Genomic DNA, 56,731 nt, shown 5'->3' with positions numbered 1-56,731 from the left:
TGGCGTTCATGACGAATTCGAGCGCGGCGTCGGCCGACGGCAGGTTCGGGGCGAAACCGCCCTCGTCGCCGACATTGGTGTTGTGGCCGGCCTTCTTCAGCTCCGACTTCAGCGTGTGGAACACTTCCGCGCCGTAGCGCAGGCCTTCGGCGAAGGAGGACGCGCCGACGGGCAGGATCATGAACTCCTGGAAGTCGATCGGGTTGTCGGCGTGCACGCCGCCATTGATGATGTTCATCATCGGCACCGGCAAGAGGCGCGCCGAGGTGCCGCCGACGTAACGATAGAGCGGCATGTCGAGCGAGTTCGCGGCCGCCTTCGCGCAGGCGAGCGACACGCCGAGAATGGCGTTGGCCCCTAACCGGCTCTTGTTCGGCGCGCCGTCAAGGTCGATCATGATCTGGTCGATCTGGGCCTGCTGCTCGACGTCGAGGCCGCTCAGCGCCTCGAAGATCTCGCCGTTGACGGCGCCGACCGCCTTGGTGACGCCCTTGCCGAGATAGCGGGCCTTGTCGCCGTCGCGCAGTTCCACCGCCTCATGGGCGCCGGTGGAGGCGCCGGACGGCACGGCGGCGCGGCCGAGCGCGCCATCTTCCAGCACGACGTCGACCTCGACGGTGGGGTTGCCACGGCTATCGAGAATTTCGCGGCCGATGATGTCGATGATGGCGGTCATGAGAGCCTCTTTTCAGGGAACAAAGGGGGCAGTTGGCGGTGCTTCTACCGCAATGCATCGAAGCGGAAAAGGCCGGGTGACGTTCCCCTCATGATTGGCTAAGAGGGCGCCACGGAGGCGGCCTGATGTCGAAAAAGCCCAGCAAATCGAACAACTCACCTGCATTGCAGCTCGGCCGCGCCGTGGAATGGCCGGATGCGCCCGAAAAGGCCAAGCTCGACCGGGTGCCCAATCCGCAAGCCGGCACCGACTATCTGGTCCGTTTCACCGTGCCGGAATTCACCTCGCTCTGCCCGGTCACGGGCCAGCCGGATTTCGCTCATCTGATGATCGACTATGCGCCCGGCCAATGGCTGCTGGAGTCGAAATCGCTGAAACTCTACATCGCGAGCTTCCGCAATCACGGCGCCTTCCACGAAGACTGCACCGTGATGATCGGCAAGCGCATCGCGAGCGAGATCAAGCCGAAATGGCTGCGCATCGGCGGCTACTGGTATCCGCGCGGCGGAATTCCGATCGACGTGTTCTGGCAGACCGGCCGTGTGCCGAAAGGCCTGTGGGTACCCGAGCAAGGCGTCGCGCCCTATCGCGGACGGGGCTAACTGGAGACGAATGACGATGACGTCGCTATCAGCAGCATTCCGCAACACTGCACTGGGTCTTCTGGGCGCCCTGTGGCTCACCGGCGCGTCCGAGGCTGCCGAAGTCCGGGTGATGATCTCGGGCGGTCTGACGGCGGCCTATCAGGCGCTGGTGCCGGAGTTCGAGAAGGCCACCGGCAACAAGGTCGTGACGGCCTACGGGCCGTCGATGGGCACCACCACCAATGCGATCCCGGTCCGGCTCAAGCGTGGCGAGCCGGCCGACGTCCTGATCATGGTGGGCTATGCCCTCACCGACCTCGCCGGCAAGGGCAAGGTCGTGGCCGGCAGCCAGGTCGACCTCACCAAGTCGCCGATCGGGGTTGCCGTGAAGTCGGGTGCGCTGAAGCCGGACATCAGCTCGGTGGAGGCAGTCAAGCGCGCGCTGCTGGCGGCGAAGACGATCGCCTATTCCGACAGCGCCAGCGGCGTCTACGTCTCGACCGAGATGTTCGACAAGCTCGGCATCGCCGACGTCATGAAGGACAAGGCACGCAAGATTCCGGCAACGCCGGTCGGCGAGATCGTCGCGCATGGCGAGGCCGAGCTCGGCTTTCAGCAGATCAGCGAGCTGAAGCCCGTCAAGGGCATCGACATCGTCGGGCCGCTGCCGAACGAACTGCAGAAAATCACGATCTTCTCGGCGGGGATTGCGACCGGCTCGAAGGAGCCCGAAGCCGGCCGGGCCCTGATCAAGTTCCTCGCCTCGCCCGCGGCCCGCGACACCATCATCGCCAGCGGCATGGAGCCGATTCCGGCTGACGGGGCGAAATAGCCCGGTCCCGTCCTACGGCACGACCAGGACCGGTACGCTTCCGTTCATGAGGACCTCGGATGTCTGGCTTCCCAAGAACAGCTTCCTGAGGCCTCGACGCCCATGAGAGGCCATGACGATCACATCGCAGCCTCTGGACTTTGCCGTTTCGACGATCGCAGTGGCCGGATGCGAATTCGGAACGTGCAGGAGTTCGACCGAGATCCCGCTCCGCTCGGCCATGGTCCGAGCTTCATGGAGCACCCTGCCTGCCCGCTCCCTGCAGGCCGCATCAAAACTATCAACCTCTGCCTGCGAAGGAATCCATCCGGAGTCGTGTCCGCCGCCATAATCGATCGGCAGCGGTTCAGTCACGGTGACGATGGTCGCTTTGGCGTTCAAGGCTTTTGCCAGAGCAATTCCATGCTCGACGCCTCTACTTGCGACATCCGAACCATCGGTGCTCATAAGAATATTGGCGTACATTCGGTGGCTCCTTGCTGCTGCGCCCGTAAGCCCTCGCAAGTGATGCCTGCGAATATGATCCGATCTTCGCGCCCGGTCTATTCGCTTTTGTCTCAATCTCGAGATCTCGGCTCGTGGCTCCAGGCTCCTGGCGCAGCGACGCGATCATCGCGGGCGGCATGGAGCCGATTCCGGCTGGCGGGGCGAATTAATACGCGCTGAGCAGATCGACCTTCGCGTTCGCGGCGACCAGCCGCCGCGCCAGGATGGCGGCGAGGTTGCGCATGATCTTCAGCGACGCGTCCGGGTGCAGACGCCGATAATCGGCAAAACTGTCGAGCGGCAGTTCGAGGCAGGTGACGGGCGTGTCGGCAATGACGTCGGCGCTGCGGCTTTTCTCCAGCATCGCCATCTCGCCGAATTCCATGCCGGGGCCGAGCGAGGCCAGCCGCACGCCGCTGCGCAGCTTCACGCTGACCATGCCGCTCTGGAGGAAGAACAGCGAATTGGCGGGCTCGCCGGCCGCGATGATGCGCTGGCCGGCCGCATAGTGACGCGTGGTGGACAGTTCGACGATCGCAGCGATCTCGTCCGCGTCGAGCTCGGCCAGCAGCGCCTGATCGCCGAGATGCGCGCTCTCCTTCACGTCGGTGAAGCCGCCGGAACGGTAGATCACCTGATCCTCGGCCCATTCGATGGCATCATCAAGCAGGGCGAAGCGGCGCAACCGGCGCGGCTCGCCCGTGCGCGCGGCGATCGCCGACCACACCGCGGACGTCTCCTCGAGGCCTGACAGGATCGTGGTGACGCCGGTATTGCCGAGCGCGGTCAGCGTCTCACCGAGCAGCTCCGCGCCGGCCGCGGTGATGTCGGGAACGCGACGGAAGTCGATGACGAGCAGCGGCGCGTTCGGCGGCTCGCTGGCGAGCCGTCGCGTCAGATAGTCGATGGTGCCGAAATTCATCGCGCCGACCAGTTCGAGCACCCGGATGTCGCTGTGGCGCTCGTCGAGGATCTGCTGCTCGTGCGGCTGGCGGCTGCGGCGCGAGGAGATGCCGTAGATGTCGTAATCCGCCATGATGCTGGTGCGGACGTCGGCATTGCGGTTGAGCATGTGCAGGTCGAACCGCGCCGACAGCGCCTCGCAAACCTTCAAGCCGCGCGCGCTGTTGAAATGGTTGTCGAGCAGCGGCGAGAAGGTTCCGAGCCCGAGCTGCGACGGCAGCGCCGCGACGATGCCGCCGCCGACGCCGCTCTTGGCGGGAATGCCGACGCGGTAGGTCCACTCGCCGGCATAGTCGTACATGCCCGAGCTCGTCATCACCGACAGCGTGCGCGCGACGATGTGCGGCGTGATCACCTGCACGCCCGTCACCGGATTGACGCCGCGATTGGCGAGCGTCGCCGCCATCACCGCAAGATCGCGCGCGGTGACCAGGATCGCACATTGGCGGAAATAGACATCGAGCACGGCATCGACGTCGTCGGGCAGCACCGCGTAATTCCTCAGCAGCCAGGCGATGGCCCGGTTGCGGTTGCCGGTCGCCGTCTCCGAGGCATGCACGGCCTCGTCGACGCCGAGTTCGCGGCCGGCGAACTGGCTGAGTTTTGCGCGGACGCGCTCGAACGCCCCCTTTCCGTCAACTTGGTAGATCAGGCCCGAGCAGGCGATCGCGCCGGCATTGACCATCGGGTTGAACGGCCGGTTGTCGTTGGTGAGCCGGATCGAGTTGAAGGCCTCGCCGCTCGGCTCGACGCCGATCGTGGCCGCGACGCGCTCCTCGCCGACCATCTCCAGCGCCAGCGCGAAGACGAAGGCCTTCGAGACCGACTGGATCGTGAACGGCACGGCGCTGTCGCCGACCTCGTAGACATGGCCGTCGATGGTGACGAGCGCGATGCCAAAATGGTCAGGGTTGGCGCGCGTGAGTTCGGGAATATAGTCGGCCAGCTCGCCCGAACTGTCGGCGCGGAATTCCTCGTAGCAATCGGTCAGGAAACGGCGCAGCGGTGGCCTGGTGGGGTATCCGGTCGAGATCTTGCCGGCTGTGCTGGAACGGCTGGTCTGGGCGTCCACGATCTCACACCTCGATTTGCCCAAAATCGAAGCAATTCACGTGCCATGTATACCCGAGCCAGACGCGGCACGGTGACGCTCATGAATAGAGGCCACCGCAGCCTGACGCTGCGGCGGCCCGTCGATCAAATCGCACCGTTTGGCGTCACGCCACCGCGCGCACCTTGCTGATGAAGCCGTCCACCTCTGAGGTCAGCGACGTCGACTGGCTCGACAGATTGGCCGCCGCCTTCAGCACGCCGGACGCTGCGCGGCCGGTCTCATTCGCCGCCGACGACACGGTTGCGATGTTGCGCGTCACGGTCGAGGTGGCCTCGGCGGTGTGCTGCACGGTGCTGGCGATCTCGGCGGTCGCCTTGTTCTGCTCCTCGATCGCGGCGGCGATGACGCGGTTGATGCTCGAGACTTCCTCGATGGTCTTGACGATGCCGTCGATGGCCGAGACCGCCTTCTGCGTCGCACCCTGGATCTCGGTGATCTGGGCGCTGATCTCTTCGGTGGCCTTCGCAGTCTGCGAGGCCAGGTTCTTGACCTCGCTCGCCACGACCGCAAAACCCCTGCCGGATTCGCCGGCGCGCGCCGCTTCGATGGTCGCGTTCAAGGCCAAGAGGTTGGTCTGGCCGGCGATCGACGTGATGAGGCCGATGACCTCGCCGATGCGGTCGGCGCCGTCGGCGAGCGCACGCATGGTGCCGTCGGTCTCCTTGACGGTGACGACCGCATGCTCGGTGGCACGGCTCGCCTGCTCGACCTGGCGGTTGATCTCGCGGATCGAGGCGTTGAGCTCCTCGGCTGCGGCCGCCACGGTCTGCACGCCGCTGCCGACCTGGTCGGCAAGGGTCGAGGCCGAGCCGGCCTGGGTCTGGGCTTCGGCTGCCGTGCCCGACATCGAGCGCGCCGTCGTCTCCAGCTCGCCCGAGGCGCTCGACAGCGTCTGCACCATCTGGCCGATCCGGCTTTCGAACTGCCGCACCAGACCGGACATTTCGGATGCGCGCTGCTCCTTCGCGGCACGCTCGGCGGCCTGGTCGCCCGACAGGCGCTCGGCATTGATCATGGCGTCCTTGAACACCTGCAGAGCTGAGGCCATGCGGCCGATCTCGTCGTTGCGGTCGAGGCCCGGGACCTCGCCGGCGAAATCATGCGCGGCAAAGCGGGTCATGACGCCGGTAATCGCGGTGAGCGGCCGGGTGACGCGGTTGCGCATCAGGAACAGGCCGCCCACCGTCAAGGCGAGCGAGGCCGGCACGAGCAGGCCGAACAGGATCAGGCTGACACGGGCACGCGAGGCGCCGTCCTCGGCCCGCGAGATCATGTTGGCGAGCGCGGTCTGCGTGACGATGACGACGTTGTTGGCGCCGACGAGCTGGCGATCGCGGTACTCGAGACCGGGAACGCCGGCGGGCTCACCGGCCAGCAGCTTGGTCGCGATCGCATTGCGCTCGTCGCTGAGCGTGCCGGAGATTTCCGGCTCGGCGTTGCGGATCGCCTGCAGCAATTCGGGCGAGGCCACGTTCGGGCTGAGGTCGCGCACCACCAGCCAGGACTGCTGGATGCGGCCGCGCAGATCGGCGAAGGTGACGCCGTCGGCGGCGGTCCAGGTCTTGTTGGCGAGGATCGAGGAGAACTGGACGAGGATGGTCTGGCCGGCATTGGCGCGGGCCTGCCAGGAGGCCTGCTTGGTAATCAGGAGTCGATCGACCACGGGGTCGATCAGCGTCATCGCGCTGTCGACATGGGCGGTGACCTCGCCGATCGCGTCCATATAGGCGTCGCTGACCTTGGCCCAGCTCGGCGTCAGGCTGGCTTCACGCGCCGCCTTCTCCTGCTTCAGGGCCGTGACCGAACGCGGCCGCAGCTCTTCGAGTTGCGCCCAGATGCCACGGAGCTTGTCGAGCTTTTCGGCAAGACCGGGGGCCTCGGCGGCGGCGAGGCTCTGCAGGGCCTGCGCGTAGTTCTTCTGCACGGTGGTGCGCTGCTCGGCCAGGCTCTTCATGACGCTGTCGGGCGCAGGCGCAGCCGACGCCAGATAGCTCAGCGTGTCACCGCGCTCGAGGCGGAAGATCACCAGCGTGTTGGTCAGGTCGCGGCTGGCGATGGCCAGCGAGACGATGCGGTTGCTGTCCGAGTAGCGGGTCACCGCGAGCTTCAGCGCATAGGCCGAGATGACGACGAGGACGAGACCGAGAGACCCAACCACCGCACCGAGGATGCGGGCGACCGAACGCTGCTTTTGCATCGACTGATCCACAGATGTTGCCGCCCCCTCGGCGGTTTGCGGACAATCTACGGAGCGAACGGTGAGATTTGATTTAAGATTGAAGGGAGATGGCTACCATTTTATCCCGGAGAATTACGGAAGCCCGGTAACGCGATACTTCCGTCAGGCCCGTGCGTCCGCCGGTGCCCGCGACCTGAGCCAGCGCGCGCAGACGAGGCCCAGCGTCATCATGATCGCCGCGCTCGCGAGCAAGGTCGGCACCTTGCCGCCGTGCTGGATGCCAAGGCCATAGGCGATCGGGCCGACCGTCTGACCCATGAAGAAGAAAAACGAATGCAGCGACATCGCGGTTGCCCTCGCCCCGACCGACAGCTCGCTGGCGAACACCTGCAGGCAGCCATGGATCATGTAGAAGCCCCAGCCCATCGCCAGCATGCTGGCGAATTGCAGCTTCCAGCCCGGACCGGACGCGAGCGCACCGAGCTGCAGCGCCACGAGGCAGCCGCCGGCGATCATCATGCCCTTGACGCCGAGCCGCGGCAGCATGCGCGAGACCGTGAAGGTGTAGAGCAAGCCGCCGACCGCAAACCCCGCGATCACGATGCCCGCGATCGACAATGATTTCTCGCCGAGATCGAACAGGAACGCCGCGATGAAAGGAAACAGGCCGAACACGCAGCAGCCCTCGACGAAGACCGCCGAGTAGCAATAGCGCGTATTGGGATTGGCGAAGATGGTGCGATAGCCCTGCCGCAGGGTCTTCAAATCGGTCTTCGGCGGCGGCGTCAGCGCGGCCCCGCGAAAACCTGCCGCGACCGCGACGGCGGCAATCAGGCCAAGCGCGCCGAGGATCACGAGCACGCCGCGCCAGCCGATGAAATCGCCGATGATGCCGGAGGCGGATGCGCCGAGCAGGTTGCCGGTCATCGACCCCGCCATGGTGCGTCCGATCGCGATCTGCCGCTTCGCTGGCGCGACGAGGTCGGCCGTCAGGCCGAGCGCCACCGGGAACACGCCGCCGGAGGCGATGCCGGCCAGGATGCGGGTCGCAAACAACCCTGAAAACGTGGTCGCGAGTGCACCGAGAATGCAGGCGACGCCAAGCAGCGCCAGGCACAGCGTCATCAACCGCGCCTTGCCGAACAGATCGGCGGCCGCGCCGATCGCCGGCTGCACCAGCGCATAGATCAGGGCAAAGCCGGCCGCGATGCTGGCGGCCGCGGTGATGCTGATCGAAAAATCCTCGGCGACATGCGGCAGCACGGGATCGAGCGCCCGCGTCGACAAGGCCGCCGAAAAACCGGCAAGCGCGATGATGTTGATCGCGGGCGGAAACTTCTGGTCTTGGGGTGGCCTGGTCACAGGCTGGTGCATCAGCGCGCTGTACTCTTCGACGTAGTCTTGGTCACCGCGTCGAACGCCATCAGCGTGCGGATCAGCCCTTCGAACTCGCGCAGCGGCACCATGTTGGGTCCGTCGGATGGTGCACGATCCGGATCGGGATGGGTCTCGATGAAGACGCCGGCAACGCCGACCGCGACGGCCGCGCGCGCCAGCACCGGCACGAATTCGCGCTCGCCGCCTGAGGACGCGCCCTTCCCGCCCGGCTGCTGCACCGAATGGGTGGCATCGAAGATCACAGGCGCACCGGTCGTGCGCGCCATGATCGGCAGCGCCCGCATGTCGGAGACCAGCGTGTTGTAGCCGAAGGAGGCGCCGCGCTCGGTGACGAGCACGTTGGGATTGCTCGCGCTGGTGATCTTGGTCACGACATTGGTCATGTCCCAGGGCGCGAGGAATTGCCCCTTCTTGACGTTGACGACCTTGCCGGTTGCGGCGGCGGCCAGCAGCAGATCGGTCTGGCGGCACAGGAAGGCCGGGATCTGCAGCACGTCCACCGCCTGCGCCACCTCGGCGCATTGCGCGGCATCGTGCACGTCGGTCAGCACCGGCAGGCCGAGCGAGGACCGGATCTCGGCGAAGATCGGCAGCGACTGTGCGAGGCCAAGGCCACGCGCCGCGGAGGCGCTGGTGCGGTTGGCCTTGTCGAACGAGGTCTTGTAGACGAGGCCGACCTTGAGCCGCGCGGCGATCTCCTTCAGCGCGGAAGCGACCTCCAGCGCATGCTGGCGGCTTTCGAGCTGGCAGGGTCCTGCAATGATCGCAATCGGCAGATCATTGCCGAACTTGACCGTGCCGACAGTGACGACCGGCGCTGCTGATGTCGAAGAGCTCAAGGCAAATCCCTCGTTTCGCCGCGACCATAGCCGCCATCAGGGTCGGATCAACCCCATTCGCCCCGGGCCCCCCGAATATCAGGGTTGCACCGGGGTTCCCTGCGAGGCCCTTGCGCTGGCGGTGCCTTACTTGACCGACGAGAAGGCGGTCGGCGTCAGGAGCTGGCTGACGATGTTGCCGACGATCTGACCGTCCGCTTCGCTCTCGGCGCGCGCTTTCATCCAGTCCGGGTCGGTCATGAACTTGCCCCACTTCGCCTCGCGGTCGGCAAGCGACTCCCAGGCCAGGAAATAGGTCAGCTCCTGGTTGGATTCGCCGATCAGCGTGGTGAAGAAGCCGGCCTGCTTGATGCCGTGCTTTTCCCACAGCTTCAGCGTCACCGTCTCGAACCGCTTCAGCAGCGCCGGCAGGCGGCCGGGCACGCAGCGATAGATGCGCATCTCGTAGATCATGGTTGTTTTCCTCCCTGGACAGGTCCGGCGGTTATAGCGATCGGCCATGAGGCTGTCTTGAGCCTTGCCCGGCCGCCCCCTGTGGCGTTTCGCGCATGGCTCGACGGTCTCCGGCAACACGCCGCGTCCATTTCCCGCAATGCTGCCGCAATGATCGGGCCGCTAGAAAGGTCAAGTTGCGGTTCAGGTATCGGGATCATGCGGATTTTGCTCGTCGAGGATGAGGCGGAGATGGCCACGGCGCTGTCGTCGGCGCTGAGGCGCTACGACATGGTGGTGGATCACGCCCCCACGCTTGCCGATGCGGAGGAGGCCATTTCCGCCGACGTCCATGCCGCCGTGCTGCTCGACCGGCAGCTTCCCGACGGCGACGGCCTCGCCTTGATCCCAAAGCTTCGTGCGCGCGCCGACGGCGTGCCGATCATCGTCCTGACCGCGCGCGGCGAGCTCGCCGATCGCATCGCCGGGCTCGACAGCGGCGCCGATGATTATCTGGCCAAGCCGTTCGCGGTCGAGGAGTTGCTGGCAAGGCTGCGTGCGGTGCTGCGGCGGCCCGCCGGCATCTCCCCCGAAATCATCCGCGCCGGCCGCCTCGCCTTCGACGTCGGCCACCGCGAGGCCAGCATCGACGGCCAGCCGTTCGAGCTGCCGCGCCGCGAGCTGCTGGTGCTCGAAGCCCTGCTCCGCCGCATGGGCCGCACCGTGCTGCGCTCGGCGCTGGAAGAGGCGGTCTACAATTTCGACGACGAGATCCAGTCGAATGCGCTGGACACCCATATCTCGCGGCTGCGCCGCAAGCTTGCCGAGGCCGATGCCGGCGTCGAGATCCATGGCATTCGCGGCGTCGGCTATCTCCTGAAGAAGCTGACATGAGCAAGCACGACGATCCCTATTGCCTGCGCTCGCGCCTGAGCTGGCGCCTGCTCTCGCTCCAGGCCGCGATCCTGATCGCGCTGGTTGCGGTGGTTCTGGCCGGACTGTGCGCGTCCGGCTTCGTGCTCGCCGAGCGCGACGAGGATCGCGTCATCGACGTCGTGCAGCGCGCGCTCGCGCGCGACGCGCAAGGCGGCCTGACGCTGCGCCAGACAAGCGAGCTGAAGCAGTTGCGCGGCGAAACGCCCGATCTCTGGTTCCTGGTCCGCGACAAGCAGGGACATTCGCTCAGCGAAGGCACCGTGCCGGCCGAATTCGCCGCGATCGGCAACGGTCTCGACCAGATCAGCCAGGCGCGGCTCGGCTGGCAGATGTTCGAGGACGATCCGCGCAAGCCGGCCGCGCGGCTGAAGCGCGTCGACACCGAAGCCGGCAATGTCCAGATCATCACGGCGACGCAAGGACGGCTCACCGGCGCGAAGGCGCTGTTCATGACATCGCTCGCGTTCCTCGGCATCGCCCTGCCCGGCCTGCTCTTGATGGGAACGGCGACCTTCATCGCGACACCGATGATCGTGCAGCGCGCTTTCCGGGGGCTCGACACCACGGCGGACGAGGCGCGCCGCATCGACATCCATCAGCGCGGCGCGCGGCTCTCGGTGGAGCGGATTCCGCTGGAGGTCGTGCCGCTGGTGAGCGCGGTCAACGACGCGCTGGCGCGGCTCGATCAGGGCTATGCCCGCCACAAGCGCTTCGTCGCGGATGCCGCGCACGAGCTGCGCACGCCGATTGCGATCTTGAACACGCGACTGGAATCGCTTGCCGCAGGTCCGGACAAGACCCGTCTGCTGGAAGATGCCGCGCGGCTTGCCACGCTCGCCGAGCAATTGCTCGACATCCAGCGGCTCGACCGCTGCGGCCACCCCTTCACCAACGTCAATCTCGTCGCAGTTGCGCAGAGCGTCGCCGCCGACCTCGCGCCGCTGGCGATTGCCGCCGGCTACGAGCTGGCGCTCGATGCGCCGGAGACACCGATCGAGACGATCGGCGATGCGGCAGCGCTGGAGCGCGCCCTGACCAATCTCGTGCAGAACGCGATCCAGCACGGCCCCCGCCGCGGCACGATCGGCATTCGCGTCGGCAGACCCGCCAGCATCGAGGTCACCGATGAAGGCGCCGGCATCCCGGCCGATCAACGCGAACAGATCTTCGAGCCGTTCTATCGGCTGTCGCCACTCGATCGCGGCGCCGGCCTCGGCCTCAACATGGTGCGCGAGATCGTGCTGCTGCATGGCGGCCACGTCTCGGTCGCGGACGGGCCGGATGGCGGCGCCTGCTTCAGGATAACGCTGCCGCCGATGCGACAGAGTTGATTCAATCCGCATCCTCCTTTGATAGCGCAATGCTGTCGCAATGCGCCTCCGCAACACTGCATCCGTCTCGCCTCTGATCTTTCGAGGCGCAATCACGATGCCGGAGTGCACATGCCCAACGATTTTCTCTCGTTCTTCCTGTCCTGGATGTCGGCCCCGCGGCGGGTCGGCGCAATCGCGCCATCGGGCGCGGCGCTCGCCGATCTGATCACGCGCGAGATCAGCGCATCGACAGGCCCGATCCTCGAGCTCGGCCCCGGCACCGGCGCGTTCACCTACAAGCTGCTCAAGCGCGGCGTGCGCCAGGAAGACCTCACGCTGATCGAGTACGGCTCGGACTTCATGAAGCTGCTGCAGATGCGCTTCCCCGGCGCCCGCGTGCTGTGGATGGATGCGGCACGGCTGGCGGCGGAGCGCCTCTATGACGGTGCGCCCGTCGGCGCCGTGGTGAGCGGCCTGCCCCTGCTCAACATGTCGACGCGCAAGGTGATCTCGATTGTCGGCGGTGCCTTCAGCCACGTCCGCCCCGGCGGCGCGTTCTACCAGTTCACCTATGGGATGAGCTGCCCGATTCCGCGGCCGGTGCTCGACCGGCTCGGCCTGCGCGCAACACTGATCGATCGCGCGATGCTGAACATTCCGCCCGCCGCCGTCTACAAGCTGACCCGGCGGCCGCAGATGACGCTTGTCGCGGGCTCGCGGGCGCCTGGGGCTCCAGCGCCGATCGCTCGCGACGCAATGCATCGCGAGCACGACTTCACCGTGACGCCCTAGGGAATCAGACCAGCCGGCTCTGCACCATCGCCGCCTGGATGAAGGAGGCGAACAGCGGATGCGGTTCGAACGGCCGCGACTTCAGCTCGGGATGGAACTGGACGCCGATGAACCAGGGGTGATCCTCGTACTCGACGATTTCAGGCAGCACGCCGTCGGGCGAGAGCCCGGAGAATTTCAGGCCGTGCTGCTCCAACCGATCCTTGTAGGCCGTGTTGACCTCGTAGCGATGGCGGTGGCGCTCGGAAATCTCGGTCGCGCCGCCATAGACCTGCGAAACGCGGCTGCCGCGATTGAGCGCGGCAGGATAGGCCCCTAACCGCATCGTGCCGCCGAGATCGCCGGCCTGCGAGCGCTTCTCGAGCTCGTTGCCGCGCAGCCATTCCGTCATCAGGCCGACCAGGGGCTCCTTGGTCGGGCCGAACTCGGTGGAGTTGGCCTCCTCGATGCCGACGAGGTTTCGCGCAGCCTCGATCACCGCCATCTGCATGCCGAAGCAGATGCCGAAATACGGCACGTCGCGCTCGCGCGCGAACTGCGCCGCGCGGATCTTGCCCTCGGCGCCGCGCTGGCCGAAGCCGCCGGGCACGAGGATTCCGTTGACGTGCTCGAGGAACGGCGCCGGATCTTCCTTCTCGAAGATCTCGCTTTCGATCCAGTCGAGATTGACCTTCACCTTGTTGGCGATGCCGCCATGCGAGAGCGCCTCGATCAGCGACTTATACGCATCCTTCATGCCGGTATATTTGCCGACGATGGCAATGGTCACATTGCCTTCGGGATTGCGGATGCGTTCGTTGATCTGGTGCCAGCTCTTGAGCACCGGCGGGATGCGCGATTCGATGCCGAAGGCGGCAAGCACTTCGTCGTCGAGGCCTGCCGCGTGATAGGCTTCGGGCACGGCATAGATGCTGTCGGCGTCGCGCGCCTCGATCACGGCGCTCTCGCGCACGTTACAGAACAGGCCGAGCTTGCGCCGCTCTTCCTTTGGAATCTCGCGATCGGTGCGGCAGAGCAGAATGTCTGGCTGGATGCCGATCGAACGCAGCTCCTTCACCGAGTGTTGCGTCGGCTTCGTCTTCAATTCGCCGGCGCTCGGGATGTACGGCAGCAGCGTAAGGTGAATGTAAATGGCGTGATCGCGCGGCAGCTCGTTCTTGAGCTGACGGATCGCCTCGAAGAACGGCAGGCCCTCGATGTCGCCGACGGTGCCGCCAATCTCGACCAGCACGAAGTCGTAGTCGTCGTTGCCGGAGAGGACGAATTCCTTGATCGCATTGGTGACGTGCGGAACCACCTGGATGGTCGCGCCGAGATAATCGCCGCGGCGCTCCTTGGAGATGATATCCTGGTAGATGCGTCCCGTGGTGATGTTGTCCTGCTTGGTCGCAGGCCGCCCGGTGAAGCGCTCGTAGTGACCGAGATCGAGATCGGTCTCCGCGCCGTCATCGGTCACGAACACTTCGCCGTGCTGATACGGCGACATCGTTCCGGGATCGAGGTTGAGATAGGGGTCGAGCTTGCGGAGGCGGACCTTGTAGCCCCGGGCTTGCAACAGGGCACCCAGTGCCGCTGAAGCCAGACCCTTGCCGAGCGAAGAAACCACGCCGCCGGTGATGAATATGTACCGCGCCATGGGACTTAACCTCTAATCCCTCGAATTCGATTCGCCAAAGCGATTCGTATTCCGCCCCAAAGATTTTGCGGGCCTGTGGGTGAGCCAGAACTAAGAGTGGTGACAGTGCCTTGATGGGGATTGTTGATGCAGGACGGTAGAAGCCGCCCTGCATGGCCCCCCTGCTTTATTGCGAGCGAGGCACCTGCGGACCGGTCGGAGCCGGCGCCTGCTGCTGTTCGTCCGCCTTTTTCAGCGAATCCAGAATGCCGCCCGAGGTCGGGGGCGCGATCGGCGATCCGCCGGCCGGCTGGCCCTGCGAGGCCGGCGTGCCGATGATCGACGACGGCGCACGGTTGTAGCCGGCGTGCCAGGACAGGAACATGCTGGTGAGGAAGAAGCCCGCAGCCAAAATCGCGGTGGTTCGCGTCAAGAGGTTCGCCGTGCCGCGGCTCGACATGAAGCCCGCGCCGCCACCCATGCCGAGGCCGCCGCCTTCCGACTTCTGGAGCAGGACGGCGCCGATCATGACGGCGACGATCATGAGGTGGATGACGATGACAACGGTCTGCATAGTATCCTTCCGTCACAAGCGGGCGGCGCCTGACGGCGGCCGATCGCGCTTCGCGGGTTTTCCTGAAGTTGCGCGGTGTTACACGATCGGAGGGGGCATTGCCACCCCCGATCAGTGCAAGATCAAAGCTTTGGCTTAGCTAGGGGCAGCCCCTCGCGATCGCAAGGAAATCGGCCGCTTTCAGGCTGGCACCGCCGACCAGGGCGCCGTTGACGTTCTTCACCGCCATCAGCTCGGCCGCGTTCGAGGGCTTCACCGAGCCGCCGTAGAGGATTCGCATCTTGGCGCCATCCGCCTTGAACCGGGAGGTCAGGAGTTCCCGGATAAACCCATGAATTTGCTCGACATCCTGGGCCGTGGGGGTCAGCCCGGTACCGATCGCCCAGACCGGCTCGTAGGCGACGATCAGATTGGCGGCGGTGGAACCATCGGGCAGCGAGCCGTTGAGCTGGCCGCGCAGGATGTCCAGGGTTTGGCCGGCATCGCGCTGGCCTTGCGTCTCGCCGATGCAGACGATTGCGACCAATCCGGCCCGCCAGGCGGCTTCGGCCTTCTGCCGGACCAGGGCATCGCTCTCGCCGTGGTCGGCGCGGCGCTCGGAATGGCCGACGATGATCGCGGTCGCCCCCGCGTCCGCCAGCATTTCGGCGGCGATATCGCCGGTATGGGCGCCGGACGCCTTGGGGTGGCAATCCTGGGCCCCCACCGCGACCTTCTTGCCCCGCGCCTTGTCGGCGAAGGCTGCGACCAGGGTGACCGGCGGGCAGACCAGCAGGTCGGCCTTGGCGGCGACATCTGCCGCGCCATTGAGCATGGCGTCGAATTCGGCAGCCTGGGCCTTCAGGCCATTCATTTTCCAGTTGCCGGCGATCAGCGGTCGGATGGCGTCGGTCATGTCAATTTCCAGCAAAATGAGGTTTGTGCATGCGCTAGCAGAGCTATCGCGGCAGTTCCAGATTCTTGTTTTGACGCGTTTTCCTGACGCGAACGGGGTCCACTTCGGCGGAAAACGCTTTGGGGCTTTTAACCGCAGTCTGAGGCGGCCGCCTGACCTGAGGTTGCGGGGGGAAAGTCGCCACTTTATGATGGCATATCAATTTGGTGACGCGCTTCTGCGGAATCTGCATTAAGACGCGCTCCCGTTCCCCTCCTGCCAAACAAGTTGGACCAAATGCTTCGAGGAATGCGCAAGGCCTCATCAAACTGGGTCGGCAAGACCATCATGGCGATCGTGATGGGCGTGCTGATCATCAGCTTCGGCATTTGGGGCATCGCCGACATCTTCCGCGGCTTTGGACAGTCCACGGTCGCCAAGGTCGGCCGCACCGAGATTTCGCTGAACGAGTTCCGGCAGATCTACACCGACCGCCTGCAACAGATCAGCCGCCAGTTCGGCCGTCCGCTGACGCCGGACCAGGCGCGCGCCTTCGGCATCGACCGTCAGGTGCTCCAGCAGACGATCGCGGAAGCCGCCCTCGATGAAGAGGCGCGCCGGCTTGGGCTCGGCCAGTCCGACGAGCAGATCCGTCAGTTCATCATGAACGACCCCAACTTCAAGGGCGTCAGCGGCAGCTTCGATCCGAACCGCTTCCAGGCCGTGATCCGCAATTTCGGCTACACCGAGCAGCGCTACGTGTCCGAGCAGCGCAAGGTGTCGCTGCGCCGGCAGATCACCGGCACGATCGGCGCCGGCCTCGAGCCGCCGAAGACGATGATCGACGTGCTGACGCGCTTCCAGAACGAACAGCGTAGCATCGAGTTCGTCAGGCTCGACGCGGCCCAGGCAGGCACCATCGAAGCGCCCTCGCCCGAGGCGCTCGCCGCCTATTTCGAGGACCACAAGGTCCAGTTCCGCGCGCCCGAATATCGCAAGATCTCCTTCGTCGTGATCTCGCCGGAAGAGATCGGCAAATGGACCGAGGTCTCGGACGAGGACGCCAAGAAACTGTTCGAGCAGCGCAAGGACCGGCTCGGCACGCCCGAGAAGCGCCAGATCCAGCAGCTCGTGTTCCCCAACGCCACAGAGGCGCAGGCCGCGCGCGAGCGTCTCGTCGGCGGGATGTCATTCGAGGATCTCGGCAAGGAGCGCGGGCTCAGCGCCTCCGACGTCGACCTTGGGCTCGTGACCAAATCCTCGCTCGACGCCGCCGTCGGGGCAGCCGCCTTCGCGCTGCCCGCAGGCGAAATCAGCCAGCCGATCCAGGGTGCGCTTGGCACCTCGATCGTCAAGGTCGACAAGATCGAGCCGGGCAATGAGGCGAACTACGCCAGCCTTGCCAGCGACATCAAGCGCGAGATCGCCACCGAGCGCGCCCGCGTCAAGGTCGCCGATCTCCGCGACAAGATGGAAGACGAGCGCGGCGGCGGCTCCAGCGTGATCGACGCGGCGCAGAAGCTCGGCCTCACCGCCGTGACCATCGATGCCGTCGACCGCTCCGGCCGCGCGCCGAACGGCCAACCGGTCGCCAACATCCCGCAGGGCCTCGACGTGGTCTCGCAGGCGTTCAACACCGACGTCGGCGTCGACAACGACGCGATCTCGTTCAAGGGCGGCTATGTCTGGTACGACGTGCTCGCGATCACGCCCTCGCGCGACCGCAATCTCGACGAGGTCCGCGACCAGGTCGAAGCGCGCTGGCGCCAGGACCAGATCGCGACCAAGCTGAAGGCCAAGGCGACCGAAATCGTGCAGAAGCTCGAAGCGGGCGGCAAGCTCGCCGATGAAGCCGCTGCGATCGGTGCCAAGCTCGAGAGCGCGACCAGCTTCAAGCGCGACGATACACCGGCCAGCGTGCCGGCCGCCGTCGTGGCGGCAACCTTCCGCACAGCCAAGGACGGCGTCGGACAGACGCCGGTGACCGGTGGCACCGAGGTGATCGTCTTTCGCGTCACCGATATCGTCGATCCCCCGGTCGACGCCGCCTCCGACGCGGTCAAGAAGCTGAAGGAAGGCCTCGACCGGGCGCAGACCGACGAGCAGGTCGCCTCCTATGTCAACAAGCTTGAAACCGACATCGGGACCACCATTAATCAGGCCGCCTTCGCGCAAGTGACCGGCGCGAACCAGTGAGTTGAAAGCACGCGATGGACGACCTGAAATCGATCATTGGAAAAGTGGCGACCGGCGCCAGCCTGTCGCGTGAGGAAGCAGCTTCCGCCTTCGACGCCATGATGTCGGGCGAGGCCACGCCCTCGCAGATGGGCGGCCTGCTGATGGCGTTGCGGGTCCGCGGCGAGACCGTGGACGAGATCACCGGCGCCGTCTCGGCGATGCGCTCCAAGATGCTTACGGTCGACGCGCCCGCCGACGCCGTCGACATCGTCGGCACCGGCGGTGACGGCTCCGGCTCGGTCAATGTCTCGACCTGCGCCGCCTTCATCGTCTCGGGCACCGGCCTGCCGGTGGCCAAGCATGGCAACCGCGCGCTGTCGTCGCGCTCGGGCGCCGCCGACGTGCTGGCCTCGCTCGGCGTGAAGATCGACCTCAGGCCGGAGCAAGTCGGGCGCTGCGTGCGCGAATGCGGCATCGGCTTCATGTTCGCCCCCGCGCATCATCCCGCGATGAAGAACGTCGGCCCCACCCGGGTCGAGCTCGCGACGCGCACGATCTTCAATCTGCTCGGCCCCCTCTCCAACCCGGCCGGCGTGAAACGGCAGATGGTGGGCGTGTTCTCGCGGCAATGGGTGCAGCCGCTGGCGCAGGTGCTCAAGAACCTCGGCTCCGAATCCGCCTGGGTCGTGCACGGCTCCGATGGTCTCGACGAGATCACCCTCACCGGTCCAACGTTCGTCTCGGCGCTCCAGAATGGCGAGATCCGGAATTTCGAGGTGACGCCGGAAGACGCCGGTCTGCCGCGCTGCGAGCCCGGTGCGCTCAAGGGCGGCGACGCCGACGCCAATGCGATCGCGCTGCAAAGCGTGCTCAGCGGCAAGCCGAGCCCCTATCGCGACGTGGCCCTGATGAACGCGGCCGCCGCGCTGGTCGTGGCCGGACGCGCCAAAGACCTGAAAGAAGGCGTGGTGATCGGCGCGAAATCGCTCGACAGCGGCGCGGCGAACGCACGCCTGAAGCACCTGATCGCAGTCTCAAACGGCTGAGCCTGGCATGTCGGACATCCTGACCAAGATCGAAGCGTACAAGCGCGAGGAAATCGCCGCCGCCAAGCGCGCGCAGCCGCTCTCCCTCGTCGAGGCCAAGGCCAAGGCGCAAGGAGCCCCGCGCGGCTTCGTGCGCGCGATCAGGGCCAAGCACGCCAATGGCGATTACGCGCTGATCGCCGAGGTCAAGAAGGCCTCGCCGTCGAAGGGGCTGATCCGCGCCGATTTCGATCCGCCGGAGCTTGCCAGGGCCTACGAGGCCGGCGGCGCGGCCTGCCTCTCCGTGCTGACGGACACGCCCTCGTTCCAGGGCCATCTCGACTTCATGGTCGCCGCGCGCGCGGCCACGTCACTGCCGGTGCTGCGCAAGGATTTTCTGTTCGACACCTATCAGGTGGCGGAAGCACGCGCGCACGGCGCCGACTGCATCCTCATCATCATGGCCGCGCTCGACGACGCCACCGCGAAGGATCTCGAAGACGCCGCCATCGCCTACGGCATGGACGTGCTGATCGAGATCCATGACCGCGCCGAGCTCGACCGCGCGCTGAAGCTCCGCTCGCCGATGATCGGCGTCAACAACCGCAACCTGCGCACCTTCGAGACCACGCTCGCGACCAGCGAGGCGCTGGCGCCGCTGATCCCGTCGGAACGGCTGATGGTCGGCGAGAGCGGCATCTTCACGCCCGCAGATCTCGCCCGGCTCGAGCGCGTCGGCATGTCGACCTTCCTGGTCGGGGAAAGCCTGATGCGGCAGGCTGATGTGACCGCCGCCACACGCACGCTTCTCGCACGCGAAACCACGACGCGCGCGACCGGTACGCGCTGACATGGCGCGCAAGCCCGCAAGGAAAGCCGGCCCTGCCCTCACCCATATCGGCGCCTCCGGCGAGGCGCGGATGGTGGACGTTTCGGACAAGCCCGCAACCGAACGGGTGGCGGTCGCCGAAGGCCGCGTCCTCATGACCAAGGCGACGCTCGACCTGATTGTCTCGGGCAACGCCAAGAAGGGCGACGTGCTCGGCACCGCGCGCATCGCCGGCATCATGGCGGCCAAACGCACCTCGGAGCTGATTCCGCTCTGCCATCCGCTCGCGCTGTCGAAGGTCACGGTCGACATCGCGCCGGACGCAAAGCTGCCCGGCTGCCTCGTCCGTGCCAGCGTGAAGGTGACGGGCCCGACCGGCGTCGAGATGGAGGCGCTCACCGCCGTGTCGGTCGCCTGCCTCACCATCTACGACATGATCAAGGCGGTCGAGCGCGGCGTGCGCATCGAGGGCATCCATCTCGTCGAGAAGCTTGGCGGCAAGTCCGGCCATTACCGCGCCTGAAGCCCCGTTCCGATTGGAGGGTCGCCAGCAACTTAGACGGTTAAGCCTTGGTTGATCACCGCACGACCGGCAGGAATTGACCGGCATCGCGCGGAACCTGCGGCAATTCCTGCACGGCTCGCATTCCGCCCATGGATCGCTTTTGTGTGTGACCATTCATGTCGCGTTAACCGCACTTCCTAACTTCGCCTCCACACCGTTCCCGTAAACCAACGGATGTTTTGAGGATCCAGAATCGATCCTGGCGTGTACGCGGCAATGATCGATGTGATGATGAAATACGGCACTCGCCTTTTCGACCAGGCTTTCGTGCGAAGCGGACCGATCCGCTGGCTGGTCGTGGGCGGCACGCTGCTGATCGCCGCGATCGCCGTCGGTGCGGTCTTGATGGCGCAGAATTTCCGCGAGCGCGCGCTGCGCAACTCCGGCCGCGAGCTGGAAAACACCGTGCTGATGCTCGCCCATCATTTCGATCAGCAATTGCAGGATTTCGCGGTCATCCAGAAGGATTTCGTCGACCACGTCCATGCGACCGGCATTGCCAGCCCTGACGACTACCGCAAGCGCCTGTCCGGCCAGGACATCCACCGGCTGCTGCGCTCGAAGATCGAGGCGCTGCCCTATATGGGCGGCGTCAACGTCATCGATGCCGACGGCAATGTGATCAACTCGTCGACCGCTTGGCCGGCTCCGAAGGTCAACGTCGCCGATCGCGCCTACTTCCGCACCTTCCGCTACGACCCCAATGCGCCCGACGTGCTGATCGAGCCGGTGCACAGCCGCATTTCCGGCGCCTGGACGATCCTGATCGTCCGCAGGATCCTGGGGCCGAACCGCGAGTTCCTGGGCGTGGTCGGACGCGGCATCGAGCCGGCCAATTTCGAGAAGTTCTTCGAGACCGTCGTGCTCGGCGAAGGCGCGACGATCTCGATGCTGCACCGTGACGGCACGCTGCTCGCGCGCTATCCGCATGCCAGCGAGCTGATGGGACGCAATTTCAAGAATGGCCCGTTCGAGCATCAGCGGGTGTTCGGGCTCGACCATTTCGCCGGACGCTTCATGAGCCCGGTCGACGGCGAGGACAGGCTGATCTCCTCGCACGCCCTGCCCCACTTCCCGATCCTGATGATGGCGACCACGACGCGCGCTGCGGCGCTAACGGACTGGCGCGAGCAGATCGGCATCCTGATCTCGGTTGCGGCCTCCTCCGCGCTCGCCATCGCCGGCGTTCTGATTGCAATCGTGCGCAAGCTCCTGGAGCAGCACCGCCTGTCGCGGGAACGGCTGACGCTGGAGAAGCAGCGCCTCGACCGCGCCGTCAACAACATGACCCAGGGGCTTCTGCTGTTCGACGCCGAGCGGCGGCTGGTGGTCTGCAACCAGCGCTATATCGAGATGTACGGCCTGTCGGCGGAGGTGGTGAAGCCCGGCTCCAGCTTCCACGACATCATCGCCCATCGCAAGGCCACCGGCTCGTTCACCGGCGACATCGATCAGTACGTCGAGCGCGTGCTGCGCGACATCCATCTGCGCAACTCCATGGTGGTTGATACCTCCGACGGGCGCTCGATCCACATCCTCAACGAGCCGCTCGCCGACGGCGGCTGGGTGGCGACGCACGAGGACGTCACCGAGCGCAGGCGCATCGAGGAGCGTATCACTCACCTCGCCCATTACGACGCGCTGACCGACCTGCCCAACCGCGCCATGTTCCACGAGCATCTGCGGCAGGAACTGACCGCCATCGCCGATGGCGAAGAGATCGCGGTGCATTACATCGACATCGACGAGTTCAAGGGCGTCAACGACGCGCTCGGCCACCTCGTCGGCGACGAGCTCTTGAAGTCGGTCGCAGAGAAGCTCAGCTTCTGCGCGGGGTCGACGGATTTCGTGGCGCGGCTCGGCGGCGACGAATTTGCCATCGTGCAGAGCGCGGTGACCTCGCTGGAGCAGGTCAACGAGCTGGTCGCGCGGGTCTTCCAGGCCGTCCGCACACCGTTCGACTGCATGGGCCATCATTTGACCACGGACGCCAGCATCGGCATCGCGCTGGCACCACGACATGGCACCGCGCTGGACCAGATCCTGAAAAACGCGGACATGGCGATGTATGCCGCCAAGGCCGCCGGACGCCGCACTTATCGCTTCTTCGAGCCGGAGATGGACGCCAAGGTCCAAGAGCGGCGGCAGCTCGAGATCGACCTGCGCGACGCCATCGCCCATGGCGGGCTCGAGGTCTATTACCAGCCCTGCCTCGCGCTGAAGGACGACCGCATCACCGGCTGCGAGGCGCTGGTGCGCTGGCGCCATCCCGAGCGCGGCATGGTCTCGCCGGCCGAGTTCATCCCGATCGCCGAGGACACCGGCCTGATCAACGAGATCGGCGAATGGGTGCTGGCAACTGCCTGCCGGGACGCCGCGAACTGGCCCGACGACATCCGTCTCGCCGTCAACGTCTCGCCCGTGCAATTCAAGAGCGGTACACTAGCGCTGAAGATCATGGCGGCGCTGGCGGCCTCCAACCTGTCGGCGAGCCGGCTCGAACTCGAGATCACCGAAGCCGTGCTGATCCGTGACGACGAGACCGCGCTTGCGATCCTGCACCAGCTCCGCGCCATCGGCGTGCGCATCGCGCTCGACGATTTCGGCACGGGCTACTCCTCGCTGAGCTATCTGCACCGCTTCCCGTTCGACAAGATCAAGATCGACCGCTGCTTCGTCGACGACATCGCCGGTCCCGACGGCTCCGCCAGCATCGTGCAGGCCGTCGTCAATCTGGCGGCCGCCCGCCGTATGACCACCACGGCCGAGGGCGTCGAGACCGAGGAGCAGCAGCGCCTGCTCCGCGCGCTCGGCTGCTCCGAGATGCAGGGCTATCTGTTCAGCGCCGCAAAGCCCGCCGACAAGGTGCTGGAGCTGTTCGCGCTGCATCGCAGCCGCCTCGCCCAGCGCGAAGGCGACGAACGGCGTCGCCGCGAGGCGAGTTAGGTTGGACCTCGGTTGTCGGCGCAGCGACATTCCCAGAAGCTTTCCTCCAGACATACGACGCAGGTCTGCTCGAGGCGCTCCTTCAGCGCATGCCGTGCACGGTGAAGGCGAACGGTCAGATTGTTCACGGTCACGCCCAGATCCGCTGCGACCACCTCCCGCGGTTCGCCGCCGAGATCCACCCTTCTGATGACCTCGGCATGCTCCGGCTTCAGCAAGGAGAGGTGGGCATGAAGACATTCGCAGACCACGGCATTCGCTGCGGCATCCTGGTCGGCCGCAAGACGCTCGTTGAGCTCATGCGGAAACGGCATCTCCCGCGTCTTGCTCCTTGATGCCTGCCGGTGAAAGTCGGCGATGGTCGTGGCCAGGACCCTGCTCAGCCAGCCTCGAACCGAGTCCGCATCGCGAATGTCGCCAGATCGCTCCAGTGCGCGCAGCATGAACGCCTGGAGCACCTCCTCCGCTTCCGCTTTACCGCCGAAGCGTCGTTGCAGATAATTGCGAAGGCGATCGTAGCTGCCGACGAGAGCAGCACGAACGACCGCCTCCTGCGCTTCCGGTGAGCCGGCTGTCGGCACCGGCAGATTCTCGTTCGGCGATTTCATGACGCATCGTCCTTGAATGGCATTCGATGGATCGCTTCGACGGCACGGCTGCCGTCGGCCAGCAGCCATCCGAACAGGGGCACGAGCGATCGCCGTGACAGCGGCGCTCGCGTAGCGACTTTTCTTTCCGCAAAACCGGCGATCGCTGTTGCGGCGTTCTTTCGCCCACCACGCAGCCGCGCGAGCAACACCGAACCCGGCACTGTCACGCAGCCGCGTGAGAGGTCCTGGCGCACGTCACCGTCATCCGCGCGATGGGCAAAGCCATCTCTGCAGATGAATTGATCCGCGCTCGTACCTGGAGCGACGCAGCTCGGTCTTCGGGAGCTATCTCAGCCGATGGGAGGCCGGTAATGGCGACGGAACGTGCCTTCGTCGCCGATCACCTCAGGCTGCGTCTCGCAGCGCGAACGCGGCACGACGAGCTCCGCAATCGCAGGAGCTTGCGGCCACACGGCGCTGAAGCAAAGCACCGAGCCACAGCAGGTTGCATGCCGGTCGCCGGGCCGGTCCTGCTCGTCGTCACAATCCCCGGCCATCGCAACGTCATGCGAATGGGCTGCCGATCCGGCAGCGTCATCGTGCTCATGCGCATCGCCGGACCGATCGCCCTGATGGTCGCACAGCATCGCTACGTCGAGGGAGATCGAGATCGCGAGCGACGGTGTCATCGACGCGAGCAGATAAGCGATGGCGACAAACCATCCCCACCATCTTCGCCCTGGCTTTCGCAAGCCAATCATCCCTGCACCTGCTGTCTCGACCGGGAACATATAGCTCTGGTTGCAGTGCCGGCCAACAGAAAACGACGCACGCGGCATCGACCTTGCACGACCGGCGATGAGAGGCGTGCGCCATGTCGGCACGATGAGCTGGTACGTGCATCCGGCGCTGCAATGCGGCGCGCAAATAGACTCCCGATTTTTTTGTCGAGCCCTGTAATATATTGCACCCATCTCCGTCGCTCAGTCGAATGTGTCAATGATGCTTCATCCAGCCGACACCTCTGATGTCGTTGAACGAGTCGGTTCGGTGGCACAGAAAGCATTGATCGACCGATGCGTGCTCCTGCCCCGAGATCATCCGGTCCATCATGATAAAGTGGCCCATGTAGTGACTTGGCGGGGCCTGATGGCATTGGGCGCAGTCCCGCGACGTTGGCGAAGGATGCAGGAAACCTGCGATTTTCCAGGACGCGAGCCCATGGCAATCCGCGCAGTCTCGTCCAAACAATTCGCGGTGTGGCGCCCGGTTGCTGTGGCAGCTTGCGCAGTCGAGCGCCGCCTTCTCCCGCCGCTCTGACTTCGGCAGGCCGACAAACTCCCGCAGGTCCGCTGTCATTTGATCGGCTCCGGTCCGATCGAACACCGTCTTGCCGGAGGGAGGCATCGCGACCTGCAGCAGCGATTCATGGTTCATCCTGATCGGCCGCGAGGCGCCCGTGTGCTCACGATGGCAGCCAGAACACTGGCCGCCGGCGGCAGCGTGAAACGCAGTCGACTGCTTGCCGAGATCAGCCGCGGAAGGCGCGTGGCAGGAGATGCAGGCCGCCGCATCGACACCTTTGGCCGGTGCGTGACAGCTCTCGCACGTCTCCGACAGAAATGCATGCTTGCCTGACAACGGCCCGGGGTTCACGAATCTCGTCCAACCCGGGACGCTCCCGGAACCGTCCCGATACAGAGCGATCGATGCAGCTGCCGCACTCGCGACGGCCAGCGTCGCGACCACGACGTAGAGCACGCCCCTGATGGTCACGCGAGCCACCGCAACCCGTAATAGATCTCGGCCGCCACATGCACGACGAGCAGTGCATACATGATGATCGCGGAAAGGACATGCAGCCCGATCCACTGCATGAAGACCGTCTTGACCGTCTCACTCGATCCGATTGCGGCTTCGAGATCGGATATGCCATCAACGAGTTGTAGCAGCGGCAGGTTCTGCAAGGCCAATTCCCGCTTGGCGGCCCCGTCATGCCCCTCCCGTTCCGCCGACGACATGGCCGCCGCGGTGTGATCATAGGCCGACCTCAAGGTCGCCAGGCGCGACTGCTGCAGGCGGAGTTCGAGCGCGGTTTGCGGCAAGTAGTAGCGCCCGACAAATCCGGTGACGACGACGGTCAGCATGCTGGTCACCAGAGCGATCCCCAGCGGGCTCTGAAACTTGTGCCCGGTATGTAGAATCGCAAGAAATGCCGCGACGATTCCGGCATAGGCGTGAAATGCCAGGAGCGTCGGCATCGACACCCGCCGCGTGACCATGGCCTTCAGACCCGCGCTGTACTTCGTCATCGGATAGACGAGAAGCAGAACCATCAGCACCGCGGCCCCGGCTCCGAGGGCAAAGCCGGCAAGGCTTCCTGCGAACCGGCTGTCGGAGTGCAGCAGGAAAGCCGGCACCAGCAGCAACAGGCCCGCCAGGATGACGTCAACGATCAGGCGCTGTCTCGCGTCCATCATGTCAGGCCTCGACGACGAGATCTCCGACCGATCTCGCCTGGCAGGCCAGAATGAGACCGCTCGCCTTGTCGTCCTCAGTCAGGGCGTCCTGGACCTCCATCGTGACGCTGCCTTGAAGCAGATGCGTCTTGCAGACCCCGCAAACGCCGGCCCGGCAGGAATAGTCGATCGATACGCCTGCGCCCTCGGCCACCTCCAGAACACTCTTGTCCGGTGGCAGCGCCACTACCTTGCCCGATCTCGCAAAGCTGATCGTGGCCGTTGCAGGACCGACCGCCGCGGCCCCTCGGTCGCCCGCTTCGCTCGCCTGTATTGGTGCCGCGGCGGCGACCTTGCCGGGAGGCGGAACGGCGCCGCGTGCGGGTCCGAAGGCCTCCGCCTTGATCTGCTCGCCCGGCACGCCAAGCCCGATCAGCGTCTTCCTGAGCGCGTTCATCATCCCGGGGGGACCACACAGGTGAACACGCCGTCTGGCCAGATCGGGCACGGCCTGAGTCAGAAATTCGGCCGTGATCTGCCCCTCGCGTCCCATCCAGGACGTGCCCGCGGCCCGCACCATCGTGGCCGCGACGTGCAGATTGTTCATCCTGCGCTGGAGATATTCCAGCTCGTCGCGGAAGATGAACTGCTCAGTCGTCTGCGCGCCGTAGACGAGGTAAATCTGGCCCGGCCACGCGATGTCCGAGAGATACCGGATCGCCGCCATCAGCGGCGTGATGCCGACCCCGCCACCGATCAGGACCACACTGTCGGCTTCCGCGCCCGTGAACGTAAAGGCGCCGGAGGGGCCTGTAACCTCAATGAGGTCTCCCTCCTTCAGATGGCCATGCATGTAGTCGGACAGAAGTCCGCCGTCCTCGCGCTTGATCGTGGTCTCGACATAAGCAGTCTGAGCGGCGGACGAGGCGATCGTGTAGGAGCGCCTGACGGTCTTTCCGTCGATCTCGATGGCGTAGGTCAGGAACTGTCCGGGCAGGAACGCAAACGGAATCGCGCCGCCGCCCGGTGCCTGCAGGCGGAACGTCTTCACGTTCGGCGTCTCCCGATAGATCGCGCAGATCCTCAGCTGGCCTTTCCAGGAACGGCCCGGTTCGGGCCGCGCGATTTCGCGAATTGCCTGCTGCACGGGTGCCGACGCAGCCTTGTCGTTCGGCGAGCCGACGGCCGTCGCGGACGGGATGGATACGGCGGCAGCCGGAACGCCCGCCGCACGCGTCAGCCGATCGACCAGCGCGTTCGCCCGGCGCATGCGCGCGACGTAGACTGCAAACAGCGCAAGCGAGAGCAGCACCAGAATCGCCATGGTCGTGACGTGAAACCAGGAGATTCCCTGCATGTCGTCGTCCGCGCCCATGTCGCCTCGCCGAGGCATCAGATTCATCTGCGACTTGAACCACGCCTGTGCGATCTGCTGCGGCGGCTTGCCCTCGTGCAGCGAACGCAGCGCGACCACGCCGCTCTGGACGGCGTTCAGGGACTCGCGGAGCCGCCGCGACGCCTGATCCGCCGCGACGATATCGCCTCCCGCGATGGCGTGCCGCAGCTCCATTTCGGCGCCCGCCAGTCGATCGGCCTCCGCACCGACCCGCTCACGCGCCTGAAGCTCCAGCTTGCTCCGCTGCTCGGCGGACAGCGCGGGCATGTCCATCAATGCCGGATAGAACTCCTTGCGCGGACGGCCCATCATGCCGTCCATTCCGCCCATCATCCCCGGCGCGGCGCCGCTGGACGGCACGCCGGCCGCATCGCCGCCGGAGCCGGACGCTGCGGGATGATGCGCGGCGTGGTCATCCTCTGCCTCCGCCAGCTCCCAACGTTGAGCGACTTGCCCTGCCGGATACGCACGATCGAGGCCGACATCGGATGCGGGCACGGCATTGGCTGCAAGCGGACTCGTCAGGACGACGAGCGCAGCCAGGCCCGATCGGCATCGACGTGGCAGACCTGACATCATCTCGCTGTCGCCCGGCGATCAGAACGACGCAATCAGAGGCAGCAGGATCGTGTCCGCGGTCTGCTTCTGACTTTCGTTCAACGACGCGTAGAGCCGCGTGAAGGCCACGCGGGCGGCCTTGAGGGCCTCCAGGCGCTCGGACAAGTGACGCTCGTAATGCTCAAGGCGGTCGGCGCCTCCCATCCTGTCGTCCATGGCAAGCATCTTACGTGCTTCCAGCAGGTGCTGCCGGCTCGAACGCAAGGCGTCTGCGACGCTATTCCAGTCGGCGGCCTGCTTGTCGCTGATCTGCAGCTCGGCCTTCAGAAAGGCGATCCGCCCCTCGAGCCGCTCGGTCACGTCCGCCGGGCCACTCATCGCGCTGCTGCCGCCGGACGAGCTCATCTGGCCGCGCATCATCTTGTCCATCATTTGCATCATCTGCATCATGCCGGAATTGTCCTGGCAGCCCGCGCCCTGACAGTCCCGCATCTGGCCTTGCGGCGGCATCTTCATCTTGTCGTCGTTCATCGGGCCGCCACTCATGTTCTGCGGCTGGCCTGCCGGTTGCCCCATGTTCATCTTGCCGCTGGAATCCGGCGGGGCTGGCATCTTCGACATCTTGTCGTCATCCATCATCGCGCTCCGCGTAAGACCGGCGGCGACTGCCGGCGACAGTCCAACAGGCGCCAATGCAAGGACGGCAACGGCCGCTGCGCTCACGGCGAATTTTCTCGAACGGTTCATGGTCATTCTCCAGGGTTTGATTCGGATGGTCATAGGCTCATCGAGGTCGGCGATGAGTGCGGCGCGGGGCGCGTCAGGCCATATAGACGCGAGGCGCCGGCAACTCTTACGCACGAAGGTGTCAAAGGCCGCCGCGTGCTGCATCGCTCACCTCCCTGTCATGCCTTCGCCAAGGCCATCGCCCCTCGATCTCGATCTGGAGCGAGAAACTCAGGAAGGTGCGGATCACGATGATCAGCGCCAGGATGCCGAGCCGGTCGAACGACGGCACGATCGCGACCATGCCGATGATGTCGGCGGCGATCAGGAATTCGAGGCCAAGCAGGATGCCGCGACCAAGATTGGCGCGATAGGAACGAAATGCATCCGCAGGCGCGCCGCGCCGCATCTCCTTCAGCGACCAGATCGTTGCGGCAACCACCCCGCACACGATCACCACCACGCCGAGCAGCTCGATCGTCGATGCGGCCCAGTGCAGGCCATGCAGAATGTGCCCCCGGATCTCTTCGGTGAGGATCAGCCCCGACGTCATCATCCGCCGCCCTCCTCCGTCGAGCGGCTCCTGTCGATGCCCTTCGACCACGTCCGGTAGTAGGCGACGATCGTCATGATCCAGAGGCCGGCGGCACCGACCAGCAGCTGGGCCCATAATCCCTCGGACCCGGATTCGAGCACGAAATGCGCGACGAACGACAGAAACAGGCCGACGCAGAACACGGACAGCGACTGCTGGCCACATCTGATCAAGGGCTGGAGCAATGGCGACTTCAGGCCGGGCCAGTCGATCGGAATGAGCGAGACGGTGATGAACACCAGGCTCGCAAGATGAACGACACGATATGGACCCAGATTGGTCTTGTCGTTCGGAATGAAGACGGCGGCGAGACCTTCGGGAACGTAGCCCTGCAGCCCCGGAATTCGCTCCGCCAGCGTCATCGCGAGCGCAAAGACCAGGAAGCCGCCGCTGAGGACGAGCAGCGTGCGGGATGACAAAAGCCAGCGACTTGCCGCCGCCCCTCCCAACGCGAGCCAGGCTCCGAATATGAAAAGCAGCTGCCATGCGAACGGATTGAAATACCAGACTCCCGCCGGATAGGACGGCAGGTTCAATCCGTAGTGTCGGGCGGCCAGATAGAGACCGAACGAGCCGATCATCACGGCATTCCGCCATCGCAGCATGAACCAAAGCACGACGGGAAACACCGCCATCAGCACGATGTAGAGCGGCAGGACGTCGAGATTGAGCGGCTTGAACTTGAGGACCAGGCCCTGCGAGAGTGTCTCGACGGGAAAGTTCATGAGCGGCGCGACGTTGAACTGATCCATCAGATGAAGGTCGTCAAAGCTGTGTGCGACGTAATGCACGGCCGTGAGATAGACCAGGAACAACAGCAGGTGAGCCACATAGAGCTGCCACACCCGGCGCAGCAGCCGGGTTGCCCCGACGACGAAGCCGCGCTCCATCATCATGGAGCCGAACACGAACGTCGCGGTATATCCAGAGATCAGCACGAAGAGATCGGCGCCATCGCTGAAGCCGTAGTTTCGCGTCGTGAACCAGGCGAGCGCCGACTGCGGAACGTGTCCGAGAAAGATCAGCCAGTTCGCCAGACCGCGAAACAGATCCAGGCGCACGTCGCGCCGTGGCTTGGCCAGCACCGACCGGATCGTGATCGTCTCCCACAACCGGCGACGCAAGAGCAGCGCAACCTGCAAGGGCCGGCCGGATGCCTGGATCGTCTCGTCAGTCAAAAGTGTGCTTCCCGTTCTTGCGCGACATTGCGGCCCGCGATCGCGGCGCGATACTCTCGTCGCTCGTTCGCGCGGGCACGCTAAGTTGCGTGGTTGATGCGCTTTTGACGGACATCAAATTCGAGCGATGCACCAGCCAAATCTTTTTGTCGCTTGGCCGTGTAATGAATCGAAGCGCTCTTCGTCCTCGCATCATTTTGGTCGGGGACGCCATCGTCATGACGATGTCTCTCGACGGCGCCGTCGGCAATCGAGGGCATGACATCACGCCATCGAATTCACGCGGCCGACGAAAATTTTTTCTGTAAGAAGATCGATGCTTCACGTCGCCTGCGGCAACTCGGCGATCCACGCATCGGCGCGCGCAGGCGTGCGCGTCGACATTTGATTTTGCTCAACCTAGACAATCCTGCTGCGAGTTTTATTGCCGCTCAATCAAGCCACCGCGACTTGATTGACACCAACTCGAAAATGCAAACAGGAGAAACCAGAATGAGTCACCGCAAGCTGATCGTCGCCGCCGCGATCATGTCGTTCATCGCGTTGCCCGCCATGGCGCAGACGAGCACGACGAGCACGACCGACGAAAAGAACGGCCATCACTATTCGGGCGGGCCCAAGACCGAAGTCCCGCACCACATGGGCAAGAAGGAAAGCGACGGCGGATCGACCAGCGGTTCGGGCGGCAGCCATCACTACGGCGGTGGACCGAAGACGGAAGTCCCGCATCACACGGGCCCCAAGAAGGACCAATGACGATCGGACGGTGATCCCGCTGCGCGCAGAGCTGCGGGATCACCAGCTCCCGGATCGGCTCAGCGGGGGAAGACAACGTCCCCTGCTTCAGACTTGACGCCAGCAACTGGCCCACATATTTTCCGAATTGCAGCTGGCCTTGATGCCGCTGCCGTAGGCGTTACCGTCATCCAACGCGTCCTTTGTCGAGAGGATCCCGGCTGGGAGATCTCGATTCACGAGACGCCACGGTCATGCCATCGCACTCCCTGTTTGCGGATGCTCCTTCGTTCAAGACGCTCCTCCGGTGCGGTTCGCCCGCGCCTGGATGTCGGCTGTCTTGTCGAGACGCCCGCCGCCGGGATTTTCGCCGGTTGCCGTGGCCTCCAACTCCCTTGAGAGGCAATCATGAAGATGACTGGCAACACGATCCTCATCACCGGTGCGACCAGCGGCATCGGCCGCGCGCTGGCTGAAGCTTTCCACGACCGCGGCAACCGCGTCATCGTCACCGGGCGACGGCAGGCCCTGCTCGATCAGATCACGGCTGAACGTCCCGGTCTGATCGGCCTGCCGCTCGACCTCGACGATCCCGCGAGCCTGCCGCGCCTGGCGAGCGAGGTGCGCCAATGCTTCCCCGAGCTCAACGTGCTGATCGCCAATGCCGGCATCTCGCGGCCGGAGGACATGGCTGCGGACGGCTGGGATGCGTCGGACGCGGAAGCCATCGTCCAAACCAACATTCTCGGCGTATTGCGCGTGACGGCCGCGTTCCTGCCGCTGCTGAAGGGACAGCCCAACGCCACGATCCTCGCGACCAGCTCGAACCTCGCTTTCGTGCCGCGGGCCGATTTCCCGGCCTACTGCGCCAGCAAGGCCTTCCTGCACTCCTGGCTGCAGTCGCTGCGGCACCAGCTTCGCAGGATTCCCGTCGAGGTGCTGGAGCTGGCACCGCCCTACGTGCAGACCGAGCTTACAGGCACGCAGCAGGCCAGTGATGCGCGTGCGATGCCGCTGGCCGCCTACATCGCCGAGGTCATGCAATTGCTGGAGCTGCGCGTTCATCCCCGCGACGAAGTGCTGGTCGAACGCGACCGCGCCCGCCGCTGGGCCGAGCGCGACGGCCGCTATGAGGCGACGTTTGCGGCCATGAACCCGAGCTGAGGCGGCGTCCAAAACGAAACTGCCCGGGAGCGGTGATCCACTCCCGGGCAATATCGACGTCTCGAAGTCGTAAGTTTTAGTTCGGCACCGCGGCCTTCGGCGCGGGCTTGGCGGCGACCGCATTCGCGGTGACGCCGTGCAGGAAGTCGTAGGCCGCGTGCAAGGCCTTGTCGTCCTTCTCTTCCGGCGGGACGTAGGACTGCGATCCGGTCTGCTCGGTGCCGTCGGCGGCCTGCAGATGGCCGCGCATCTGGGATTCCGCCATGGTGTCCACCCGGCCCTTCAGCTCCGGCGGCACGTCCTGCAGGATCTCGATGTCGGGCGCGATGCCCTGGGCCTGGATCGAGCGGCCCGACGGCGTGTAATAGCGCGCCGTGGTCAGCGCCAGCGCGCCGTTGCCGGCGCCGAGGGGAATGATGGTCTGCACCGAGCCCTTGCCGAACGAGCGCGTGCCGATGATCGTCGCACGCTTGTGGTCATGCAGCGCGCCGGCCACGATCTCCGAGGCCGAAGCCGAGCCGCCATTGACCAGAATCACCAGCGGCTTGCCCTTGGTGAGGTCGCCGCCATGCGCGGTGAAGCGCTGGGTCTCTTCCGGATTGCGGCCGCGGGTCGAGACGACCTCGCCGCGCTGCAGGAACGCGCTCGAAACCGATACCGCCTGGTCGAGCAGCCCGCCCGGATTGTTGCGCAGGTCCATCACGTAGCCGACCAGCTTCTCCTGCGGAATCTGCTTGGAGATCGCGGCGATCGCCTTCTTCAGGCCGTCGGTGGTCTGCTCGTTGAACGAGGTGACGCGGATATAGCCGATGTCGCCGTTCTCGACGTGGAAGCGAACCGGGCGGACATGGATGATCTCGCGCTTGATCGCAACATCGAGCGGAGCATCGGCGCCCTTGCGCACGATGGTGAGCTTGGTCTGGGTATCGACCGGGCCCTTCATCTTGTTGACGGCCTGCTCGAGCGTCATGCCCTGCACCGCCTCGCCGTCGATCTTGCTGATGAGGTCGCCGGACATGATGCCGGCCTTGGAGGCCGGCGTGTCGTCGATCGGCGATACGACCTTGACCAGGCCCTCCTCCATCGTGACCTCGATGCCGAGGCCGCCGAACTCGCCGGAGGTGGTCTCCTGCATCTCGGTCCAGGCCTTGTCATTCATGTAGCGCGAATGCGGATCGAGCGAGGTCACCATGCCGGTGATCGCCCCCTCGATCAGCTTGGCATTGTCGGGCTTCTCGACGTAGCTCGCCTTCACGCGCTCGAAGACCTCGCCGAACAGATTGAGCTGGGAATAGGCATCACCCGCGCCAGCCGCCGCCCTCGCCGCCCATAGTCCGCCTTGCGGGCCGGATACCAGAAGGGTCAGACACACGCCCGTGAGCGCGCCCAGGGGGAATAGCAGGGATTTTCGCATGGATGACTTGGCCTTCTTCCTTGGAGCTTGCTCGGGGCTCGGGAGCCGCCATGCAAATGGCGATCCAGCCCGTTGTTCACAATACCATTCAGGTTTCTTCAAGGCCGGGATGCCACGCCGACGGGTACACCGTAAAAATCCCTTCGCCCTGACCTAAACTTTTGGCAACGTTCGGAAACCGTCTCACGCCGGGCCAGAATCGGCTGGCCCGTCCATGCCTCGCAGCTATGCGATTTTAGGATGGTTTTGGAGGGCCGGACGGGTTACGCGATGAGACAAGGCTTCAAATTCTCGGGAGGACAACAATGAACGAAGCGCCCCGCATCCGGCCGGAACGGAACGTCGAACTCGGCTCCAGCAACGAGCTGTTCCAGAACCTGCACGAATTCATCCGGAAGGCGCGCGCCAACCTCAACCAGAATGCCTGGGACTACATCGTTGGCGCCGCCGAGACCGAGACCACGATGCGCCGCAACCGCATGGCGCTGGACGAGATCGCGTTCCGGCCTCGCGTACTGCGCGACGTGCGCACGGTCGACGGCTCGGTCGAGCAGTTCGGCCGCAAGATGCGGCTGCCGGTGGTGCTGGCGCCAGTCGGCGCGCTGGAGATTTTCGACCCGCACGGCGCAGCCAGCGTCGCGCGCGCGTGCGGCACCTTCGGTGCGGCGCACATGCTGAGCTCGGTGTCGGAGCCGGGCCTCGAGAAGACCGCCGCAGCCGCTCCCGATGCGCTGCGGCTCTACCAGCTCTATGTCCGCGGCGACGACGACTTCGTCGCCGATGTCGTCAGCCGGAGCGAGAAGAACGGCTACGCCGCCTTCTGCCTGACCGTCGACACGGCCCATTACAGCCGTCGCGAACGTGACATCGCCAAGCGCTATGTCCGAGAGAGCCGGCTGCGCGCCACCGGCGGCGACTACCAGAAGGGGCTGGAGTGGCGGACCGTGAAGATGGTCAAGGACAAGTTCAAGATCCCGCTGATCCTCAAGGGCATCGCCACCGCCGAGGACGCCCAGATCGCGGTCGATCACGGCGTCGAATGGATCTACGTCTCCAACCATGGCGGCCGCCAGCTCGATCACGGCCGCGGCGCCATGCATGTGCTCCCCGAGATCGTCGATGCCGTGAAGGGTCGGGCCAAGATCATGGTCGATGGCGGCTTCTGCCGCGGCACCGACATCGTCAAGGCGATCGCGGCCGGAGCCGACCTCGTCGGCATCGGCCGGCTGCAATGCTGGGCGCTGGCGGCGGCCGGCGAAGCCGGCGTGACGCGGATGCTGGAGCTTCTGGAGGACGAGGTGCTGCGCTGCCTCGGCCTGCTGGGGGCGACCTCCTTCGCAGGGGTCGACAAGTCCTGCCTGCATCCGGCCACCGCGACGAATGCGCCGAGCGTGTTCAGCGCGTTCCCGCTGTTCGACCACGACCCCTATCGATACTGAGTGAAAGGATACAGGTGACCCCGCTCACTCCCGGCAGCGCCGATGCGCTTCTGTTCGATCTCGGGCGCGTCGTGCTCGATATCGATTTCTCCAAGGCGATCGCCTGCTGGGCGGGACATGCGGGCTGCGAGCCCGAAGCCGTCGTCGCGCGCTTTGTGCGTGACAGCGAGGCTTACCGGCTGCACGAGGTCGGCAAGATCAGCGACGAGGATTATTTCCAGTCGCTGCGCGCATCGCTCGGCATCGGCATTTCGGATGCACAATTCCTGGAGGGTTGGAACGCGATCTTCGCCGGCGAGATGCCTGACATCGCCGAGCTGCTGCCGCGCGCCGCCAGGCAAATGCCGCTCTACGCCTTCTCCAACACCAACCAGCCGCATGTCGATTATTTCTCGAAGGAATATGCCGGCCTGCTCGGCCATTTCCGCGAGCTGTACCTCTCATCCAGCATCGGCCTGCGCAAGCCGGACGCGGAAGCCTTCGACCATGTCGTCGCGGCGATCGGCGTGCCGGCAAACCGCATCGTGTTCTTCGATGACCTCGCAGAGAACATCGAGGGCGCCCGTGCCCGCGGCCTGACCGCGGTGCATGTGACCTCGCCGCGGGATGTCGGCAACGCGCTGAGGGCGTTGGGAATCTGACCGATATCCTACTCGTGCGCGGCGCGGTTCCCGGAACTCATTTCGCCCAAAATGAGGAACAAAAGCACTTTGTGCATTTTTGTACGGAGTTCCGGGAACGAATGCCCCCTTCAGGACTCATGAGTCCGTTGGGACTTCTACATCGGACCTATTGTCGTGTTGGGCAAAACCTACCTCACCAAGCAGGCCTCCCTGCTGATGAAATTCGCCAGAACCACCTCGGATTCTGACCTCTCCGCAAAACTGATCAGCAAGGCCGCCGACCTGAAAGCCCAGGCCGATCCGATGCCCGACAGGGATCAGGGTCTGATCGCGCCGGACGTCAGTCCGGGCAAGCAGCCGGGGACCTGACCGATGCTGGCCGTGGCTCTCGTCCTTCTCGTCCTCGCCATGGCCATCCTCGTGCCGGTCTATCTCGCCTTCCGGATCATGCCGCGGCGGATGTGAGTCTCGCTCCTTATCGCCGTGCGGATGACGCAGGATGGATCGTCCTGCGCGGCCACTGCTTTGCCTCTGCGCCTGCACTCGGCTAGAACTCTCGCCGCTGATTTGCCCGAACGGGCGTAGCTGGAGTTTTCACCCGTGGCCCTGATGCCGGTTTCCGACGCGCTTGCCGCGGTGCTTGCCGGCGCGGAGCCCTTGCCTGAAGAAACAGTCGCCCTCGACCAAGCCTTCCACCGCGTGCTGGCGCGCGACGTCGCGGCGCGGCGCACGCAGCCGCCGCAGGCGATGTCGGCGATGGACGGCTATGCGGTGCGCGTGGCTGACGCAGGGAAGATCGATTCCCAGCTCATTGTCATCGGCGAGGTCGCAGCCGGCCGGCCGTTTGCGGGGTCGGTCGGCGCCGGTGAAGCCGTGCGGATCTTCACCGGCGGCGTCGTGCCCGATGGCGCCGATGCGGTCGTGATCCAGGAGGACACGGTCGCCGACGGCAAGCGCATCACGATCAAGGAAGCCGCGGTGACGGGACGGCACATCCGCCCCGCCGGCGTCGACTTCTCGGAAGGCGACGTACTGCTGCGCAAGGGAGCCCGGCTCACCGAGCGCGACCTCGCCCTCGCTGCCGGGATGAACCACCCGCTTCTGCCCGTCCGTCGCCGCCCGAAGGTTGCGATCCTCGCCACCGGCGACGAGCTGGTGATGCCGGGCACCACGCCCGGTCCCGGCCAGATCGTCTATTCCAACGGCTACGCCCTGCACGCGCTCGCCCGCAGCGAGGGCGCCGACACCGTCGATCTCGGCGTCGCCGCCGACACGCTTGCGGCCACCACCGCCGGCATCCGCCGCGCTCGCGAGAGCGGCGCCGACATCCTGATCACGACCGGCGGCGCGTCGGTTGGCGACCACGACCTGGTGCAGCAGGCGCTGCGGGACGAAGGCATCTCGATGGCGTTCTGGAAGATCGCGATGCGACCGGGCAAGCCGATGATGAACGGGCAGCTCGAGGCGATGCGCGTGATCGGCCTGCCCGGCAATCCCGTGTCATCCTACGTTTGCGGTTTCCTGTTTCTGGTGCCGCTGATTCGCGCGCTCTCGGGCCGCTCAACGATTCATCACCGCCGCGAACGCGCCGTGCTCGGCCGCGACGTCGGCGCCAACGACCAGCGCGAAGATTATCTGCGCGCGCGCCTCGATGTGCGCGACGACGGCACGCTCGTTGCCAATCCGGTCAACCACCAGGACTCCTCGTTGCTTGCGAATCTCGCTGCGGCACAGGCACTTCTCGTGCGCGCACCGTTCGCGCCGAAGGCCGAGGCCGGTGCGCCTTGCGAGGTGCTGCGACTGCCCGTCTGACCGCTTCGTTCGCACGCGTTCCGCGAACTTTGTCGCGTTCACGGTAAATTAAGCAGTTGCGGAACATGTATCGAACATATAGTGTCCGTTCATGATTTGTTTCGAGCATGTAGCGGCTTATCGCTGAATTCAGCGTCTCGGAATCGAACGACATCAACCGGGGGATTTTGGTCGAGATGTTAACGCGCAAACAATACGAGCTCCTGCGGTTCATCAGCGAGCGCCTGAAGGAAAGCGGCGTGCCGCCCTCCTTCGACGAGATGAAGGACGCGCTCGACCTGCGCTCGAAGTCGGGCATCCATCGCCTGATCACCGCGCTCGAGGAGCGCGGCTTCATCCGCCGCCTGCCCAACCGCGCCCGCGCCATCGAGGTGATCAAGCTGCCCGAGCTGCAGGCCGCCGCCGGCAACCGCCGCGGCTTCACGCCCAGCGTCATCGAGGGCAATCTCGGCAAGGTGCGCACCACCTCAAGCCCGCCCGCCGACGAGGGCGAGCGTCCCGTCGCGGTGCCCGTGATGGGCCGGATCGCGGCCGGTACGCCGATCGAGGCGTTGCAGACCCGCAGCCACACCATCAGCGTCCCGCCCGACATGCTCGGTTCGGGCGAGCACTACGCGCTCGAAGTGCGCGGCGATTCCATGGTGGAAGCCGGCATCCTCGACGGCGACATGGCGCTGATCCAGCGCAACGAGAGCGCCGACACCGGCGACATCGTCGTGGCCCTGATCGACGACGAAGAGGCGACGCTGAAGCGCTTCCGCCGCCGCGGCGCATCGATCGCGCTGGAGCCCGCCAACGCCGCCTATGAGGTCCGTATCCTGCCGCCCAACCGGGTCAAGATTCAGGGCAAGCTGATCGGGCTATACCGGAAGTACTGAACGCGTCTGCGCGGCGCCGCCTGGCGACCGCGCCTGAAGCGATGGGAGCGGATGATTGTCCGCTCCGGCTGGATAGTCTTTCTGGTTTTGCGCAGATTATCCCGCCACCTCTCCAGCGCTAGATCCTCGGCACGCCGCACGAAGCGCGCATCGCTTCGATGGGCCCTTGAGACCGAGGAGATAACCATGCGCAAGATCGTCTTGAGCACAATCATGTTGGCGCTGATCGCAGGATCGGCGTCGCAAGCCATCGCCGCACAGCCGCACCATGCCCGCAAGGCAACGCCGGCGACAACGAGCGAACAATTCCGCAATGCACGCAACGCCGTGGCGCAGCCGTCGCAACCGGTCTGGCCGTACTCGGGCTGGTCGGCACCTGCAGGCCGCTGACGATTAAGCCCGCTGAATGCACAGGAGCGGGCTTTGTTCCTCCAGTGTTTGAAAAAGATATTGTGATGGCGGCCTGCGGACCCAAGCCGCAGATTTGCCCACAACCCAGCAGAGGCTGATAGTCTTCCACTCTGATAGAGGCCTGCGCCTCGACAAGAGGTGCGGGCTGCTATCTTCGAATGAGGAGCACCCCGATGTGTGACTACAGCCTGCACGCCGTCGCGACGCGTCCCGCAGAAGTCGGCGAGACGATCGTCACGACAACCTTCCGCGGCACCTCGACGCGCGGCTTCGCTTCCGAAGCGGACATGTCCGTCGCCGTCTGTCTGCTGCCGGGAACGGAGCTCGCCTTCGCCGACAACGTCCGTTACGACAATCGCTGGATCTGGACACGCACGATCAACTCGCGCGTCGGCAAGTTCGGCAAGATCGATCCGCACATTCCCGATCGTCATCACGACGCGATCGAATTTCCCGACGGCAAGTACGTGCTGGTGACGCAGCTCGTCGAAGGCCAGCGCGCAACCGTGCTGCAACTGCCCGTGACCCAGCCGCTCGGTGAGCGCGAGCAAACGCCGCAAATCATTGCCGACAGGCCGACGATCACGCGCCTGCCGATCGGCTGATCGGTGCGATCCCCGGCTCGCCAGGTCGGGGCCAGAATGGAAATCGCCATCGCCGGCCGTGGCCGGCGACGTGGTGATGTTTGTGTCTCCTGCCCGCCGCACGAAGTTTGCGCGGCCCTGCCTGAATTTTGAACGTCCGCTCCGCCGACAAATGGCCGATGCTGGTCGTAGCTTGAGGCGGCGGACACGTTCGATGAAAACCTTCATTCGCGTCGTTGAACTCTGGGTGCCCGATAGCACGCGCATGCGGCTGAAATTCGGGGGAGGCCTCTACGGCGAGGGGCTGTCGGCGTTCAAGGCCGTGAGCCAGGCCCTGCGCTTCGGCTACGACGAGGGACTTCCCGGCAAGGCCTGGGCCGCCGGCCATCCCGTCATCCTCACCAAATTCGCCAACTCCTATTTCAAGCGGACCGACCAGGCGCTCGCCGCCGGCCTCACCTGCGGCGTCGCGTTGCCGGTCTTTTCAGGTGAATTCCTCCAGGCCGTGATGGTGCTGTTCTGCGGCGACGATGCGGCGCATGTCGGCGCGATCGAGCTCTGGCACAACGATCCCGATACGTCCCACGAGATGGCGCTCGTCGACGGCTACTATGGCACCGCCGACATGTTCGAGTTCAACTCCCGCCACACCAGGTTTCCGCGCGGCTTCGGCCTGCCCGGCCGGACCTGGAAAGCCGGCCTGCCGCTGATCATCAAGGACCTGCACAACGCCAAGAGTTTCCTGCGCTGGGAAGAGGCCGCAGAGGTCGGGATCAATCTCGGCGTCGGCGTGCCCTACCGCACCGGCAGCGACCAGACCTGGGTGCTGACCTTCCTCTCCGCGCAGGCGACGCCGATCGCGCGGCGGTTCGAGATCTGGGTGCCGAACGAGGCCCGTTCCGCGCTGGTCTATCGCGCCGGCGATTGCAGCGCGCAGATCGACCTTGCCGCGCTCTATGCGACCAGATCCATCGCCAGGGGCGACGGCAGCATCGGCGGCGCCTGGGCGACCGGCATGCCCGCCCTCAACGACGACCTCGCGCATGATGGTTCGGTCGCAGCCACCGAGGCCCGTGCCGCCGGATTGAGCCAGATGGTGGCGCTGCCGGTGATCGGCAGCGCCGGGCTCGACGCCGTGCTGGCCTGGTACCTGTAGCCGGCCCGCTCAGTCGTCGGCCTGCAGATCGGCCTCCGACGGCGTCGCATCCCGGGAAGCCGCCGGCCGCGGCGCAAGGCTCGCGCCGAAATCCGTTTCGCCGGCGGCTGCCGGCGCCCACGGGCGGTCGGTGCCTCTGGCTTTCACCGCCTGGACCGCAAAGCCGTCACCGCGCTGCGTCAGCGCGAGCGCGCCCTGCGCAGCGAGCCGCTGCCGGTCGACGACCATCGCCGCGCAATCCGCCGGCGCGGGACGGGCCGTCACCACCAGCGCGGCGCGGCTGCAATCGTCCGCCAGCGCGTCGATGCGCAGCGCCAGGGCGACCAGGCGGCCGTCGGCGAGCGGCGTGACACAGCCGGCCTCGTCGCACGACACGCCATCACCGAGCGAACCACTCGCGGCATCGCGCGGATCGGCGTCGGCAGCGAGCCATTCCTTCAGCAGAAAGCCGTCCTTGCTGGCCCGGATCAGATCCAGGTGCCCGTCCCTGCCCCGTACCGCAACGCTCTGCCCGTCCCCCGCGATCAGGATATCGGGCTGCCGCGCGGTCAGTCCCCAGACGACCGCAACCAGCAGCACGACCGCGCCCGACCAGCGCAGCGGCGTGCGCAACAGACCCATGACGGTGATCCCGAGGCTGGCTGCGATCAGCGGCGCGATCCCGAACGCCGGCAGGCGGCCGACCGCGCCCGGCAGCGCCGCCACCCAGCGCGAGACCATGACCATCCAGTCGATGCCGATCCCCATCAGCCACCAGAACACGCCGTCGAGCCCGAACGGCGCCGCGAGTAGTCCGAGCAGGCCCATCGGCATCACCAGCGCCGAGACGACAGGCATGGCGCCGAGATTGGCCAGCACGCCGTAGGGCGTGACGCGGTGGAAATGGAAGGCGGCATAGGGCGTGGTCGCAAGGCCCGCGATCAGCGAGGCCAAAAACAGCATCGCGATCTCGCGGCCGCCCCACAGGGCAATGCGCGCGGTCGCGGAATGATCGGGCGAGGCGAACAGGTTCGGCATGCCGATCTGCACCAGTGCGACGAGGCCGAGCGTTGCCGCAAACGACATCTGGAAGCTCGGGTGAACCAGCGCTTCCGGTGCGACTGCCAGCACGATCAGCGCAGCCACCGCCAGCGTGCGAAAGGTGATGGCGCGGCGATCCACCATCACCGCGATCAGCACCACCGCAGTCATGAAGAATGATCTTTGCGTCGCAACCTCCGCACCCGACAGCAGCAGATAGAACGCGGCCGCGACCAGCGCCGCGGCAGCCGACCATTTCTTGATCGGGAAGCCGACCGCCAGTCCCGGGATCAAGGCGAGCAGCGCGCGCACCGCGAAGAACACGACACCGGCCACGACGGCCATGTGATAGCCGGAGATCGAGAGCACGTGTCCAAGGCCAGAGATGAACATGGCATCGTTGACGGGCGTGGTGATCGCATCACGCCGCCCCGTCAGAAGCGCGGTTGCGATCGCGCGGTTGTCGCCGTCGAGCGTGGCGCGGATGCGCGCGTCGATCGCATCGCGCAGGCCCTGCATGAAGGCGGCATAGCGTAGCCGCAGGCCGCCGGTCTCCGGCGGCGCGGAAGCCGTGATCGCGCCCATCACGAAGCCCGACGCGCCGATCCCCTGGAAGAACATGTCGCGCGAGAAATCATAGCTGCCGGGGCGCACCGGCGAGATCGGCGGCATCAGCCGCGCCTTCAACTGCACGAAGCTGCCGACCTCGGGCGCGGTCCCCTTGCGCACTGAAAGCCGCACCCGCTCCAGCTTGACGTCACTGCGCAGCGCGTCCATCGCGGTGACGCGCAGCACGAAACGATCGGTGCGCTCACGGATGTCGCGGGTCTCGACGAAGCCGGACAGCGACACCGAATAGAGCGGCTTTGCCAAAACGGGATGCGCAATGCGCGCCGTCTTCCAGGTCGCCATGGCAAAGCCGGCCGCGGCCGCCGCGATCATGATCGCGGCCGCAAACAGCCGGGGTCGCCGCAACAGGACCGCGCCAAGCAAGAGGGCGATGGCCGTCGTGGCCACGACGGACAGCACCGGCTCATGATCGGCGGCAAAATACAGCGCGATGCCGCTGCCGAAGGCGACAGGGACCCACGGCAACAGCCGCCCGGCGCCACCTTCGGCCTTCACCCATTCACGCAGCGTCCCGACAATCGCAGGCCACGCGCCAAACCCGGCCGGCACGAAGCCCCCGGCCGACGCGGTCCGGCCCGTCGGCCAGGTTCCTGCGATCCCTTGCGAGACACGCTGCGGCCGGCCCGGCTCCGCCATCCCCACACCTTACGATACGCGACTGGCTCAGAGGCTACCGGAACGTGCAGGCGGGCGAATAGCGGTACGGATCGGGAACGGAGGGGCCGAGGCCCTACTTTTCCTCTTCCATCGTCACGGCGACGTCGGCCTTGGCCGACAGCCGGACCTTGTTGCCCTCGACGCCGGCAACGAGGCCCTTGTCGATGAAGTGATGGTGCCCCTTGTGGCTGCCCTCCCCGCTGTCCCTCTTGGTCAGCTTGATGCGGTTGCCTTCGACCTTGTCGACCGTGCCGACATGGACGCCGTCGGCGCCGATGACTTCCATATGCTCTGCGATGTTCTGCATGGTGGGATCCTTGGTTGGGGATCCACCTCAACGCGGCGGGGGCGCGTTCGTTGCTAGTTGTCATTCCGGGCTCGCGACTTCGTCGCGCCTCGGAATGACACTAAAGCAGCGGCGCCTTGGCCGAGGCGTGGTGATTGACGATCTTCCAGTCGCCGTCCTCGCGGATGATGACCCAGCTCATCTTGACGACGAGATCGGGTCGCTCGCCGGCGAGGTCGAAATTGATGGTCGCGCCCATGTTGATGAGGTCAGGCCCGGCCTGCGCCGCATTCACCTCGGAGAAGGCCGCGCTCGGCTTGCGCCAGCGCGGCAGGCCGTTGAAGTAGTCGGCAACGCCGTCCCTGCCCCGATAGAGTTTGGGGTTGGAGCCGAAGAAAAATGCGTTCTTCGCATAGAGCGAGGACAGCGCAGCGGCGTCGAGCGTAGCGAAGCCGGCGCACCATTTCGCGATGATTGCGGAAACGATTGCGTCGGCTTCGTCTTGCATGGCGCCCCTCAGCCCTTGTCGTCTCAGCCCTTGGCGACTTCCTTCGCGAACGTATCGCGCAGGCCGATGGTGCGTGAAAACACCGGCTTGCCCGGCGTCGAGTCCTTGTCGCGCACGAAATAGCCCTGGCGCTCGAACTGCATGGGCTCCATCGAATTGCTCTCGGCGACCGAGGCCTCGATCCGGGCGTCGGAGAGAATCTCCAGCGACTGCGGATTGAGGTCGGCCGCGAAATTCGAGGCGTCCGGGCTCGGATTGGCGAACAGCTGGTTGTAGATGCGGACCTCCGCCGGCACCGAATTGGCCGCCGGCAGCCAGTGCATGGTCGCCTTGACCTTGCGGCCGTCGGGCGCGTTGCCGCCCTTGGTCGCGGGATCATAGGTGCAGCGCAGCTCCACCACCTCGCCCTTGTCGTTCTTGATCACGCCGGTGCACTTGACGAAATAGGCGTAGCGCAGCCGCACCTCGTTGCCCGGCGACAGGCGGAAGAACTTCTTGGGCGGGTTCTCCATGAAGTCGTCCTGCTCGATATAGAGCTCGCGGCCGAACGTGATCTTGCGCGTGCCGGCGGAGGGATCATCGGGGTGATTGATCGCCTCGAGTTCCTCGGTCTGCCCCTCCGGATAATTCTCGATCACGACCTTCAGCGGCTTCAGCACCGCCATGCGCCGCTGCGACGTGCGGTTCAGTTCCTCGCGGATGCAGAACTCGAGCATGCCGACATCGACGACGCTGTTGGCCTTGGCGACACCGATGCGCTTGACGAATTCGCGCAAGGCGGCCGGCGGCACGCCGCGGCGGCGCATCCCCGCCATGGTCGGCATGCGCGGATCGTCCCAGCCGGCGACATGGCCGTCGCGGACGAGCTGGGTCAGCACGCGCTTGGACAGCAGCGTATAGGTCAAATTGAGCCGCGCCATCTCGTACTGGTGCGGCTTGGACGGCACCGGCAGCTTCTCGATGAACCAGTCATAGAGCGGCCGGTGATCTTCGAACTCCAGCGTGCAGATCGAGTGCGTGATGCCTTCGATGGCGTCCGACTGGCCGTGGGCGTAGTCGTAGCTCGGATAGATGCTCCAATTGGTGCCGGTGCGCGGATGGTGCGCATGCAGGATGCGGTAGAGCACGGGGTCGCGCAGGTTGATGTTGCCCGAGGCCATGTCGATCTTGGCCCGCAGCACGCGCGCGCCGTTCGGGAATTCGCCGGCCTTCATGCGGCGGAACAGGTCGAGGTTCTCGTCCACGCTGCGGTCGCGGAACGGCGAGTTCTTGCCGGGCTCGGTCAGGGTGCCGCGCGCAAGACGGATCTCTTCCTGCGACTGGTCGTCGACATAGGCGAGCCCGTCACGGATCAGCTTCTCGGCCCATTCGTACAGGCGGTCGAAATAGTCCGAGGCGTAGAATAGGTTCTTGCCCCAGTCGTAGCCGAGCCAGTGCACGTCGGCCTGGATGGAATCGATATATTCCTGCTCTTCCTTGACCGGGTTGGTGTCGTCGAAGCGCAGATGGCAGCGGCCCGGAAACTCCTGGGCGATGCCGAAATTGAGGGCGATCGACTTGGCGTGGCCGATATGCAGGTAGCCGTTCGGCTCCGGCGGGAACCGGGTCACGATCTCCTTGTACTTGGCCTGGTCGAGGTCGGCCTGGATGATGTCACGAATGAAATCGCGCCCAACTTCAGTCGCCACCGGTTCTGTCATTACGAAAATCCTGTAGGGAAATCAGCGGACCTTCTGCCAAATTCGCTTGGCTGAGCCAAGGCCTTAAGGCGTCCGCTGGCGGGCTTTAGTTATGCTCCGGTCCTGTTATATACCACCGCCTCCAATGCATAGGCCCTGCCAAGAATGACCGATTCCGTCGTCACCCGCTTTGCCCCCTCGCCGACCGGCTTCCTCCACATCGGAGGCGCCCGCACGGCGCTGTTCAACTGGCTCTATGCGAAGAAGCACGGCGGCAAGATGCTGCTCCGGATCGAGGACACCGACCGGGAGCGCTCCACCGAGGCCGCGATCGGCGCGATCCTGGACGGGCTGAAATGGCTGGAGCTCGGCTGGGACGGCGACGTCATCTACCAGTTCAGCCGCGCCGCCCGTCACCGCGAGGTTGCCGAGCAGCTGCTCTCCGACGGCAAGGCCTATCGCTGCTACGCCACCGCGGAAGAGCTCACCGCGATGCGCGAGAAGGCGCGCGCCGAGGGCCGCACCCGCCTCTATGACGGCATGTGGCGCGACCGCGATCCCGCGACCGCCCCGTCGGACGTCAAGCCGACCATCCGCCTCCGCGCGCCGCAGACCGGCGAGACCGTGATCGAGGACCAGGTCCAGGGCCGCGTGGTGTGGCAGAACGAGAACCTCGACGACCTCGTCCTGCTGCGCGGCGATGGCAACCCGACCTACATGCTCGCAGTGGTGGTGGACGACCATGACATGGGCGTTACCCATGTCATCCGCGGCGACGACCATCTGATCAACGCCGCCCGCCAGAAGCAGATCTACGATGCGATGGGCTGGGCGCTGCCGAGCATGTCGCACATCCCCCTGATCCACGGCCCGGACGGCTCAAAGCTCTCCAAGCGCCACGGCGCGCTCGGCGTCGATGCCTATCGCGCCATGGGATACCTCCCGGCGGCGCTCCGCAACTATCTCGTCCGCCTCGGCTGGAGCCATGGCGACCAGGAGATCTTCTCGACCGAGGAGATGATCGCGGCGTTCGATCTCGCCAATGTCGGCCGCGCCGCCGCCCGCTTCGATTTCGCCAAGCTGGAAAACCTCAACGGCCACTACATCCGCCATGCCGACGATCAATCACTCGTGAAGATGTTCGAGGACGTGCTGGACCACGTCGTGCCGGCCCGCGACGAGATTAAGGCCAAGTTAAACGACACCACGCGGGCGCAGCTGCTCAAGGCCATGCCGGCCCTGAAGGAGCGCGCCAAGACGCTGATCGAGCTGATCGACGGCGCCTATTTCATCTTCGCCGACCGGCCGCTGCAGCTCGATCCGAAGGCGGCCGCGCTGCTGACGCCGGAGAATCGCAAGCTGATCGGCCAGCTTCATTCCGCGCTGGAGAAAGTCGAGACGTGGAGCGGCGCCACCACCGAAGCCGCACTGCGTGCTTTTGCGGAGGAAAATAGTCTCAAGCTCGGCGCAGTCGCCCAGCCGCTGCGGGCGGCGCTGACCGGCCGCACCACTTCGCCTGGTATATTTGAGGTTTTGGACGTGCTGGGACGCCAGGAGAGCCTGGGGCGGCTTAAGGATCAATCTACGACGTAAGTAGGCCATGGCTGCCATGATCTTGCAGCGCACACAGCAATAATATACCCATCTCCCCCGTACCTTCTGGAATATCCGGCCTGCCCCACCATCTCTTCGGGGCCTTCCGGGTCCGGCCCGTTTCACCACACATCGGGGACCTCTGATGGACGCAAAATCAAGCAATAAGACCGCCACGCTGACGGTCGGAAATAAGAACTACGACCTCCCGATCCACAGTGGCAGCGTCGGGCCTGACGTCATCGACATCGGCAAGCTGTACGGCCAGTCCGGCCTGTTCACCTACGATCCCGGCTTCACCTCGACCGCGAGCTGCCAGTCCAAGATCACCTACATCGACGGTGATGCGGGCGTGCTGGAATACCGCGGCTACCCGATCGAGCAGCTCGCCGAGAACGGCGACTTCCTCGAGACCTGCTATCTGCTGCTTTACGGGAACCTGCCGACCGCCGCGCAGAAGAAGGATTTCGACGACCGCGTGATCCATCACACGATGGTGCACGAGCAGATGGCCCGCTTCTTCCAGGGCTTCCGCCGCGACGCTCACCCGATGGCGGTGATGGTTGCGTCCGTCGGCGCGCTCGCCGCGTTCTATCACGACTCCACCGACATCAACGATCCGAAGCAGCGCATGATCGCTTCCATGCGCATGATCGCGAAGATCCCGACCTTGGCGGCGATGGCCTACAAGTACACGGTCGGCCAGCCCTTCGTGTACCCGAAGAACTCGCTCTCCTTCGCCGCGAACTTCCTCAACATGTGCTTCGCCGTGCCGTGCGAGGAGTACAAGATCAACCCGGTGCTCGCTGATGCGCTGGACAAGATCTTCATCCTGCACGCCGACCACGAGCAGAACGCCTCGACCTCGACGGTGCGTATCGCCGGCTCCTCCGGCGCCAACCCGTTCGCCTGCATCGCCGCCGGCATCGCCTGCCTCTGGGGCCCGGCGCATGGCGGCGCCAACGAAGCCGCGCTCGCGATGCTCGCCGAGATCGGCACCGTGGACAAGATCCCCGAGTTCATCGCCAAGGTGAAGGACAAGAACTCCGAAGTCCGCCTGATGGGCTTCGGTCACCGCGTCTACAAGAACTACGATCCGCGCGCCAAGATCATGCAGAAGATGTGTCACGCCGTTCTCAAGGAGACCGGCCATGGCGACGATCCGATGCTGAAGGTGGCGCTCGAGCTCGAGAAGATCGCGCTGAGCGACCAGTACTTCATCGACCGCAAGCTGTACCCGAACGTCGACTTCTATTCGGGCATCACGCTGAAGGCGATGGGCTTCCCGGTCTCGATGTTCACCGTGCTGTTCGCGGTCGCCCGCACCGTCGGCTGGATCAGCCAGTGGAGCGAGATGATCGAGGATCCGCAGCAGAAGATCGGCCGTCCGCGCCAGCTCTACACCGGCGTCACCCGCCGCGACTACGTCGCGATCAAGGATCGCAAGTAAGTTCGAACCGTAAGGTCCACCGGAACGGCGCCATCGCAAGATGGCGCCGTTTTCGTTTGCGCGTATCCTTGCAGGGTGAGCAAACGAAGCCCACCCCCAAAGATTTGGAGACCCTGATGCTGAGCGGAAGCTGCCTCTGCGGACATGTCGCCTACGAAGTCGATGCGTCACCGGGCATGATCGTGCACTGCCATTGCCAGACCTGCCGGAAGACGCACGGCTCGGCCTTCTCCACCGTCACCAATGTTCCGCGCGATCGCTTTCGCTGGACGAAGGGCGAAGAGCTGCTGCGCGGATTCGAATCCTCACCCGGCAAGACCCGTTACTTCTGCTCGCAATGCGGATCGCATATCGTCGCAGCACGCGACGGCAAGGACACGGTACTGCTACGGATGGGATGCCTGGACACGCCGATCGCGGAACGGCCCGAGGTGCACATCTGGCGATCGGATGCGGCCAATTGGTACGACCCGAAGGTCGAATTGCCGGAATGGGCGGAAGGCCGGCAGCCAAAACCCTGATCGGATCGCTCCTCGGTCTTGTTGCCGCGCACAACAACAAGTCGGCGCATTGCACCGGCAACAGCTTGACAGTCGAAACGCTCCGCGCGCAAATTCTTACACTAAGTAAGAATGACGACAGGGATGGAAATGCCGGAGCAGCCGAGAAGTCGGCGGCAGACGCGCGCTGCCATATTGACTCATCTGCTTCAGTCGGGCGGCTCGTTCCGCCCGCCGCTGGCCAAGGCCGTGCGCCTGTCGGAAGCGAGCCTCTCGCGTATCCTGTTTGACCTGAAGGCCGAGGGCCTGATCGAGGAAGTGCGGCGCCCTGCCCCCTATGTCGGCGGCCCGACCGGGCTCGTCTCGCTCGATCGCACGGTGGCGCTTGGGGCGCTCGAGCTGACCGGTCAGTGGCTCGGCATCGGCGTCGGCGGCCTGTCGGGCGAGTTGCACTACACCGAGCGCCTGCCGCTGCCGAAGACGGTGACGATCGAGACCGTCGGCCGGGTGTTCCGCGAGGCGCTGATCTTGCTGCGCGACTGGGCGCGCCGCCGCCGTATTGCGCTGGCGCAGATCGGCATCACCATTCCCGGCCTTGGCCGCTTGAGCGAGTTCGGCAATCCGATCATTCCCTGCGACGTCGGGCGCGTCGGTGACATGGTCGGCGAGCTGTTTGCGGACGTCCCGGTCGCCTTCACCAATTCGGTGGTGGCGCATGCCACCTTTCATCGTTGCCGCAACGAGCACTACCCGTTCAGCGACGCACATCTGTTCGTCTTCGTCGGCCAGGGTGTCGCCGGGACATGGATGGACGATCCGGTCGAGGACGACGCGCTTCAGCCGGTCGAGCTCGGCCACATGGTGTTCGGCACAGATGGACCGCGCTGCCGCTGCGGCCATCATGGCTGCGTCGAAGCCTATACGTCGCTGCCGGCGCTGGCCGAACTGCTGCGCACCACAGAAGCGGAATTGCTTCAGCTTGGCAGCGAGTGGACGACCACGATCCCCCTCACCGCGCGGGTGCGCCAGGAGCTGCGGCAGCGGCTCTTCAGGCTCGGGCTTGCCATCGGCAACACACTGAACGTCAAGCCATGTCGCGGCGTTGTCATCAGCGGATGGCCGTCGGCTCTCGCTGAAGACGACCGAAAGGCCGTCATCGACGGGATCGATGCGTGTCTCCTCGGCGGCCGGAAGCTGGCGAAGGTGTCGCTCGCCTTCGTGCCCCCCTCGAACGGCAACGATCCGCAGGCCGCATTGGCCTTCGCCGCCTTCTGTCTCGCCAGCCGCGGTGGAATGCCCGCGGCATCGACGGAGGCCGCCTGACATGCCCTGACGCGCGACCTCAGGCACTCAAACAAGAAGTTCACACCGGGAGGAACTTGCCATGCCGATCACCACAACAAGGCGTCGTCTGCTCGCTGGATCCGCGACCATGCTCGCGCTGCCGGCCTTTGCCCGCGCCCAAGGCGCCGTCAAGCCGCGCCTGACCGCGATCTCGCAATGGTCCGCAGGCAGCGATGGGGCGGCGATCACCGCGCTCGGCAAGAAATTCGAGGAGAAAGGCGGCGTCTGGCAGCACTCGCCCGTCCCCGGCTTCACCACCGAGATGATGAACAAGCTGCGCGCCCAGATCATCGCCGGCGATCCGCCGGCCTGTTCGCAGCTCAAGGGACCCGAGATAGCGGCCTGGTCGAAGATCGCCCCGACCGTCGATCTCGACGCCGTGGTCGCGGCCGCCGGCTATGAGAAGGTCGTCGCTCCCGACCTTGCGAAATTGCACAGGCCGGCGGGCAAGTGGATTGCGCTGCCGTTGCAGATCTACAGCACCAACATGCTGTTCCTGTCCAGGCGCGCAATGGACAAGGCCAAGGCCGACAAGATCCCCGTCACCTGGGCGGAGTTCAACGATCTCGCCGAGAAGATGAAATCCGGCGGCGTCGCCTATCCAGTCGCCAATGGCGGCACCCGCCCCGATGATGGTCAGAAGTTCGAGGCCGCTCTGGCGGGCATGAGCCCCGCCGCCTACCGCGCGGCCATCATGAATCTCGAGAAGAAGGCCCTGGAGGGCCCCGAGATCAAGGCTGCGTTCACGCAGGTCCGCAAGATCGCCGACTGGATGGACCCCAATGTCGGCGCCCAGCACTTCTCGACCAATTTGAAGCGCTTCGTCGACGGCGACATGGGGATGATGATCATGGGCGGCTGGGCGCAGGGCGTGCTGCGCAACGCCGGTTTCAAGTTCGAAGACTTCACGATCGCCCCGGGGCCGAGCGACAATGGCAAGCCGGTCTTCCTGTTGAATGCCGATGCCTTCATCTTCTGGCAGCGCAAGGAGCCTGACCTGCAAGCCGGCCAGACGCTTATGGCCCAGCTCGTCATGGATCCGGCGATCCAGACCATGTACTCGCAGATCACCGGATCGATCCCCGTGCGCACCGATGTCGATCTGTCCGGTGAAGGCTGGTCGGACGGTCAAAGGCGGACCGCCGCAGCTCTGAAAGACGCGATTGCCAGCAACCAGGCCGTCCTCAGTCTTGCGCACAACATGGCGCAGGAAAACGGCATGACCGCAGCGATGATCGACGTCATCACGGAGTTCGTGAAGAACAAGACGATCAAGCCGGAGCAGGCGGCCACGCGCCTCGCCGACGCCGTCGAGAGCGCACGTTGACCATCGCCATCTCGACAAGACCGGGCCGGCCGGCGACCTCTGACATGGTCCGCCGGCTGCCCGAATATTTGATGATATGGGTGCCGCTGCTGCTGTCAGCGGCGCACCTCATTGCGTTTTCGCTGTGGACGATCTGGATCTCGTTCACGCCATCCACTCTGGTCCCGGTCTCGGGCTGGGTGGGTTTGCGCAACTATTCCGCGGTCGCGGCCTCGCGGAACTGGCAGATCGCCCTCGACAATCTGCTGCTGTTCGGCAGCGCCTTCGTGCTGCTCAGCCTGGCAACCGGCCTCATCCTTGCGATCCTGCTTGATCAGCGCATTCGCGGCGAGAACGTGCTGCGCTCCATCTTCCTCTATCCGCTGGCGGTGTCGTTCGTGGTCACCGGCACGGTCTGGAGCTGGCTGCTCAATCCCGGCCTTGGCATCCAGAAGCTGGTCCACGACCTCGGCTGGACCTCCTTCCGGTTCGACTGGCTGATCGACCGCGACATGGCGATCTGGACCATTGTCATCGCTGCGATCTGGCAATCCTCGGGGTTTGCCATGGCGCTCTTCCTCGCCGGCCTCCGCTCCGTCGATGCCGACCTGATCAAGGCCGCGCAGATCGACGGCGCCGGACCTATCCGGATGTACCGGCGCGTCATCCTGCCGACGCTGTGGCCGATCACCATCACCGTCATCGTCATCGAGCTGCAGTTCGCAATTTCAACCTTCGACCTCGTCCGCGCGCTCACCAATGGCGGGCCAGGAATTGCGACCCAGCTGCCGGCCCTCGTCGTCTATGACCTGATGTTCCAGCGCAGCCTGCTCGGTCGGGGAGCCGCGGCGGCCGTCCTCATGCTGCTCATTCTTCTCGCGGTGCTGCTGCCCTATGCGGCGTGGCGTTACGTCCAGCGGCGGCGGGCGCTCCATGCGTGAGCGAAGCTTCACCCCAAGCCGGATCCTGATCTATCTCGTCGTTTCGCTGGTCGCCGCAGCGTGGCTCGCGCCGTTGGCCGTTGTGGTGCTGAACTCACTGCGGACCAACGAGGAGATCGCGCAGGGCTCCATGATCGGCTGGCCGCAGCATCTGGCCTGGGGCAATTACGCCGCCGCCTGGAGCGGCTTCTGCGTCGCCGAGACCTGCGCTGGCATCCGGCCGTACATGCTGAACTCGGCGCTCGTGACCATTCCCGCGACGATCTTCTCCACCCTGCTTGGTGCTATCGCCGGTTACGCGGTGTCGCTCTGGCGCTTCCGCGGCGACAGCTGGATTTACGGGATCGTCACGCTCGGCATCTTCCTTCCACAGCAGATGCGTCTGCTGCCCTGGACCATCGTGCTGCGCGATACCGGCCTGATGAACACGCTCACGGGCCTGGTCGTGATCCACACGATCCAGGGGCTGTCCTTCACTACCCTGTTCTGTCGAAACTACTACGTGGCGATCCCGCAGGAGCTGATCAGGGCGGCGCGCATCGACGGCGCTGGGTTCTTTCGCATTTTCTGGCGCATCATCCTGCCGCTGTCGCCGCCGATCCTGGTCGTCACCGTGATCTGGCAGTTCACCCATATCTGGAACGAGTTTCTCTACGGCGTGACGTTCACGACCGGTCAGCAGCAGCCGGTCACCGCCGCGCTGATCGCGCTCTCCGCCGCGGTCGCCGATATCCCGCAGCATGGCGTGCAAAGCGCCGCGGTGATGATCGCCGCCCTTCCGACCCTGCTGATCTATCTGATCGGCGGAAAATACTTCGTACGCGGCCTCACCGCCGGCGCGGTGAAATGATGGATGTGTCATGGCAGCACTGAGCATTCGCGCTTTGTCGAAGCGCTACGCCAATCTGGAGGTGCTGAAGGGCATCGACCTCGACATCGAGAGCGGCGAGTTCACCGTGCTGGTCGGACCGTCCGGCTGCGGCAAGTCCACGCTGCTCAACATCGTCGCCGGGCTCGATCGTGCCAGCGACGGCACGGTGGAAATCGGCGGGCGCGTGGTCAACGACGTCCCGCCGAAGGACCGCGACATCGCGATGGTGTTCCAGTCCTACGCGCTCTATCCGTCGATGACGGTGCGCCAGAACATCACCTTCGGCATGGAGTGCCGGCATGTGCCGAAGGCGGAGCAGGAGAAGGCGGTCGCGAATGTCGCAAAACTGCTCCAGATCGAGCCGCTGCTCGGCCGCAAGCCGTCGCAGCTCTCCGGCGGCCAGCGCCAGCGCGTGGCGATGGGGCGCGCGCTGGTGCGCGATCCCCTGCTCTTCCTGTTCGACGAACCGCTGTCCAATCTCGATGCAAAACTGCGGGTCGAGATGCGGATGGAGATCAAGCGGCTGCATCAGCGTATCGGCGCCACCATCGTCTATGTCACCCACGACCAGATCGAGGCGATGACGATGGCGACGCGCATCGCCGTGATGCATCGGGGCGTGGTTCAGCAATTCGCCGACCCCGACACGGTCTACCGCTATCCCGCCAATCTGTTCGTCGCCCGTTTCATGGGCTCACCGCCGATGAACACGATGGCGGCCCGGCTCGAGGCCGACGCCGACGGCCCCGTGGTCGTGATCGGCGCGGGCCGGGCGGACGAGGTTCGTCTGCGCCTGCAGGGCTACGACGCCGCGCAGTCCTATGTCGGCCGCGAGGTGGTGCTCGGGATCAGGCCGGAATGCATCGCCGAGGGCGACCGCGTGTTCTCCGGAGCCGCGAGCGCGCCTGTCATCGTCTCCGCGCCGGTCGAGCTGGTCGAGCCCACGGGCGCGGAGACCATCGTCCTGCTGCGGCTTGGCGGCGAGGCCGCGCAGGCGCGCATCTCGCCGGACATCCGCCCGACGCCGGGAGCCTCCGCCTCCTTCGCGCTCGACACCCGCCGCATCTGCCTGTTCGACCCCGAGACGGAGCGACTGATCGCATGACTGACGTCACCTATTCCAGCCTCGCCGGCCGCGTGGTGCTGATCACCGGCGGCGCCAGCGGCATCGGCGCCGCCTTCGTCCGCGCCTTCGCCGGCCAGGGCGCCCGCGTCGCTTTCCTCGACATCGATACGCAGGCGGGCGAAGCGCTGGCGCGGGAATTGGCGAAGACCTCCGCCGCCGCACCACTGTTCGTGCCGTGCGATCTCCTCGACATCGAGGCCCTGCGCACCGCCATGGCAGAGGTCCGCCGATCGCTCGGCGATGCCGCCGTCCTCGTCAACAATGCCGCCAACGACCAGCGCCAGGTGCTGGCCGAGGTGACCTCGGCCGAGTTCGACTGGATGATCGGCGTCAACTTCAAGCACGTCTTTTTTGCCGCGCAGGCCATCGTGCCGCAGATGCAGGCACGCGGCGGCGGTTCGATCATCAACATGTCGTCGGTGGCCTGGATGCGCGGTGCGCCGGCACTGCCGGTCTACGCTGGGGCGAAGGCGGCGATTGCCGGCTTCACCAACTCGCTGGCCAGGATCGTCGGTCCCGACCGCATTCGCGTCAATGCCATCGCGCCGGGCATGGTGATCACCGAGCGCCAGCGCCGCCTCTGGTTTCCGGACGAGCAGAAGATCTCCGAGATGCGCACCCGCCAGGCCGTTCCCGATGCGGTGACGCCCGAGGACGTCGCCAGCCTGGCGCTGTTCCTCGCATCCGACGAGAGCCGGCGCATCACCAGCCAGTGTTTTCGGGTGGATGGCGGGTTGGCGTAGGGACCTCGGGGCCAGATCAGCCAAGCATTCGGTATCGTAGATTCCATGGGGCGGTGAGCGTGGCCTTTCCGGTAGGTTTGGGTTTCCACACTCGAACCCACGGAGAGTCAGATGCAAGCATCGACTGTAGGCACGCTCACCAGCGACCATAATGGCACAATTTTCCTTGCGATCGAACTCAGTCAGAAGACGTGGCTGGTGACGCTGCACAGCCCGGATCGTGATCGGATCTCGCGCCACAAGCTCGAGGGCGGCGATCATGCGGGGCTGCTGGAACTGATTGAGAAGGCCCGCAGGCGGGTGGCGGATAAGCTCGGCTGCGTGCCGCGGGTCGTGAGCTGCTACGAGGCCGGTTACGATGGCTTCTGGCTGCATCGTCTGCTGGAAGCCGCCGGGATCACGAACTACGTGTTCGACCCCGCCAGTATTGCGGTGGAGCAGCGATCGCGGCGGGCCAAGACGGACCGGATCGACGGCGAGCTTCTGCTGCGCACCTTGATGGCCTATTTGCGCGGCGAGCCGCGGGTGGTTCGGATCGTGCGGGTGCCGAGTGTGGCGCAGGAGGACGCCAGGCGCGCCAGCCGTGAACGCGATCGGCTGGTCACGGAGCAGACGGCCCACACCAACCGGATCAAGGCGCTGTTGCGTCTTCAGGGGATGGCGGTCGGCAATCCGCGGCGGCGAGACTGGCTTGCCTGGCTGGCACGCCAGCGCGACTGGCAGGGGCAGCCGCTGCCACCGCATCTGTTGGCCGAAGTAACACGCGAGCACGCCCGCCTGATGCTGATGCGTGAGCAGCTTGCGGTCCTGGAAGAGGCCCAGCCCCTTGCGGTTCCTGCGCAGACGGCCGAGCGGCAGGATCTGCTGCGGCGGCTCAAGGCGCTCGGTCCGGCCTTCACCGCGACGCTGACCAACGAGGTGTTCTACAAGGACTTCCGCAACCGCCGCGAGGTCGCCAGCTACGTCGGATTGGCGCCCAGTCCCTGGCAGAGCGGCGGCATCGATCGCGAGCAGGGCATCAGCAAGGCTGGCAATCCACGCGCCCGCCTCAAGGCGATCGAACTGGCCTGGCTGTGGCTGCGGCATCAACCGGACAGCGCGCTCAGCCGCTGGTTCCGTGACCGCATCGCCAACGCCGGCAAGCGCGCCAAACGCGTCGCCATCGTCGCGCTGGCGCGCAAGCTGATCGTGGCGCTGTGGCGTTACCTC

55 protein-coding genes (1 of these 55 cut by a window edge) are annotated in these 56,731 nt (G+C 65.4%); 30 read left to right on the top strand and 25 right to left on the bottom strand.

Going from position 1 to position 56,731, the window contains the following annotated elements:
- Nucleotides 1-676, bottom strand: the 5' portion of a protein-coding gene (gene eno, locus VGR99_RS05445) for a phosphopyruvate hydratase (RefSeq protein ID WP_326897286.1). Its footprint begins 608 nt before the window's first position; the window shows 676 of its 1,284 coding nt (coding positions 1-676); its start codon is at nt 674-676; the stop codon falls past the left edge of the window.
- A gap of 125 nt (nt 677-801) precedes the next feature.
- Between eno and queF the strand changes: the two genes are divergently transcribed.
- Both queF and VGR99_RS05435 read left to right on the top strand, forming a co-directional pair.
- The gene (gene queF / locus VGR99_RS05440) at nt 802-1,278 is read left to right on the top strand and encodes a preQ(1) synthase (RefSeq protein WP_326897285.1); all 477 of its coding nucleotides are present in this window, start codon (nt 802-804) and stop codon (nt 1,276-1,278) included.
- Between the two features lie 16 nt (nt 1,279-1,294).
- On the top strand, nt 1,295-2,092 hold the full coding sequence (locus VGR99_RS05435) for a substrate-binding domain-containing protein (protein WP_326897284.1): 798 nt from the start codon (nt 1,295-1,297) through the stop codon (nt 2,090-2,092).
- A 12-nt stretch (nt 2,093-2,104) separates the two neighbouring features.
- On the opposite strand, the gene VGR99_RS05430 is transcribed toward VGR99_RS05435, so the two are convergent.
- The 6 genes from VGR99_RS05430 to VGR99_RS05405 all read right to left on the bottom strand — a co-directional run bounded on the left by VGR99_RS05430 (nt 2,105) and on the right by VGR99_RS05405 (nt 9,524).
- Nucleotides 2,105-2,557: a universal stress protein gene (locus VGR99_RS05430; RefSeq protein WP_326897283.1), complete on the bottom strand. Its 453-nt coding sequence runs from the start codon at nt 2,555-2,557 to the stop codon at nt 2,105-2,107.
- 187 nt (nt 2,558-2,744) lie between these two features.
- Nucleotides 2,745-4,613, bottom strand: a complete 1,869-nt coding sequence (glsA, locus tag VGR99_RS05425; protein WP_326897282.1) for a glutaminase A — start codon at nt 4,611-4,613, stop codon at nt 2,745-2,747.
- Between the two features lie 145 nt (nt 4,614-4,758).
- Complete coding sequence (locus tag VGR99_RS05420; protein WP_326897281.1) at nt 4,759-6,852, bottom strand: methyl-accepting chemotaxis protein; 2,094 nt, start codon at nt 6,850-6,852, stop codon at nt 4,759-4,761.
- 144 nt (nt 6,853-6,996) lie between these two features.
- On the bottom strand, nt 6,997-8,208 hold the full coding sequence (locus VGR99_RS05415) for an MFS transporter (protein ID WP_326897280.1): 1,212 nt from the start codon (nt 8,206-8,208) through the stop codon (nt 6,997-6,999).
- Entirely contained in the window at nt 8,208-9,071 is an 864-nt protein-coding gene (gene kdsA, locus VGR99_RS05410) for a 3-deoxy-8-phosphooctulonate synthase (protein WP_326897279.1), read from the bottom strand. The genes VGR99_RS05415 and kdsA overlap by 1 nt, the downstream gene beginning before the upstream one ends.
- Before the next feature lie 126 nt (nt 9,072-9,197).
- Nucleotides 9,198-9,524: an NIPSNAP family protein gene (locus tag VGR99_RS05405; protein WP_326897278.1), complete on the bottom strand. Its 327-nt coding sequence runs from the start codon at nt 9,522-9,524 to the stop codon at nt 9,198-9,200.
- Nucleotides 9,525-9,722: 198 nt separating this feature from the next.
- Between VGR99_RS05405 and VGR99_RS05400 the strand changes: the two genes are divergently transcribed.
- From VGR99_RS05400 to VGR99_RS05390, 3 genes are all read left to right on the top strand, one after another.
- The gene (locus tag VGR99_RS05400; protein ID WP_326897277.1) at nt 9,723-10,397 is read left to right on the top strand and encodes a response regulator transcription factor; all 675 of its coding nucleotides are present in this window, start codon (nt 9,723-9,725) and stop codon (nt 10,395-10,397) included.
- The gene (locus VGR99_RS05395; RefSeq protein WP_326897276.1) at nt 10,394-11,770 is read left to right on the top strand and encodes a HAMP domain-containing sensor histidine kinase; all 1,377 of its coding nucleotides are present in this window, start codon (nt 10,394-10,396) and stop codon (nt 11,768-11,770) included. Before VGR99_RS05400 ends, VGR99_RS05395 begins: the two co-directional genes overlap by 4 nt.
- A 111-nt stretch (nt 11,771-11,881) precedes the next feature.
- On the top strand, nt 11,882-12,544 hold the full coding sequence (locus VGR99_RS05390) for a class I SAM-dependent methyltransferase (RefSeq protein WP_326897275.1): 663 nt from the start codon (nt 11,882-11,884) through the stop codon (nt 12,542-12,544).
- Between the two features lie 4 nt (nt 12,545-12,548).
- Here VGR99_RS05390 and VGR99_RS05385 read toward each other — a convergent pair whose 3' ends face one another.
- The 3 genes from VGR99_RS05385 to tpiA all read right to left on the bottom strand — a co-directional run bounded on the left by VGR99_RS05385 (nt 12,549) and on the right by tpiA (nt 15,628).
- Nucleotides 12,549-14,180, bottom strand: coding sequence for a CTP synthase (locus tag VGR99_RS05385; RefSeq protein ID WP_326897274.1), 1,632 nt, complete (start codon nt 14,178-14,180; stop codon nt 12,549-12,551).
- 166 nt (nt 14,181-14,346) lie between these two features.
- Nucleotides 14,347-14,733: a preprotein translocase subunit SecG gene (gene secG / locus VGR99_RS05380; protein WP_326897273.1), complete on the bottom strand. Its 387-nt coding sequence runs from the start codon at nt 14,731-14,733 to the stop codon at nt 14,347-14,349.
- Between the two features lie 139 nt (nt 14,734-14,872).
- On the bottom strand, nt 14,873-15,628 hold the full coding sequence (tpiA, locus tag VGR99_RS05375; protein WP_326897272.1) for a triose-phosphate isomerase: 756 nt from the start codon (nt 15,626-15,628) through the stop codon (nt 14,873-14,875).
- A gap of 276 nt (nt 15,629-15,904) precedes the next feature.
- Here tpiA and VGR99_RS05370 point away from each other — a divergent pair, with 276 nt between their 5' ends.
- From VGR99_RS05370 to VGR99_RS05350, 5 genes are all read left to right on the top strand, one after another.
- Nucleotides 15,905-17,803, top strand: a complete 1,899-nt coding sequence (locus VGR99_RS05370) for a SurA N-terminal domain-containing protein (protein WP_326897271.1) — start codon at nt 15,905-15,907, stop codon at nt 17,801-17,803.
- 14 nt (nt 17,804-17,817) lie between these two features.
- Nucleotides 17,818-18,831 carry an anthranilate phosphoribosyltransferase gene (trpD, locus tag VGR99_RS05365; RefSeq protein WP_326897270.1) on the top strand — a complete coding sequence of 338 codons (1,014 nt, stop codon included), beginning with the start codon at nt 17,818-17,820 and terminating at the stop codon, nt 18,829-18,831.
- A gap of 7 nt (nt 18,832-18,838) precedes the next feature.
- Nucleotides 18,839-19,660 carry an indole-3-glycerol phosphate synthase TrpC gene (gene trpC, locus VGR99_RS05360; RefSeq protein ID WP_326897269.1) on the top strand — a complete coding sequence of 274 codons (822 nt, stop codon included), beginning with the start codon at nt 18,839-18,841 and terminating at the stop codon, nt 19,658-19,660.
- A gap of 1 nt (nt 19,661) precedes the next feature.
- Nucleotides 19,662-20,162: a cyclic pyranopterin monophosphate synthase MoaC gene (gene moaC, locus VGR99_RS05355; protein WP_326897268.1), complete on the top strand. Its 501-nt coding sequence runs from the start codon at nt 19,662-19,664 to the stop codon at nt 20,160-20,162.
- 270 nt (nt 20,163-20,432) lie between these two features.
- Nucleotides 20,433-23,150, top strand: a complete 2,718-nt coding sequence (locus VGR99_RS05350; protein WP_326897326.1) for a bifunctional diguanylate cyclase/phosphodiesterase — start codon at nt 20,433-20,435, stop codon at nt 23,148-23,150.
- Here the strand turns inward: VGR99_RS05350 and VGR99_RS05345 are convergent.
- From VGR99_RS05345 to VGR99_RS05300, 10 genes are all read right to left on the bottom strand, one after another.
- Complete coding sequence (locus VGR99_RS05345; protein WP_326897267.1) at nt 23,147-23,758, bottom strand: RNA polymerase sigma factor; 612 nt, start codon at nt 23,756-23,758, stop codon at nt 23,147-23,149. The genes VGR99_RS05350 and VGR99_RS05345 overlap by 4 nt on opposite strands.
- Nucleotides 23,755-23,994, bottom strand: a complete 240-nt coding sequence (locus VGR99_RS05340) for a hypothetical protein (RefSeq protein WP_326897266.1) — start codon at nt 23,992-23,994, stop codon at nt 23,755-23,757. The genes VGR99_RS05345 and VGR99_RS05340 overlap by 4 nt, the downstream gene beginning before the upstream one ends.
- 96 nt (nt 23,995-24,090) lie before the next feature.
- Nucleotides 24,091-24,579 carry a hypothetical protein gene (locus tag VGR99_RS05335; protein ID WP_326897265.1) on the bottom strand — a complete coding sequence of 163 codons (489 nt, stop codon included), beginning with the start codon at nt 24,577-24,579 and terminating at the stop codon, nt 24,091-24,093.
- Nucleotides 24,580-24,736: 157 nt separating this feature from the next.
- A complete protein-coding gene (locus VGR99_RS05330) occupies nt 24,737-25,516 on the bottom strand; it encodes a class III cytochrome C family protein (RefSeq protein ID WP_326897264.1) in 780 nt (259 codons plus the stop codon).
- Nucleotides 25,513-26,220 (bottom strand): iron reductase, encoded by a 708-nt coding sequence (locus VGR99_RS05325; RefSeq protein ID WP_326897263.1) that lies wholly within the window; start codon nt 26,218-26,220, stop codon nt 25,513-25,515. Before VGR99_RS05325 ends, VGR99_RS05330 begins: the two co-directional genes overlap by 4 nt.
- Nucleotide 26,221: 1 nt before the next feature.
- Complete coding sequence (locus tag VGR99_RS05320; protein WP_326897325.1) at nt 26,222-28,171, bottom strand: 2Fe-2S iron-sulfur cluster-binding protein; 1,950 nt, start codon at nt 28,169-28,171, stop codon at nt 26,222-26,224.
- Nucleotides 28,172-28,192: 21 nt separating this feature from the next.
- Nucleotides 28,193-29,044 (bottom strand): Spy/CpxP family protein refolding chaperone, encoded by an 852-nt coding sequence (locus VGR99_RS05315; protein WP_326897262.1) that lies wholly within the window; start codon nt 29,042-29,044, stop codon nt 28,193-28,195.
- Complete coding sequence (locus VGR99_RS05310) at nt 29,022-29,435, bottom strand: DUF1622 domain-containing protein (protein WP_326897261.1); 414 nt, start codon at nt 29,433-29,435, stop codon at nt 29,022-29,024. The genes VGR99_RS05315 and VGR99_RS05310 overlap by 23 nt, the downstream gene beginning before the upstream one ends.
- The gene (locus tag VGR99_RS05305) at nt 29,432-30,652 is read right to left on the bottom strand and encodes an OpgC domain-containing protein (protein WP_326897260.1); all 1,221 of its coding nucleotides are present in this window, start codon (nt 30,650-30,652) and stop codon (nt 29,432-29,434) included. The genes VGR99_RS05310 and VGR99_RS05305 overlap by 4 nt, the downstream gene beginning before the upstream one ends.
- Before the next feature lie 80 nt (nt 30,653-30,732).
- Nucleotides 30,733-30,912, bottom strand: coding sequence for a hypothetical protein (locus VGR99_RS05300; RefSeq protein WP_326897259.1), 180 nt, complete (start codon nt 30,910-30,912; stop codon nt 30,733-30,735).
- Between VGR99_RS05300 and VGR99_RS05295 the strand changes: the two genes are divergently transcribed.
- Nucleotides 30,911-31,408, top strand: coding sequence for a hypothetical protein (locus VGR99_RS05295; RefSeq protein ID WP_326897258.1), 498 nt, complete (start codon nt 30,911-30,913; stop codon nt 31,406-31,408). The genes VGR99_RS05300 and VGR99_RS05295 overlap by 2 nt on opposite strands.
- A gap of 387 nt (nt 31,409-31,795) precedes the next feature.
- A complete protein-coding gene (locus VGR99_RS05290) occupies nt 31,796-32,551 on the top strand; it encodes an SDR family oxidoreductase (RefSeq protein ID WP_326897257.1) in 756 nt (251 codons plus the stop codon).
- A 76-nt stretch (nt 32,552-32,627) separates the two neighbouring features.
- Here VGR99_RS05290 and VGR99_RS05285 read toward each other — a convergent pair whose 3' ends face one another.
- Nucleotides 32,628-33,965 (bottom strand): S41 family peptidase, encoded by a 1,338-nt coding sequence (locus VGR99_RS05285; RefSeq protein WP_326897256.1) that lies wholly within the window; start codon nt 33,963-33,965, stop codon nt 32,628-32,630.
- A gap of 305 nt (nt 33,966-34,270) precedes the next feature.
- Here VGR99_RS05285 and VGR99_RS05280 point away from each other — a divergent pair, with 305 nt between their 5' ends.
- The 8 genes from VGR99_RS05280 (at nt 34,271) to VGR99_RS05245 (ending at nt 40,868) form a co-directional block, all read left to right on the top strand.
- Nucleotides 34,271-35,404, top strand: coding sequence for an alpha-hydroxy acid oxidase (locus tag VGR99_RS05280; protein WP_326897255.1), 1,134 nt, complete (start codon nt 34,271-34,273; stop codon nt 35,402-35,404).
- Between the two features lie 8 nt (nt 35,405-35,412).
- Nucleotides 35,413-36,045 carry an HAD family phosphatase gene (locus VGR99_RS05275; protein WP_326897324.1) on the top strand — a complete coding sequence of 211 codons (633 nt, stop codon included), beginning with the start codon at nt 35,413-35,415 and terminating at the stop codon, nt 36,043-36,045.
- A 156-nt stretch (nt 36,046-36,201) separates the two neighbouring features.
- On the top strand, nt 36,202-36,396 hold the full coding sequence (locus VGR99_RS05270) for a hypothetical protein (protein ID WP_326897254.1): 195 nt from the start codon (nt 36,202-36,204) through the stop codon (nt 36,394-36,396).
- 231 nt (nt 36,397-36,627) lie between these two features.
- The gene (gene glp, locus VGR99_RS05265) at nt 36,628-37,839 is read left to right on the top strand and encodes a gephyrin-like molybdotransferase Glp (RefSeq protein WP_326897253.1); all 1,212 of its coding nucleotides are present in this window, start codon (nt 36,628-36,630) and stop codon (nt 37,837-37,839) included.
- A 176-nt stretch (nt 37,840-38,015) separates the two neighbouring features.
- Nucleotides 38,016-38,717 carry a transcriptional repressor LexA gene (gene lexA / locus VGR99_RS05260; protein WP_027559402.1) on the top strand — a complete coding sequence of 234 codons (702 nt, stop codon included), beginning with the start codon at nt 38,016-38,018 and terminating at the stop codon, nt 38,715-38,717.
- A 186-nt stretch (nt 38,718-38,903) separates the two neighbouring features.
- Nucleotides 38,904-39,107 carry a hypothetical protein gene (locus tag VGR99_RS05255; protein ID WP_326897252.1) on the top strand — a complete coding sequence of 68 codons (204 nt, stop codon included), beginning with the start codon at nt 38,904-38,906 and terminating at the stop codon, nt 39,105-39,107.
- Nucleotides 39,108-39,301: 194 nt separating this feature from the next.
- Nucleotides 39,302-39,733 (top strand): hypothetical protein, encoded by a 432-nt coding sequence (locus VGR99_RS05250; RefSeq protein ID WP_326897251.1) that lies wholly within the window; start codon nt 39,302-39,304, stop codon nt 39,731-39,733.
- A 193-nt stretch (nt 39,734-39,926) separates the two neighbouring features.
- Nucleotides 39,927-40,868, top strand: a complete 942-nt coding sequence (locus tag VGR99_RS05245) for a GAF domain-containing protein (protein WP_326897250.1) — start codon at nt 39,927-39,929, stop codon at nt 40,866-40,868.
- Between the two features lie 9 nt (nt 40,869-40,877).
- Here VGR99_RS05245 and VGR99_RS05240 read toward each other — a convergent pair whose 3' ends face one another.
- The 4 genes from VGR99_RS05240 to VGR99_RS05225 all read right to left on the bottom strand — a co-directional run bounded on the left by VGR99_RS05240 (nt 40,878) and on the right by VGR99_RS05225 (nt 45,669).
- Nucleotides 40,878-43,154 (bottom strand): ComEC/Rec2 family competence protein, encoded by a 2,277-nt coding sequence (locus VGR99_RS05240; protein ID WP_326897249.1) that lies wholly within the window; start codon nt 43,152-43,154, stop codon nt 40,878-40,880.
- Between the two features lie 94 nt (nt 43,155-43,248).
- Nucleotides 43,249-43,482 carry a DUF2171 domain-containing protein gene (locus tag VGR99_RS05235; protein WP_326897248.1) on the bottom strand — a complete coding sequence of 78 codons (234 nt, stop codon included), beginning with the start codon at nt 43,480-43,482 and terminating at the stop codon, nt 43,249-43,251.
- 100 nt (nt 43,483-43,582) lie between these two features.
- Nucleotides 43,583-43,969, bottom strand: a complete 387-nt coding sequence (locus VGR99_RS05230; RefSeq protein ID WP_326897247.1) for a nuclear transport factor 2 family protein — start codon at nt 43,967-43,969, stop codon at nt 43,583-43,585.
- 23 nt (nt 43,970-43,992) lie between these two features.
- Nucleotides 43,993-45,669 carry a glutamine--tRNA ligase/YqeY domain fusion protein gene (locus tag VGR99_RS05225; RefSeq protein WP_326897246.1) on the bottom strand — a complete coding sequence of 559 codons (1,677 nt, stop codon included), beginning with the start codon at nt 45,667-45,669 and terminating at the stop codon, nt 43,993-43,995.
- 144 nt (nt 45,670-45,813) lie between these two features.
- Between VGR99_RS05225 and gltX the strand changes: the two genes are divergently transcribed.
- The 10 genes from gltX to VGR99_RS05175 form a co-directional block, all read left to right on the top strand.
- Nucleotides 45,814-47,241: a glutamate--tRNA ligase gene (gltX, locus tag VGR99_RS05220; protein ID WP_326897245.1), complete on the top strand. Its 1,428-nt coding sequence runs from the start codon at nt 45,814-45,816 to the stop codon at nt 47,239-47,241.
- A 145-nt stretch (nt 47,242-47,386) separates the two neighbouring features.
- Nucleotides 47,387-48,691, top strand: coding sequence for a citrate synthase (gene gltA, locus VGR99_RS05215; RefSeq protein WP_326897244.1), 1,305 nt, complete (start codon nt 47,387-47,389; stop codon nt 48,689-48,691).
- A 116-nt stretch (nt 48,692-48,807) separates the two neighbouring features.
- Nucleotides 48,808-49,212: a GFA family protein gene (locus VGR99_RS05210; protein WP_326897243.1), complete on the top strand. Its 405-nt coding sequence runs from the start codon at nt 48,808-48,810 to the stop codon at nt 49,210-49,212.
- A 123-nt stretch (nt 49,213-49,335) separates the two neighbouring features.
- Entirely contained in the window at nt 49,336-50,514 is a 1,179-nt protein-coding gene (locus VGR99_RS05205) for an ROK family transcriptional regulator (RefSeq protein ID WP_326897323.1), read from the top strand.
- A gap of 61 nt (nt 50,515-50,575) precedes the next feature.
- A complete protein-coding gene (locus tag VGR99_RS05200) occupies nt 50,576-51,862 on the top strand; it encodes an ABC transporter substrate-binding protein (RefSeq protein ID WP_326897242.1) in 1,287 nt (428 codons plus the stop codon).
- Complete coding sequence (locus tag VGR99_RS05195; RefSeq protein WP_326897241.1) at nt 51,859-52,782, top strand: sugar ABC transporter permease; 924 nt, start codon at nt 51,859-51,861, stop codon at nt 52,780-52,782. Before VGR99_RS05200 ends, VGR99_RS05195 begins: the two co-directional genes overlap by 4 nt.
- Nucleotides 52,775-53,632: a carbohydrate ABC transporter permease gene (locus tag VGR99_RS05190; RefSeq protein WP_326897240.1), complete on the top strand. Its 858-nt coding sequence runs from the start codon at nt 52,775-52,777 to the stop codon at nt 53,630-53,632. Before VGR99_RS05195 ends, VGR99_RS05190 begins: the two co-directional genes overlap by 8 nt.
- A 10-nt stretch (nt 53,633-53,642) precedes the next feature.
- On the top strand, nt 53,643-54,758 hold the full coding sequence (locus tag VGR99_RS05185) for a sn-glycerol-3-phosphate ABC transporter ATP-binding protein UgpC (protein WP_326897239.1): 1,116 nt from the start codon (nt 53,643-53,645) through the stop codon (nt 54,756-54,758).
- Entirely contained in the window at nt 54,755-55,522 is a 768-nt protein-coding gene (locus tag VGR99_RS05180) for an SDR family NAD(P)-dependent oxidoreductase (RefSeq protein ID WP_326897238.1), read from the top strand. Before VGR99_RS05185 ends, VGR99_RS05180 begins: the two co-directional genes overlap by 4 nt.
- 111 nt (nt 55,523-55,633) lie before the next feature.
- The coding region (locus VGR99_RS05175) for an IS110 family transposase (RefSeq protein WP_326897237.1) at nt 55,634-56,731 on the top strand (1,098 nt) is incomplete at its 3' end.

This window comes from Bradyrhizobium sp. (assembly GCF_035935975.1).
Taxonomy (GTDB): Bacteria; Pseudomonadota; Alphaproteobacteria; order Rhizobiales; family Xanthobacteraceae; genus Bradyrhizobium.
Note: the sequence above shows the minus strand (reverse complement) of the source record. Positions and strands in the feature narration are given on the sequence as shown.

Excerpts from the sequence above, each read along its gene's own strand:
- queF (WP_326897285.1), top strand. The coding sequence starts at position 802 with ATGTCGAAAAAGCCCAGCAAATCGAACAACTCACCTGCATTGCAGCTC.
- VGR99_RS05435 (WP_326897284.1), top strand. The coding sequence starts at position 1,295 with ATGACGTCGCTATCAGCAGCATTCCGCAACACTGCACTGGGTCTTCTG.
- VGR99_RS05430 (WP_326897283.1), bottom strand. The coding sequence starts at position 2,557 with ATGTACGCCAATATTCTTATGAGCACCGATGGTTCGGATGTCGCAAGT.
- VGR99_RS05420 (WP_326897281.1), bottom strand. The coding sequence starts at position 6,852 with ATGCAAAAGCAGCGTTCGGTCGCCCGCATCCTCGGTGCGGTGGTTGGG.
- VGR99_RS05415 (WP_326897280.1), bottom strand. The coding sequence starts at position 8,208 with ATGCACCAGCCTGTGACCAGGCCACCCCAAGACCAGAAGTTTCCGCCC.
- VGR99_RS05405 (WP_326897278.1), bottom strand. The coding sequence starts at position 9,524 with ATGATCTACGAGATGCGCATCTATCGCTGCGTGCCCGGCCGCCTGCCG.
- VGR99_RS05400 (WP_326897277.1), top strand. The coding sequence starts at position 9,723 with ATGCGGATTTTGCTCGTCGAGGATGAGGCGGAGATGGCCACGGCGCTG.
- VGR99_RS05395 (WP_326897276.1), top strand. The coding sequence starts at position 10,394 with ATGAGCAAGCACGACGATCCCTATTGCCTGCGCTCGCGCCTGAGCTGG.
- VGR99_RS05390 (WP_326897275.1), top strand. The coding sequence starts at position 11,882 with ATGCCCAACGATTTTCTCTCGTTCTTCCTGTCCTGGATGTCGGCCCCG.
- VGR99_RS05385 (WP_326897274.1), bottom strand. The coding sequence starts at position 14,180 with ATGGCGCGGTACATATTCATCACCGGCGGCGTGGTTTCTTCGCTCGGC.
- secG (WP_326897273.1), bottom strand. The coding sequence starts at position 14,733 with ATGCAGACCGTTGTCATCGTCATCCACCTCATGATCGTCGCCGTCATG.
- tpiA (WP_326897272.1), bottom strand. The coding sequence starts at position 15,628 with ATGACCGACGCCATCCGACCGCTGATCGCCGGCAACTGGAAAATGAAT.
- VGR99_RS05370 (WP_326897271.1), top strand. The coding sequence starts at position 15,905 with ATGCTTCGAGGAATGCGCAAGGCCTCATCAAACTGGGTCGGCAAGACC.
- trpD (WP_326897270.1), top strand. The coding sequence starts at position 17,818 with ATGGACGACCTGAAATCGATCATTGGAAAAGTGGCGACCGGCGCCAGC.
- trpC (WP_326897269.1), top strand. The coding sequence starts at position 18,839 with ATGTCGGACATCCTGACCAAGATCGAAGCGTACAAGCGCGAGGAAATC.
- moaC (WP_326897268.1), top strand. The coding sequence starts at position 19,662 with ATGGCGCGCAAGCCCGCAAGGAAAGCCGGCCCTGCCCTCACCCATATC.
- VGR99_RS05350 (WP_326897326.1), top strand. The coding sequence starts at position 20,433 with ATGATGAAATACGGCACTCGCCTTTTCGACCAGGCTTTCGTGCGAAGC.
- VGR99_RS05345 (WP_326897267.1), bottom strand. The coding sequence starts at position 23,758 with ATGAAATCGCCGAACGAGAATCTGCCGGTGCCGACAGCCGGCTCACCG.
- VGR99_RS05335 (WP_326897265.1), bottom strand. The coding sequence starts at position 24,579 with ATGCCGCGTGCGTCGTTTTCTGTTGGCCGGCACTGCAACCAGAGCTAT.
- VGR99_RS05325 (WP_326897263.1), bottom strand. The coding sequence starts at position 26,220 with ATGATGGACGCGAGACAGCGCCTGATCGTTGACGTCATCCTGGCGGGC.
- VGR99_RS05320 (WP_326897325.1), bottom strand. The coding sequence starts at position 28,171 with ATGTCAGGTCTGCCACGTCGATGCCGATCGGGCCTGGCTGCGCTCGTC.
- VGR99_RS05315 (WP_326897262.1), bottom strand. The coding sequence starts at position 29,044 with ATGCAGCACGCGGCGGCCTTTGACACCTTCGTGCGTAAGAGTTGCCGG.
- VGR99_RS05310 (WP_326897261.1), bottom strand. The coding sequence starts at position 29,435 with ATGATGACGTCGGGGCTGATCCTCACCGAAGAGATCCGGGGGCACATT.
- VGR99_RS05295 (WP_326897258.1), top strand. The coding sequence starts at position 30,911 with ATGACATCACGCCATCGAATTCACGCGGCCGACGAAAATTTTTTCTGT.
- VGR99_RS05300 (WP_326897259.1), bottom strand. The coding sequence starts at position 30,912 with ATGCCCTCGATTGCCGACGGCGCCGTCGAGAGACATCGTCATGACGAT.
- VGR99_RS05290 (WP_326897257.1), top strand. The coding sequence starts at position 31,796 with ATGAAGATGACTGGCAACACGATCCTCATCACCGGTGCGACCAGCGGC.
- VGR99_RS05285 (WP_326897256.1), bottom strand. The coding sequence starts at position 33,965 with ATGCGAAAATCCCTGCTATTCCCCCTGGGCGCGCTCACGGGCGTGTGT.
- VGR99_RS05280 (WP_326897255.1), top strand. The coding sequence starts at position 34,271 with ATGAACGAAGCGCCCCGCATCCGGCCGGAACGGAACGTCGAACTCGGC.
- lexA (WP_027559402.1), top strand. The coding sequence starts at position 38,016 with ATGTTAACGCGCAAACAATACGAGCTCCTGCGGTTCATCAGCGAGCGC.
- VGR99_RS05255 (WP_326897252.1), top strand. The coding sequence starts at position 38,904 with ATGCGCAAGATCGTCTTGAGCACAATCATGTTGGCGCTGATCGCAGGA.
- VGR99_RS05250 (WP_326897251.1), top strand. The coding sequence starts at position 39,302 with ATGTGTGACTACAGCCTGCACGCCGTCGCGACGCGTCCCGCAGAAGTC.
- VGR99_RS05245 (WP_326897250.1), top strand. The coding sequence starts at position 39,927 with ATGAAAACCTTCATTCGCGTCGTTGAACTCTGGGTGCCCGATAGCACG.
- VGR99_RS05240 (WP_326897249.1), bottom strand. The coding sequence starts at position 43,154 with ATGGCGGAGCCGGGCCGGCCGCAGCGTGTCTCGCAAGGGATCGCAGGA.
- VGR99_RS05235 (WP_326897248.1), bottom strand. The coding sequence starts at position 43,482 with ATGCAGAACATCGCAGAGCATATGGAAGTCATCGGCGCCGACGGCGTC.
- VGR99_RS05230 (WP_326897247.1), bottom strand. The coding sequence starts at position 43,969 with ATGCAAGACGAAGCCGACGCAATCGTTTCCGCAATCATCGCGAAATGG.
- VGR99_RS05225 (WP_326897246.1), bottom strand. The coding sequence starts at position 45,669 with ATGACAGAACCGGTGGCGACTGAAGTTGGGCGCGATTTCATTCGTGAC.
- gltX (WP_326897245.1), top strand. The coding sequence starts at position 45,814 with ATGACCGATTCCGTCGTCACCCGCTTTGCCCCCTCGCCGACCGGCTTC.
- gltA (WP_326897244.1), top strand. The coding sequence starts at position 47,387 with ATGGACGCAAAATCAAGCAATAAGACCGCCACGCTGACGGTCGGAAAT.
- VGR99_RS05210 (WP_326897243.1), top strand. The coding sequence starts at position 48,808 with ATGCTGAGCGGAAGCTGCCTCTGCGGACATGTCGCCTACGAAGTCGAT.
- VGR99_RS05205 (WP_326897323.1), top strand. The coding sequence starts at position 49,336 with ATGGAAATGCCGGAGCAGCCGAGAAGTCGGCGGCAGACGCGCGCTGCC.
- VGR99_RS05200 (WP_326897242.1), top strand. The coding sequence starts at position 50,576 with ATGCCGATCACCACAACAAGGCGTCGTCTGCTCGCTGGATCCGCGACC.
- VGR99_RS05190 (WP_326897240.1), top strand. The coding sequence starts at position 52,775 with ATGCGTGAGCGAAGCTTCACCCCAAGCCGGATCCTGATCTATCTCGTC.
- VGR99_RS05185 (WP_326897239.1), top strand. The coding sequence starts at position 53,643 with ATGGCAGCACTGAGCATTCGCGCTTTGTCGAAGCGCTACGCCAATCTG.
- VGR99_RS05180 (WP_326897238.1), top strand. The coding sequence starts at position 54,755 with ATGACTGACGTCACCTATTCCAGCCTCGCCGGCCGCGTGGTGCTGATC.